General features: G+C 48.5%; 56 protein-coding genes and 1 riboswitch (2 of these 57 only partly in view). All 56 genes read right to left on the bottom strand.

Going from position 1 to position 57,671, the window contains the following annotated elements; genetic code table 11:
* Positions 1–904, bottom strand: partial view of a lysine--tRNA ligase gene (lysS, locus tag GCU39_RS23840; RefSeq protein WP_152395740.1) — the 5' portion only. 605 nt of this gene lie to the left of the window's left edge; 904 of the gene's 1,509 nt are visible here — the first part of the coding sequence; its start codon is at positions 902–904; its stop codon lies off the left edge, out of view.
* Positions 905–1,016: 112 nt separating this feature from the next.
* Positions 1,017–1,493: a transcription elongation factor GreA gene (gene greA, locus GCU39_RS23845; RefSeq protein ID WP_152395741.1), complete on the bottom strand. Its 477-nt coding sequence runs from the start codon at positions 1,491–1,493 to the stop codon at positions 1,017–1,019.
* Between the two features lie 245 nt (positions 1,494–1,738).
* On the bottom strand, positions 1,739–2,755 hold the full coding sequence (gene dusB, locus GCU39_RS23850) for a tRNA dihydrouridine synthase DusB (protein WP_152395742.1): 1,017 nt from the start codon (positions 2,753–2,755) through the stop codon (positions 1,739–1,741).
* A gap of 30 nt (positions 2,756–2,785) precedes the next feature.
* Positions 2,786–3,001, bottom strand: a complete 216-nt coding sequence (locus GCU39_RS23855) for a helix-turn-helix domain-containing protein (RefSeq protein ID WP_152395743.1) — start codon at positions 2,999–3,001, stop codon at positions 2,786–2,788.
* Positions 2,953–3,498 (bottom strand): 2-amino-4-hydroxy-6-hydroxymethyldihydropteridine diphosphokinase, encoded by a 546-nt coding sequence (folK, locus tag GCU39_RS23860; RefSeq protein WP_152395744.1) that lies wholly within the window; start codon positions 3,496–3,498, stop codon positions 2,953–2,955. The genes GCU39_RS23855 and folK overlap by 49 nt, the downstream gene beginning before the upstream one ends.
* A 214-nt stretch (positions 3,499–3,712) precedes the next feature.
* On the bottom strand, positions 3,713–4,075 hold the full coding sequence (gene folB, locus GCU39_RS23865) for a dihydroneopterin aldolase (protein WP_152395745.1): 363 nt from the start codon (positions 4,073–4,075) through the stop codon (positions 3,713–3,715).
* Between the two features lie 22 nt (positions 4,076–4,097).
* On the bottom strand, positions 4,098–4,949 hold the full coding sequence (gene folP / locus GCU39_RS23870) for a dihydropteroate synthase (protein ID WP_152395746.1): 852 nt from the start codon (positions 4,947–4,949) through the stop codon (positions 4,098–4,100).
* A 1-nt stretch (position 4,950) separates the two neighbouring features.
* A complete protein-coding gene (locus tag GCU39_RS23875) occupies positions 4,951–5,922 on the bottom strand; it encodes an aminotransferase class IV (RefSeq protein ID WP_152395747.1) in 972 nt (323 codons plus the stop codon).
* A gap of 3 nt (positions 5,923–5,925) precedes the next feature.
* Positions 5,926–6,516 (bottom strand): aminodeoxychorismate/anthranilate synthase component II, encoded by a 591-nt coding sequence (gene pabA, locus GCU39_RS23880; protein WP_152395748.1) that lies wholly within the window; start codon positions 6,514–6,516, stop codon positions 5,926–5,928.
* Between the two features lie 48 nt (positions 6,517–6,564).
* A complete protein-coding gene (locus tag GCU39_RS23885) occupies positions 6,565–8,127 on the bottom strand; it encodes an anthranilate synthase component I family protein (protein ID WP_152397407.1) in 1,563 nt (520 codons plus the stop codon).
* A 244-nt stretch (positions 8,128–8,371) separates the two neighbouring features.
* Positions 8,372–9,310 (bottom strand): cysteine synthase A, encoded by a 939-nt coding sequence (cysK, locus tag GCU39_RS23890; protein ID WP_152395749.1) that lies wholly within the window; start codon positions 9,308–9,310, stop codon positions 8,372–8,374.
* A gap of 224 nt (positions 9,311–9,534) precedes the next feature.
* A complete protein-coding gene (locus GCU39_RS23895; protein ID WP_193726601.1) occupies positions 9,535–10,485 on the bottom strand; it encodes a peptidylprolyl isomerase in 951 nt (316 codons plus the stop codon).
* Positions 10,486–10,563: 78 nt separating this feature from the next.
* A complete protein-coding gene (gene hslO, locus GCU39_RS23900; protein ID WP_152395751.1) occupies positions 10,564–11,457 on the bottom strand; it encodes an Hsp33 family molecular chaperone HslO in 894 nt (297 codons plus the stop codon).
* Positions 11,458–11,483: 26 nt separating this feature from the next.
* Positions 11,484–12,257, bottom strand: a complete 774-nt coding sequence (locus GCU39_RS23905) for a type III pantothenate kinase (RefSeq protein ID WP_152395752.1) — start codon at positions 12,255–12,257, stop codon at positions 11,484–11,486.
* A 2-nt stretch (positions 12,258–12,259) separates the two neighbouring features.
* Complete coding sequence (gene nadC / locus GCU39_RS23910) at positions 12,260–13,126, bottom strand: carboxylating nicotinate-nucleotide diphosphorylase (RefSeq protein ID WP_152395753.1); 867 nt, start codon at positions 13,124–13,126, stop codon at positions 12,260–12,262.
* Positions 13,119–14,735 (bottom strand): L-aspartate oxidase, encoded by a 1,617-nt coding sequence (gene nadB / locus GCU39_RS23915; RefSeq protein WP_152395754.1) that lies wholly within the window; start codon positions 14,733–14,735, stop codon positions 13,119–13,121. Before nadB ends, nadC begins: the two co-directional genes overlap by 8 nt.
* Before the next feature lie 268 nt (positions 14,736–15,003).
* Entirely contained in the window at positions 15,004–16,197 is a 1,194-nt protein-coding gene (locus GCU39_RS23920; RefSeq protein ID WP_152395755.1) for a response regulator, read from the bottom strand.
* Entirely contained in the window at positions 16,194–17,990 is a 1,797-nt protein-coding gene (locus GCU39_RS23925) for a sensor histidine kinase (RefSeq protein ID WP_152395756.1), read from the bottom strand. The genes GCU39_RS23920 and GCU39_RS23925 overlap by 4 nt, the downstream gene beginning before the upstream one ends.
* A gap of 9 nt (positions 17,991–17,999) precedes the next feature.
* Positions 18,000–18,881, bottom strand: a complete 882-nt coding sequence (locus GCU39_RS23930) for a carbohydrate ABC transporter permease (RefSeq protein WP_193726602.1) — start codon at positions 18,879–18,881, stop codon at positions 18,000–18,002.
* A 17-nt stretch (positions 18,882–18,898) separates the two neighbouring features.
* A complete protein-coding gene (locus GCU39_RS23935; protein ID WP_152395757.1) occupies positions 18,899–19,792 on the bottom strand; it encodes a carbohydrate ABC transporter permease in 894 nt (297 codons plus the stop codon).
* Positions 19,793–19,881: 89 nt separating this feature from the next.
* A complete protein-coding gene (locus GCU39_RS23940; RefSeq protein ID WP_152395758.1) occupies positions 19,882–21,252 on the bottom strand; it encodes an extracellular solute-binding protein in 1,371 nt (456 codons plus the stop codon).
* Positions 21,253–21,446: 194 nt separating this feature from the next.
* Entirely contained in the window at positions 21,447–22,385 is a 939-nt protein-coding gene (nadA, locus tag GCU39_RS23945; protein WP_152395759.1) for a quinolinate synthase NadA, read from the bottom strand.
* Positions 22,386–22,653: 268 nt separating this feature from the next.
* Positions 22,654–24,708: an ATP-dependent zinc metalloprotease FtsH gene (gene ftsH, locus GCU39_RS23950; RefSeq protein ID WP_152395760.1), complete on the bottom strand. Its 2,055-nt coding sequence runs from the start codon at positions 24,706–24,708 to the stop codon at positions 22,654–22,656.
* An 89-nt stretch (positions 24,709–24,797) separates the two neighbouring features.
* A complete protein-coding gene (hpt, locus tag GCU39_RS23955) occupies positions 24,798–25,337 on the bottom strand; it encodes a hypoxanthine phosphoribosyltransferase (protein ID WP_152395761.1) in 540 nt (179 codons plus the stop codon).
* Positions 25,338–25,404: 67 nt separating this feature from the next.
* Entirely contained in the window at positions 25,405–26,853 is a 1,449-nt protein-coding gene (gene tilS / locus GCU39_RS23960; protein ID WP_227793314.1) for a tRNA lysidine(34) synthetase TilS, read from the bottom strand.
* A 43-nt stretch (positions 26,854–26,896) separates the two neighbouring features.
* A complete protein-coding gene (locus GCU39_RS23965) occupies positions 26,897–27,865 on the bottom strand; it encodes a serine/threonine protein kinase (protein WP_152395763.1) in 969 nt (322 codons plus the stop codon).
* On the bottom strand, positions 27,849–28,592 hold the full coding sequence (locus GCU39_RS23970; protein WP_152395764.1) for a vWA domain-containing protein: 744 nt from the start codon (positions 28,590–28,592) through the stop codon (positions 27,849–27,851). The genes GCU39_RS23965 and GCU39_RS23970 overlap by 17 nt, the downstream gene beginning before the upstream one ends.
* A gap of 78 nt (positions 28,593–28,670) precedes the next feature.
* Entirely contained in the window at positions 28,671–29,339 is a 669-nt protein-coding gene (locus GCU39_RS23975) for a tetratricopeptide repeat protein (protein WP_152395765.1), read from the bottom strand.
* A 103-nt stretch (positions 29,340–29,442) separates the two neighbouring features.
* Positions 29,443–31,854, bottom strand: a complete 2,412-nt coding sequence (spoIIE, locus tag GCU39_RS23980) for a stage II sporulation protein E (RefSeq protein WP_227793315.1) — start codon at positions 31,852–31,854, stop codon at positions 29,443–29,445.
* A gap of 449 nt (positions 31,855–32,303) precedes the next feature.
* The gene (locus tag GCU39_RS23985; protein ID WP_152395767.1) at positions 32,304–32,786 is read right to left on the bottom strand and encodes a S1 domain-containing RNA-binding protein; all 483 of its coding nucleotides are present in this window, start codon (positions 32,784–32,786) and stop codon (positions 32,304–32,306) included.
* A 133-nt stretch (positions 32,787–32,919) separates the two neighbouring features.
* Complete coding sequence (locus GCU39_RS23990; protein WP_193726603.1) at positions 32,920–33,240, bottom strand: FtsB family cell division protein; 321 nt, start codon at positions 33,238–33,240, stop codon at positions 32,920–32,922.
* A gap of 34 nt (positions 33,241–33,274) precedes the next feature.
* A complete protein-coding gene (gene yabQ, locus GCU39_RS23995) occupies positions 33,275–33,862 on the bottom strand; it encodes a spore cortex biosynthesis protein YabQ (RefSeq protein ID WP_152395769.1) in 588 nt (195 codons plus the stop codon).
* On the bottom strand, positions 33,859–34,140 hold the full coding sequence (gene yabP, locus GCU39_RS24000; protein WP_152395770.1) for a sporulation protein YabP: 282 nt from the start codon (positions 34,138–34,140) through the stop codon (positions 33,859–33,861). Before yabP ends, yabQ begins: the two co-directional genes overlap by 4 nt.
* 351 nt (positions 34,141–34,491) lie before the next feature.
* Complete coding sequence (locus tag GCU39_RS24005) at positions 34,492–34,770, bottom strand: RNA-binding S4 domain-containing protein (protein WP_018759476.1); 279 nt, start codon at positions 34,768–34,770, stop codon at positions 34,492–34,494.
* Between the two features lies 1 nt (position 34,771).
* Positions 34,772–35,044 carry an HU family DNA-binding protein gene (locus GCU39_RS24010; protein WP_018759477.1) on the bottom strand — a complete coding sequence of 91 codons (273 nt, stop codon included), beginning with the start codon at positions 35,042–35,044 and terminating at the stop codon, positions 34,772–34,774.
* A 146-nt stretch (positions 35,045–35,190) separates the two neighbouring features.
* Positions 35,191–36,669, bottom strand: a complete 1,479-nt coding sequence (yabN, locus tag GCU39_RS24015) for a bifunctional methyltransferase/pyrophosphohydrolase YabN (protein WP_152395771.1) — start codon at positions 36,667–36,669, stop codon at positions 35,191–35,193.
* A 14-nt stretch (positions 36,670–36,683) separates the two neighbouring features.
* Positions 36,684–38,327: a putative polysaccharide biosynthesis protein gene (locus tag GCU39_RS24020; RefSeq protein WP_193726604.1), complete on the bottom strand. Its 1,644-nt coding sequence runs from the start codon at positions 38,325–38,327 to the stop codon at positions 36,684–36,686.
* A 133-nt stretch (positions 38,328–38,460) separates the two neighbouring features.
* Positions 38,461–39,003, bottom strand: a complete 543-nt coding sequence (gene spoVT, locus GCU39_RS24025; RefSeq protein ID WP_152395773.1) for a stage V sporulation protein T — start codon at positions 39,001–39,003, stop codon at positions 38,461–38,463.
* A gap of 328 nt (positions 39,004–39,331) precedes the next feature.
* Entirely contained in the window at positions 39,332–40,387 is a 1,056-nt protein-coding gene (locus tag GCU39_RS24030; protein ID WP_152395774.1) for a peptidylprolyl isomerase, read from the bottom strand.
* Positions 40,374–43,901 carry a transcription-repair coupling factor gene (mfd, locus tag GCU39_RS24035; RefSeq protein ID WP_152395775.1) on the bottom strand — a complete coding sequence of 1,176 codons (3,528 nt, stop codon included), beginning with the start codon at positions 43,899–43,901 and terminating at the stop codon, positions 40,374–40,376. Before mfd ends, GCU39_RS24030 begins: the two co-directional genes overlap by 14 nt.
* A 219-nt stretch (positions 43,902–44,120) precedes the next feature.
* Entirely contained in the window at positions 44,121–44,351 is a 231-nt protein-coding gene (locus GCU39_RS24040; RefSeq protein WP_152395776.1) for an anti-sigma-F factor Fin, read from the bottom strand.
* Positions 44,352–44,434: 83 nt separating this feature from the next.
* Positions 44,435–44,995 carry an aminoacyl-tRNA hydrolase gene (gene pth / locus GCU39_RS24045; protein ID WP_152395777.1) on the bottom strand — a complete coding sequence of 187 codons (561 nt, stop codon included), beginning with the start codon at positions 44,993–44,995 and terminating at the stop codon, positions 44,435–44,437.
* 154 nt (positions 44,996–45,149) lie between these two features.
* Positions 45,150–46,103 (bottom strand): ribose-phosphate diphosphokinase, encoded by a 954-nt coding sequence (locus GCU39_RS24050; RefSeq protein WP_152395778.1) that lies wholly within the window; start codon positions 46,101–46,103, stop codon positions 45,150–45,152.
* 94 nt (positions 46,104–46,197) lie between these two features.
* Positions 46,198–47,592, bottom strand: a complete 1,395-nt coding sequence (glmU, locus tag GCU39_RS24055) for a bifunctional UDP-N-acetylglucosamine diphosphorylase/glucosamine-1-phosphate N-acetyltransferase GlmU (RefSeq protein WP_152395779.1) — start codon at positions 47,590–47,592, stop codon at positions 46,198–46,200.
* A gap of 166 nt (positions 47,593–47,758) precedes the next feature.
* Entirely contained in the window at positions 47,759–48,043 is a 285-nt protein-coding gene (gene spoVG, locus GCU39_RS24060; RefSeq protein WP_018759486.1) for a septation regulator SpoVG, read from the bottom strand.
* Positions 48,044–48,181: 138 nt separating this feature from the next.
* Positions 48,182–48,559, bottom strand: coding sequence for a RidA family protein (locus GCU39_RS24065; protein ID WP_152395780.1), 378 nt, complete (start codon positions 48,557–48,559; stop codon positions 48,182–48,184).
* 7 nt (positions 48,560–48,566) lie between these two features.
* Complete coding sequence (purR, locus tag GCU39_RS24070; protein WP_152395781.1) at positions 48,567–49,400, bottom strand: pur operon repressor; 834 nt, start codon at positions 49,398–49,400, stop codon at positions 48,567–48,569.
* 84 nt (positions 49,401–49,484) lie between these two features.
* A complete protein-coding gene (gene ispE, locus GCU39_RS24075) occupies positions 49,485–50,339 on the bottom strand; it encodes a 4-(cytidine 5'-diphospho)-2-C-methyl-D-erythritol kinase (protein WP_152395782.1) in 855 nt (284 codons plus the stop codon).
* Positions 50,340–50,521: 182 nt separating this feature from the next.
* The gene (locus tag GCU39_RS24080; protein WP_152395783.1) at positions 50,522–50,695 is read right to left on the bottom strand and encodes a small, acid-soluble spore protein, alpha/beta type; all 174 of its coding nucleotides are present in this window, start codon (positions 50,693–50,695) and stop codon (positions 50,522–50,524) included.
* A 151-nt stretch (positions 50,696–50,846) separates the two neighbouring features.
* Entirely contained in the window at positions 50,847–51,122 is a 276-nt protein-coding gene (gene veg, locus GCU39_RS24085; protein ID WP_018759491.1) for a biofilm formation stimulator Veg, read from the bottom strand.
* A 125-nt stretch (positions 51,123–51,247) separates the two neighbouring features.
* Positions 51,248–52,141, bottom strand: a complete 894-nt coding sequence (yabG, locus tag GCU39_RS24090) for a sporulation peptidase YabG (protein ID WP_152395784.1) — start codon at positions 52,139–52,141, stop codon at positions 51,248–51,250.
* A gap of 103 nt (positions 52,142–52,244) precedes the next feature.
* Positions 52,245–53,153: a 16S rRNA (adenine(1518)-N(6)/adenine(1519)-N(6))-dimethyltransferase RsmA gene (gene rsmA, locus GCU39_RS24095; RefSeq protein ID WP_152395785.1), complete on the bottom strand. Its 909-nt coding sequence runs from the start codon at positions 53,151–53,153 to the stop codon at positions 52,245–52,247.
* A gap of 5 nt (positions 53,154–53,158) precedes the next feature.
* A complete protein-coding gene (rnmV, locus tag GCU39_RS24100; RefSeq protein WP_152395786.1) occupies positions 53,159–53,704 on the bottom strand; it encodes a ribonuclease M5 in 546 nt (181 codons plus the stop codon).
* A gap of 144 nt (positions 53,705–53,848) precedes the next feature.
* A complete protein-coding gene (locus GCU39_RS24105) occupies positions 53,849–54,973 on the bottom strand; it encodes a resuscitation-promoting factor (protein ID WP_152395787.1) in 1,125 nt (374 codons plus the stop codon).
* A gap of 269 nt (positions 54,974–55,242) precedes the next feature.
* A riboswitch (cyclic di-AMP (ydaO/yuaA leader) is annotated at positions 55,243–55,429 on the bottom strand.
* Positions 55,430–55,610: 181 nt separating this feature from the next.
* The gene (locus GCU39_RS24110) at positions 55,611–56,378 is read right to left on the bottom strand and encodes a TatD family hydrolase (RefSeq protein WP_152397409.1); all 768 of its coding nucleotides are present in this window, start codon (positions 56,376–56,378) and stop codon (positions 55,611–55,613) included.
* 51 nt (positions 56,379–56,429) lie between these two features.
* Positions 56,430–57,671: the 3' portion of an HD domain-containing protein gene (locus GCU39_RS24115; protein WP_152395788.1), read on the bottom strand. It continues 54 nt past the right edge of the window; the window shows 1,242 of its 1,296 coding nt (coding positions 55–1,296); the start codon falls outside the window, past its right edge; its stop codon occupies positions 56,430–56,432.

The following is a 57,671-nucleotide window of genomic DNA, read 5'->3' on the forward strand; positions in this document are numbered from 1 at the left end:
CATCTTGCGCAATATGCGCAATCGTCTGCTCTGTCAAGCTCATGATGTCCTCGTAGTCCGCATACGCTTCATACAATTCGATCATTGTGAATTCTGGATTGTGGCGCGTCGAAATACCTTCGTTCCGATACACACGGCCAATCTCATAAACTTTCTCCATTCCGCCGACAATCAGACGCTTCAAGTGAAGCTCAATCGCGATCCGCATGTACAATTCCATATCAAGCGCATTATGATGCGTAATAAACGGACGTGCTGCAGCACCCCCTGCGATCGTGTGCAATGTCGGTGTCTCAACTTCCAAGAAGCCTTTGCTATCGAGGTAACGACGCATCGATTGGATGATACGGGAACGCAGGATGAATGTCTGCTGAACATCTGGACTCATGATTAGATCCACATAACGCTGACGATAGCGAAGATCGACGTCCTTAAGTCCTGCAAATTTATCTGGCAATGGATATAGAGATTTCGATAGAACCTCAAGATCCTTCACTTTAACCGAAGTCTCACCTGTCTTCGTCTTGAACACAGTGCCTGTTACACCGACAATATCGCCTAGGTCAAGAATATCGAACGCTTGGTATTTCTCCGTTGGTACCGAATCTTGACGCACGTAGATTTGGATTTTACCGCTCAAGTCCTGAATGTGGGCGAAGCTTGCTTTACCCATGCCGCGCTTAGCCATAATACGGCCTGCAAGCGTTACTTCAACTGTCTGTGCTTCAAGGTCTTCCTTGCTTACTTCTTGATACGCATCTAAGATTTCCTTTGCTGTATGTGTTCTTACGTATTTCTTACCGAATGGATCGATCCCTAGCTTGCGCAGCTCGTCCAACTTGTTGTGACGAATTTGAAGCAATTCGCTAAGTTCGGTTTCCTGGCTTACGATTTCTTCCGACATTCCTGTGTCATCTCCTTCATTAACTCAAACGTTATACCCCTATTATAGCAAGTAGAAACGCCCTCTGCGCCCTTTTTTGTGGACAGAAAGCGTTTCTACACGAATTTCGAGTTTATCTTTTGATATCTACGATTTTATATTGAATAATGCCCGCTGGAACGTTGACATCAACAACGGTCCCTTTTTTCTTGCCAAGGATCGCTCTGCCCACTGGGCTCTCATTCGAAATCTTGTTCTGAAGCGGATCAGATTCTGCTGTACCGACAATGGAATATTCCATCGTATCGCCGAATTCCAAATCTTCAACAACGACTTTGGAACCGATGCTTACTGTATCGACATCAATCTCGTCGTTGTTAATGATGCGTGCGTTGCGAAGCATTTTCTCAAGCGTAATAATACGTCCTTCAATAAATGCTTGTTCGTTCTTCGCATCTTCATATTCGGAGTTCTCACTGATATCGCCGTACCCAATTGCGATCTTGATCCGTTCTGCGACTTCACGGCGCTTCACGGATTTTAGGTTCTCTAATTCTTCCTCCAACCGTTTCAGACCATCCTGGGTCAGAATTACTTCTTTATCGCTCATTTTCACCGATTCTCCTGTCATGTGAGAGATTTTCGCACCCGATACGATTGCAGATACGAATTCACTTTCTTATTTTAAAAATATATTTCGCTCGGAAATCATGATGACTTGAATCATACAGACCGGACTTCTAAAACCGAGTCAAATTTACTAATGCAGAATTATAGGGGAAGCCAATCGAAATGTCAATGACACTTGCCCCTCCCCATGAAACCGCTTTATTCGTGGACATGCTCACAATTTGTCTAGTGGACGACTGTTTCGCCCGAATCTGAGACAGATTGTTCGGCTTTATCTAATGATTCGACAAAATGTTCTAAAATTCGCACCATTTCATCCCGGCGCGTTTCTTCCATAATAACGTCTTTAATGCGCGCAGCTCCGGATAATCCTTTGAGGTACCACGCCAAATGCTTGCGCATTTCTTTGACCGCAACCGATTCGCCCTTCAAGGCAACAAGACGATCCATATGAAGAATCGCAATCCGGATCTTCTCCTGAGCAGAAGGGTCAGGCAGTAGAATTCCTGTCGACAAATACTCGACCGTACGATACAGCATCCACGGGTTGCCAAGAGCTCCGCGTCCAATCATAACTCCATCGCAGCCCGTCTCTTCAAGCATCCGCTTGGCATCTTCTGGCGTAACGACGTCCCCATTTCCAATCACGGGAATCGATACCGCTTGCTTAGCATCTTTAATATATGCCCAGTCTGCCTTGCCCGTATACAATTGCTCACGCGTACGACCATGAACACTAATCGCTTGACCGCCTGCGCGTTCCACTGCTTTCGCATTCTCAACGACATAAATATGATCGGAATCCCAGCCAATACGCATTTTGACGGTAACAGGCTTCTTCACCGCATCCACGACGGCAGATACCATCTCATAAATTTTGTTCGGGTCGAGAAGCCAACGCGCACCTGCATCACACTTCGTGATCTTCGGAACAGGACATCCCATGTTGATATCAATTATATCGGCATTTGTCTGCGTATCGACAACCTTTGCGGCTTCGACAAGCGATTCACGGTCACCGCCAAAAATCTGCAAGCTTAGCGGCTTCTCACGATCATCGACGTAGAGCATTTCGATCGTTCTTTTATTTCCATGCAGAATGGCTTTATCACTAACCATCTCTGCGCATACCAGTCCAGTACCGAATTCTTTGGCGATAAGACGAAAAGCCGGATTACAGACGCCTGCCATAGGCGCAAGCACAACTTGATTCTTCATCTCGATGTTGCCGATTTTAAGCATGATCATAACCTCTTTCTTGAATTGCCATATTTATCGCATATGCATGGCACCCGTTAATTCTTCTATTGTAATACCAAGATGTTCTGAAATTCGGATGAGTAACGTCTCTTCAGGTCTGCGGTTACCGCGCTCAATGGCACCAAGAACGGCGACAGAGATGTCCATGCGGTCCGCGAGCTGCTGCTGCGTGAGGCTTTTTAATTTGCGGAATGCTCGGATCCGCTGTGCCAATTGATTGTTCTCCAACGCCGAACGCCTTCCTTTCCCTCCAGTTTATCCATAGCGTCCTGTACGAATTCGTGCAGAGGTCCTGCGGGGATAATATCTGAGAGCGGAGTCAGCACGAACAGTCGCTCATGCATCCGTGGATGAGGGAGAATCAATGTCTCAGAGTTCCATGTAAATTGCTGATTGCGGTAAAAAATCAAATCTAAATCAAGGGTGCGCGGACCCCAATGTATATCCCGAACGCGGCCCAGTTCTTTCTCGGTCTCCATTAACACTTGGAGCAAGGCTTCAGGTTCAAGCGTCGTACTCGCGGCAAGCGCCATATTCAGAAAAGCGGGCTGATCCACATAACCGAACGGATCGGTCTCATACATCGATGATACACGCAAAACCGTGATCGCTGGATGACGGTCCAGCAGCTCGATCGCCGTCATCAACGTGTGTTCACGGTCCCCTAAATTAGCCCCTAAAGCAATATAAACCTCAGAATGATCCGAGGGGTTGGAATAAGTCATTGGCTATATTCTCGCTTTCTATACATGCGTGTTCAAAAAGTCGGCATTTCAGCACTGAGAAGGTTGCGGGAACCTGAAGAAGGAGGAACGGAGTTTAGGCGAAACCTAAATGAGTACCGGACTTCGAAGGTGAACGCAAGATTCGATGTCGACTATGCTTCTTGAATGACTTCGTGATCAAATGATGAATTTTGAACTACCTCTAAACATCAATCTAACGTCTTGGGCGGCAAATTTCAACTGTAACGCCTTGAAAATGAATGTCAAATGGCGGATGCGGCTTAATGACGCGTACCGTCACTTCGTTGATCTTAGTATAAGTGTCGAGTACTACCGATGCAATATTTTCCGCCAAAGTTTCTATAAGTTGGAAGGATTTCTTTTCGACTACTTCTTTGATGGTGTAGAACACTTCAGCATAGTTCACGGAGGCCGTCAAATCATCGGTTGATCCCGCTGGGTAAAGATCCAGCTTCATCTCCAAATCCACGTAATACCGCTGTCCAAGTTTGCGCTCTTCTTCGAACACGCCGTGATAGCCGTAGAACTCCATGCGCGTTAATGTTATTTTATCCATGATTCCATCTCCTTTGCGTGTGTTAATAGGTCGGCTCTGCGGCATAGTACATCGCATCGCACATATCGACCGTGCGCTTGATCTTCGCTACATCATGCACTCGCACAATCTGGCACCCTTGAGCAATACCAAAAGCAACAGTCGCAGCCGTTCCTTCGACGACATCATCGACCGGAAGACCGAGTACTGTGCGAATAAATAGCTTGCGCGAAGTCGCGAGCAGGATCGGATACCCGAGTTCATGCAGCTGATCCAGCTGACGCATAAAATATAAATTCTCTTGCGCATCCTTGGCAAAGCCGATACCCGGATCGACGATGATCCGCTCATCCGCTACGCCTGCCGCTCGAGCAAGCGAGATGCTCTCCCGAAGGTCACTTAAAATATCTGTCATGTAGTGTCGATAATCCCGATTCTCCCGATTGTGCATGAGAATGACCGGACAACCCGCTTGCGCAGCGACAGCCGCCATCTCCGGGTCGCGTTTGAATCCCCACACATCATTAATGATGTGTGCGCCCGCTTCGAGTGCTTGCTGTGCAACTTCTGCCTTGTATGTATCCACAGACAGGATTATCTCGGGTGCTTCGGCATGAATTGCACGAATCACAGGAATGACCCGTTCGAGTTCTTCTTCTAATGATACGGGAGCGAACCCTGGACGAGTCGACTCGCCACCGATATCGATGATGTCCGCCCCCTCGGCTGTTAGCTGCTTCGCATGGGCAACCGCAGCGTTGACGGCATTATATCTTCCGCCATCTGAGAATGAATCCGGCGTTACATTCAGAATCCCCATAATCAGCGTCCGGGTTCCAAGCGTTAACGTAGAGGGGCCGAGTCGATATTGTCGTTGATAGATGGTTGGCTGCATATTATTGCACCGCCTTTATATGTTGATCGATGGCTTGTTGATAAGCCTGATGTAATAGATGCGTAGTTGGAATAGAAGATCGTAACTCTTCATCGGACGGGCTTCGATCCACGGCCTCGGATACGCCTGTCGACTGACTTCGTGATCCGCTACGCCACTGGATACGTTCAAGATCATATAAGGTATGAATAGGAACGATCTCTTGAATCGAATTTGTGATGAACACTTCATCCGCTTCGAGCAGATCTTCCCACGAATAATACCCTTCTTCCACCACGACGCCTGCCAGCTGCGCCAGCTCCAGCACGAAGCCGCGCGTGATGCCGGGCAGAATGCCGGTATCGACCGCAGGGGTATAGCATACGCCGTTCTTCACGAAGAAGACATTGCTGACAATGCCTTCGGCAAGGTGTCCTGCGGCGTTCAGCATTAAGCCTTCGGCGGGCGCGCCACCTGCCGCGCGGGCCGATGGGGTCTCGCCGAGCTCACGCTTCGCGAGGATGTTGTTCATGTAATGTGCGGATTTGAGACGCACATCCCCTTCCGGGCTATTGCGGCGCGTGCGCAATAGCTGCAGGGCTCGGCCCCTCGCCGCCAGTGGTGCGGCCGGGGGCAAGGGCTTCGCGTACACGACGACGTTCGGCGTCATGTACAGGCCATCCGGCAGGCCGAGCGCAGCATCGCCGGCCGTGACGGTGTAGCGCACGTAGCCGTCGCGCAGGCCCTGGGCCTGCAGCAGCTCGGCGACGTGGCGCTCTACCCGCGCAAGCTCGGCGCCGCGCGGGAGCTCGATCCCGACCGCGCGACAGCCGTCCGCGAGGCGGGTGAGGTGCTTGCTCAGCAGGAACGGACGTCCGCCATAGGTGCGGAACGTCTCGAACAAGCTGAGCCCGTACAAAAAGCCATGATCCAGTACCGAGATCATGGCCTCCTGCGGCGAAACGATACGACCGTTGAATCCGATGTATTGCATCACTTACATTTCACCTTTCGCGGCGTCGGCGCGTAATTGCAAGAAATTATGCAGCATCCGGTGCCCATGGTCCGTCATAATCGATTCCGGATGGAACTGCAGACCGACAATGGCATACTCGCGGTGTCGTAGTCCCATAATCTCGCCATCCGCCGTCTCCGCCGTAATCTCAAGACAGTCCGGCAGCGACGCCCGCTCGACGATCAGCGAATGGTACCGCGTCGCCGTGAATGGGGACGGCAGGCCTTCGAACAGCCCTTCCCCGTTGTGGTGCATCTCGGACGTCTTCCCGTGCATCAGCTTCTCCGCACGAATAACGTTGCCGCCGAACACTTGTCCGATCGACTGGTGGCCGAGGCACACGCCAAGAATCGGAATTTTACCTTTGAAATATGCAATAACCTCCATACTGATGCCCGCTTCATTCGGTGTGCATGGCCCCGGCGAGATCAAGATATGGTCGGGGTTCATCGCCTCGATCCCCGCAATATCGATCTCATCGTTCCGGTGTACGACCACTTCTTCACCCAATTCGCCTAAATACTGCACCAAGTTATACGTGAAGGAATCATAGTTATCGATTACTAAAATCATGCTCATCTCTTCTCCTCTCAACTCATAAGCTTCATAGCTTGCTAAACTCTATCTTTTACTCGTCAAAATGGCGTTCGCTTCCAACTCGCTTAGCTGAATGGCCTTGCACATCGCCTTGGCTTTGTTCAGACATTCCGCATATTCCCGTTCAGGCACGGAATCAATGACAATCCCTGCTCCCGTCTGGATATGCGCCTTCGCGTCCTTCAGCGTCACCGTTCTAATAATTATATTAAATTCCATATTCCCGTTATAGTCAATCCACCCGAAGGATCCCGTGTATGGCCCACGGCGAACGGGCTCCAGCTCCTCAATGATCTCCATCGTACGCACCTTCGGAGCTCCGGTAATCGTCCCGCCCGGGAAGGTCGCAGCGAGTACATCATATGCATCCTTGCCCGCGGCAAGCTCGCCTTCAACCTCTGACACCAAATGCATCACATGGGAATAACGCTCGATAACCATCAACTCGCTAACGCGAACAGATCCATAACGCGAAATCCGCCCTAGATCATTCCGCTCTAGATCCACCAGCATAATATGCTCTGCCCGTTCCTTCTCATTCGTGCGAAGTTCTTCTTCCATCTGAAGGTCTTCTTCCTCCGTACGCCCACGCCGTCTGGTTCCTGCGATTGGCCGTGTACTCACGCGCCCCTGCTCCAGCTTCACGAGCAGCTCCGGCGAGGCTGAGACAATCTGAAAATCGGGGAAGCGAAGCAATCCCATATACGGTGATGGGTTCACGAGGCGCAACCATTCATACAATTGCTCCGGTGTGGACTCGACCGCCATGCTCTGGCGGAGCGACAGATTGACTTGGAATACATCCCCTTGTCCAATATATTGCTGGATGCGGCGTACTGCTTCTTCAAAATCAGCACGTGGAAATACCGTCTCCATGCCCTCAAGTGTGCCTGATCCGTGATGGACCGATTGACCTTCCTCTTGAAACATTGCCAATCGTCTCGAACGTGTCTCCTGATCCGCCCCAGTGCCCGAAGCGATGAGCTCATCCCATAATTGCTTCATCCGCTGGATGCGACCTTGCGCTGCGAGATACAACGCATCCAGTTTGTCGGCAGCATTATTTTGGTCTTGTTGATCCCATGGCACATGTACGGCGCAGTACAGTTCCTTCGCCTCATGATCCAGGACCCAGACCTCATCCATTCGCATGAAGACATAATCCGGCAATCCTAAATCATCTTCCGCAGTAAGCGACAGCCGTTCCAAGGAGCGAACGATATCATAGCTGAGATAGCCGACACAACCTCCAATGAATTTCGGGGCATGATCGACCGAAGGTGCTTGATACGGTGCCATCCATTGTTTCAAAACCGGTAAGGGTGCCCCTTCGAGCTTCATTCCGTCGCTCGTCTCCGCCAGATTTCCTTTCCCCCGAATGACCGAAGTCGGTGCCAGACCGAAGAAGGTGTATCTGCCGACTTTTCCACTCTCCAGAACGAAAGAATACTCACTTGCAGCCTCCCAAGCCTTTCGCCATGATACGATCCCCTGCTCTGACGCTTGCCAAGGGAATTTGTGTACCATCGGTAGGACCGAATACGCCGTACTCCATTCCTTCCATTGCGTCCTTGTCGTCATTGTCATCTCCACGATCTTATCCCCCTGCGAACAATCTATATGAATGCGCACCGAATACAGCAGCAGCCTCGCCACTTCGAGGTGCATGTTCGAATGTCTTCTTATATGGTTGCTAGTATACCATGTTCCCTATACCTAAATAACCCCACAAAGGCATTTGCGGGGCCCCTGACAATATGCAAATAACCCTCTCTGCCTATCGAATCGCAGGAGGGCTATCATGATTTGCATCCGTATAATCAATTTAGGATTAGTTCTCGAAATTAAACAGTGGAGTACTGAGGTAGCGCTCACCGTTACTTGGAACAATGGCAACAACACGTTTACCCGCTCCCAGCTCAGCCGCAACCTTCAATGCCGCATGAATTGCCGCACCGGAAGAAATACCAACCAGGATGCCTTCTTCCTTCGCAACACGACGCGCTAGCTCGAATGCATCATCGTTCTCAACTGTAATGATCTGATCATAAATCTCACGATTCAGAATTTCTGGAATGAAGTTCGCACCGATACCTTGAATTTTATGAGGCCCCGGTTTGCCGCCAGAGAGAATTGGCGATGCCGATGGTTCAACTGCCACGATACGAATGTTCGGGAAGTTCTGCTTCAACACTTCACCTGCACCGGAAATCGTTCCGCCCGTACCGATCCCTGCCACGAATGCATCCAATTGTCCATCTAGCGAGTTGATCGCTTCAACGATCTCAGGTCCCGTCGTTAGACGGTGGATCTCAACGTTCGCTTGGTTCTTGAATTGTTGCGGGATGAAATAGCTAGGATTCTCTGAAGCGAGCTCTTCCGCACGACGAACGGCACCATTCATGCCTTCTGCTCCTGGTGTTAACACCAATTCCGCACCATACGCGCGAAGCAAGTTGCGGCGCTCAAGACTCATCGTCTCTGGCATAACAAGAATCGCTTTGTACCCTTTCGCTGCTGCGACAAGTGCAAGTCCGATTCCTGTGTTTCCACTCGTAGGCTCAATGATGGTGTCCCCTGGCTTAATGCGGCCTTCTTTCTCAGCTGCTTCAATCATGTTGATCGCAATACGGTCTTTCACACTGGAGCCTGGGTTCTGGTATTCCAGCTTCACGTAAATCTCTGCACTGCCTTCAGGAACAATGCGATTCAAGCGAACAAGCGGTGTATCTCCAATAAGGTCCGTAACATTCTGCACGATTCTAGCCATGATAATGCCTCCCAGTATTCATCATTTTATTATTTCCGACTAAATCAGTAGGTTTAAATTAATATCATAGTATCAAACCTGCGAAGCGGTTGTCAACAGGAATGCATGAAAAAAGTACCAGTTCTTTAAAATATCAGGCATATGCCCAGCATTCACACCCAAAATGACTTGTCGGATAAAAAAAAGCTCTACAGGTACGGTAAGGTATCTGTAGAGCACACAATTTATTGAATCGCCAAATATTTCGAATCCAAGACTTCCGCACCATATTTCTCTAGGAGATCCTGCTCGATTTCTTGCGAAGACTTTCCTTTGGTATGCGCAATTTCTTTCCGCGCGACCATACGGGACTCCGCATCGCTCATCGAGCGCGCCGCTATTCTGCCGTTCAATTGAATCACAGCGTATCCTTGTTTGAGCTTGATCGGTCCATCCACTTGCCCAACCTCAAGACGTGCCGCTGAAGCGAGAATAACCGCGTCCGCAAAAGGATCGTCCAAATCGATAAGACCTAATTCACCGCCCTGATCCGCGGAGAAGGCATCCGTAGAGTACTGTTCTGCTAATGAGGCAAAATCAGCATGATCCGCAAGCTGCTCCAGGATGGATTCCGCTTCTTGCTTCGTATTCACGGTGATCTGGGAAATGTTAAGCTGCTCAGGCGCATGGAATACCCTCGGATTCTCCGAAATATAGCCATCGATCTCATCTTCCCGAACATTTGCATACGCGACCATAATCTTATCCATGAGGAGCCCTCGATAGATATCATCACGAACCCCAGCTCGCGTTAGCCCGGCCTGCGCGAACATCATCTTATAATACGCATCTTCATTCTCATACCCAGCCACCAGACGACCCAGTTCTTCATCTACCTCAACGGGCGTCACCTGAATGCCTAGAAGCTCAGCCTCTTGCGCGACGGCTTTCTCCTTCAGCATGTCTTGAAGCATTTGCACGCCATATTTTTTCGTTAGCTCATGCTGAACCTGTGCTTCGGTGATCGACTCACTACCAAGACGAGCAATCACGCTCGCATCTTCATGCTGTGACGAGGCGTCTTGACCTTCCTGCTGCTTCGATTCGGACGCCGACAATCGAAGCAAAATAATACATGATAAAATAACAACACAACCGACCAACACCGCAACAGAGACCCAAAGGCCTTTCTCCATCCTTGTCATTCTTCCCCAATGTCCTTTTCCATCGTACTTCAAGACTGATCTAGCAGGTGGTACACCTCGTCATTCTTCTTACTTTGTGGCACGCTCTAGCAACGCAGCAAGCTCCTCGCGGTTGAACTTGTAGGGCTCGTTACAGAAATGGCAGACAACTTCCGCTTGCTCATCATCTGCAATCAACTGTTCAATCTCGGATTTCCCTAGGCTAAGCAGTGTCGTCTCTACCCGATCACGCGAGCACTTGCAGCGGAACTGAATGTCCATCTGATCCATGATCTGGACATCGTCCACGATCTGGCACAGCATCTCATCAAGATCCATGCCTTGATTGAGCAGCGTCGTTACTGTCGGAAGCACACCGAGTGCATTCTCAATCTTCGTAATTTCTTCATCGGTTAATCCAGGCAATAATTGAATAATAAAACCGCCAGCTTCAATCACAGAACCATCTGTATCGACGAGAACGCCAAGTCCTACCGCAGATGGCGTCTGTTCTGATTTGGCAAAATAGTACGTAAAGTCTTCCGCAAGTTCACCCGAGACAATCGGTGTGCTGCCGCGATAAGGCTCCTTCAGCCCCAAATCTTTAATGATATAGATGAAGCCTTCACGTCCTACTGCACCGGCAACATCCAATTTGCCCTGCGCATTACTCGGCAAATGAACGTCAGGATTGTTCACGTAACCGCGAACATCACCGTGCGCATTCGCATCGACCACGATCTGTCCGATAGGCCCGTCGCCTTTGACCTGAATGGTCAGCTTCTCTTCGCCCTTCAGCATGGCTCCCATCATGGCAGCTGCCGAAGCCGTACGTCCGAGTGCCGCTGTCGCAGTCGGATAAGTATCATGACGGCGTCGTAACTCATCCACCAGCTGTGTCGTCCGTACTGCAAACACACGTACTTTTCCGTTGTAAGCCGTACCCCGAATTAAATAATCTTTCTGTTGTCCTGCTTCTGTCATGTTCGAACCTCCTGCTCTGCACTTCGTTATGATATATGCTGATTCCGTTGATAGATGAGACGCAATCCCTCTAATGTCAGCATCGAATTGATCTCATCAATCGATCTTGATTCCTTCGCGATCAACGCCGCCAGCCCGCCTGTGGCAATGACTTTAGGGTTCTCACCGGTCTCGGCTTTCATCCTCTCCACAATCCCATCGACTTGCCCTGCATAGCCATAAATGATACCTGCTTGCATGGAATGGACGGTATTACGCCCGATGACGGATTTCGGCTTCGATAGGTCAATTCTCGGCAGCTTCGCTGCCCGTTGATACAATGCCTCCGTTGAGATGCCAAGGCCCGGGACGATGGCTCCGCCTAGGTAGTTCCCCTTCTGATCAATATAATCGAAGGTCGTCGCTGTACCAAAATCCACAACAATCAGCGGTCCGCCATACTGTTCAATCGCAGAAACGGAATTTACGATACGGTCCGCCCCGACTTCACGCGGATTCTCGTAACGAATATTTAGTCCCGTCTTGAGCCCCGGCCCAACGACGAGCGGTGTCTTGCCTAAATACGTCTCACACAAATGCTCAAGTGTCCCCATAATCGGCGGCACAACGCACGAGATGATCACCCCATCAATCGCATCCGTCTCGACACGGCCCATGCGGAATAAATTATGAATTTGAATGCCGTATTCGTCTACCGTAGCAGACCGATTCGTGCTTAACCGCCAGTGGTGCAGCAGCTCTCGGCCTTGATAGAGCCCCAATACGATATTCGTGTTCCCTACATCGATAACCAGTATCACTTTTATGCCTCCGCCTTCTTCTCATTTAGATCTAGACTGATGTCCAAGGCTGCAACGGAATAGGTTAATCCGCCAACAGAGATCACTTCAACGCCGCTCTCTGCTTTCTCACGAATACTCTCGAGTGTGATCCCGCCGGATGCCTCTGTGACAATATGCGGCGCACGCGACTTCACGAGTCGCACAGCCTCTGCCATACGCGATGGGCTCATATTATCGAACATAATAATATCTGCCTGTGCTTCAAGCGCCTCTTCGAGCTGGTCGAAATTCTCAACTTCAACTTCGATTTTCATGGTATGCGGAATGTTCATACGCGCCCGTTCAACGGCTGGTTTAATGCCGCCCGCGCCCTTAATATGATTATCCTTAATCATGACCGCATCATACAACCCAAAGCGATGATTGGCGCCTCCGCCAACACGTACGGCATATTTCTCTAGAGCCCTGTGGCCTGGTGTCGTCTTTCTTGTATCGACAAGGCGAGTCGGAAGCCCCTCTAATGCATCAACGAATTTTCGCGTCTTCGTCGCAATCCCTGATAGACGCTGCATCAAGTTCAGTGCAAGGCGCTCTCCTGTCAAAATGCTATGCGTACTTCCTTCGACAATAAGCAGCGTTGTGCCTTTATCAACATATTGCCCATCTTCCACCTGCGCATAACATATCAGTGTAGGATCCACAATTTCGAATACGAGCTGCGCCACAGGAATCCCTGCGATCACACCCGCTTCCTTCGCATGAATGATGCCCTTGGACTGTGTGCCAGCCGGGATCGTAAAGGCTGTCGTTACGTCCCCCGTCCCGATATCCTCCTGAAGCCATGCGCGAATCTGGTCGCGCAGCGCCTGATTATATACATTAAACATGTTCAATCCGCTCCTCTGTAATGCCATGATTGCGGCGGCACACGGTATGTTTGTGCCACGCCAGATCATCACGTTCAGGGTAATCCTCACGAGCATGCGCACCGCGGCTCTCTTCTCTCCATAACGCGGATTCCGTGACAAGTGTTGCACACGTCAGCATATTGGCAAATTCATATTCTTCACGTTTGGTTAAGCAAGCATGATAAATGGGATATTGTCGCTTTAATTCGTCCAGACCCTTGAGCAGTCCCACAGCATGTCGGCGTAGTCCGGCATAGCGAACCATCACCTTCTGCAGCTTCAGACGCCGTTCCACAATCGCTTGGATCGGCACCTCCTTGCGATCTTCCGTATAGAAGATATCGCTTGGGGTGTTCGTCTGAGGTAGCAACGTATTGATCCGTTCAATAATCCGTCGCCCGAAGACAATCGCTTCGGATAGAGAGTTACTAGCTAATCGGTTCGCGCCATGAACACCGGTTGAAGACACTTCACCGCAGGCGAACAGCCGCTTCAAATTCGTCTCGCCGTTCAGATCCGTCTGCACGCCTCCCATCGTATAGTGGGCAGCTGGGGCTACTGGAATCCAGTCCGCAGCCATGTCCAAACCGTACTTCAGGCAAGTCTCATAGATGGTTGGGAAGCGATGCTTAATGAAATCTTCTGATGCATGGGTGATGTCGAGGAATACGAACGTCGAATTCGTCTCTTCCATTTCACTCACGATTGCACGAGCAACGACATCACGCGGAGCCAGTTCCAACTGGTGATGGTATTTATCCATAAACCGCTCTCCCTTGATATTACGCAGATAAGCACCTTCTCCACGTACCGCTTCAGAGATCAGAAATCTTGGTGCACCCGGGTAACAGAGGGATGTTGGATGAAATTGAATGAATTCCATGTCTTGAATAAAAGCGCCTGCCCGATAGGCCATCGCGATACCATCGCCTGTCGCCACATCCGGATTCGTCGTATACCGATACAATTGCCCCGCGCCGCCGGAGCACAGGATCGTGGCTCGCGCCTGCACGAATACACGACTGCCATCTGGCTTTTGCGTCAATACACCGATGCATTCCCCATCATGCGTAATTAAATCAATGACGAAATGGTCATCCCAGATATCGATCTTCGGATTTACCTTGGCTTTCTCCGATAACGCACGGACGATCTCATATCCCGTCGCATCCCCGTTGGCATGCAGAATACGGCGGTGACTGTGCGCCCCTTCCTTCGTCAATGCCAATTCGCCATCCTCCAGATCGAATTCAGCGCCCATCGTCATGAGCTGCCGAACCCCTTCCGGTCCTTCGTGAACCAGCACGTTGACAGCATCTTCCGAGCAGAGTCCCGCTCCGGCCGTTAGTGTATCTTCCCGGTGATAGGCCGGTGAATCATCTTCTGAGATCACCGCTGCGATACCACCCTGCGCATAACGTGTATTGCTGTCCATCAGCGACTTCTTCGTGATCATAATCACTTGATTCTGCTCGCTGGCCTTAATCGCAGTGAATAACCCCGCAATGCCGACACCAATCACGATCACATCGGTCTCGATTTTGGGCAAATCCTGTAGAGAAAAATCTACCAAATACTGTGGAATCATCTGCATTCCCACCTATCCTCGTACTAGAGTGCTGCGATGTCGCATTCTGTAGGATGTTATTTATTCTTTTATCTCATTTTCCATGATGTTCTATGAATTCGATATACGCTTGGAGCTAATGCTTTCAAGCCTTCCGCATAAACTGTATCTATTTTAATGCTGTTGAGAGTATAAATAAACCCCTTAGCAAAAATACTTTTTCACAAACTTTACAATTCGAAGTCGAGAAAATAAAAAGAGCGCCTGCTAGGCGCTCATAAGTCGATTTCTATTCTTGATGAGCATGGCATACAGTCGAGCATGGCGCATGCGCGCGATACTCTGACGGAGTAAGGCCCGTTTTTTTACGGAAAATTTGAGAGAAATGCCGGACATCCGGGTACCCCACCCGTTCTGCAACCTCACTCACCTTTAGCTCCGACTCCCGCAGCATAGCCATGGCACGATCCAGTCGCACATCGGTCACATACGTTTTGAAGCCTTTCCCCGTCTTCTGCTTGAACAACTGGCTGAAGTAGACTGGATTCAAATAGATCACGGACGCGACCTTCTCCAGCGACAATTCTGAGGCATAGTGCGCATGGATATATTGAAGCGATACATTCACCGCATGCTCGCCGCCCGTCGCATAATGATCATAGACTTGTGAGGCGGAATTCTTGTACATTTGCTGTACTTGCGAAGGAACACCCTCTACATCTGAAATCCGGCCGGAATAGAGCACTTGAAAAGGAATCTTCAAATACCGCTTCAGATGGCTGCGCAATTGCTCAATTAACGAATTCAATCCTTCTTCGTGATTCAGCGTAATAAGTCCTAACAGGCTCTTCGTATCCATATTTGCGACGAACCCTTTACCCTTTTGATCAATCAACTCTGTAAGCACATTCTCCACAATGAAGTGCTCTAGCTTCATATTGGAATCGCTCTCGAGACGGACCATAATTAAATGGAAATGCGGAAAATTACCCGTAATCGGAGTCAGATCAATTCCGCCTAAGTCCAGACCAGCAGCCCAACGAGCCAGCAGTCCTTCCCTCCAAAATCGCAGATTCCGCTTCAAAAGCTGTGTTTCCTGTGTTCTCTCGTTTTCCTGCGAAATTTCTTCCGTCAGCTCTTCGATTTTACTGACCAATATTTCTTTGCCGATGGGCTTAAGCAAATAATCCTTGGCTCCAAGGCGTATGGCTTCCTTGGCATAAGCAAATTCGGAATAGGCGGAGATAACTATCCATTTGATATGCGCATGGCGTTTGCGAGAAATCTCCATCAATTCGAGACCCGTCATGCCTGGCATCAGAACGTCCGTCAGGACGAGCGTAATTGGAACGTTCGTTAATAAATCGACCGCTTCCTCGGGATTGGCGGCTTGAAAGACACGATGCTGCGGGAAATTCCGATGAATCGTACGCTCGATCCCTTCTCGAATGACAAGCTCATCGTCCACGACCAGAATATTCATGCTTCCTGTCCCTCCTTATCAGGAATTGGGAACGAGGCAATCACCGTCGTTCCTCGGTTACGGACACTCTCGACACGGATACCATAATGATCACCGTACATTAAGCGAATGCGGCGATGCACATTCAATAGACCAATGCCGCGACGCGTACTTGCCTCTACTTGATCCGGCTCTAACACCGGGGTGTCTGTAAGGAGACGCGACAGCTGAGCTAATACCTCCTCATGGATACCTTGCCCATCATCCTGTACAACGATCTCAAGCCGGTCCTCTATTTGTCTGGAGTAGACCTGCAGCAGACCCTGACGGCTCAGCGGTTCGAGTCCATACTTCACCGCGTTCTCGACGATCGGTTGCAGGATCATCTTCGGCACTTCGGCATCTAGCCATCGTTCCTCGACATCAATCACCGTCTTCACGCGTCCTCCGACCCTCGTCTCAATGACCGTCAAGTAATGCTGCAGCTGATCGAGCTCCGTTCGAAGCTTCACGCGAGAAGCTTCCTGCCAATCACTGCTGTATCGGAACATTTGAGATAAAGCCAGAATGACTTTGCCAAGTCGGTCATTCTCCCGTTCATCCAGCATCCAATAAATCATATCAAGGGTATTGAACAGGAAATGGGGATTCACTTGGGATTGTAAGGCTTGAAGCTGTGCGTTCTTCTCACTAATCGAAGCCAGCTTGGTCCGCTCAATCAGCTCATCCATTTGATAGACCATCCGGTTAAAGGAACCGACGAGCACATTCAGCTCATCATACGAGTCGACATGCACTTTCCCATTAAAATTCCCGAGCTCCACTTGCTTCATTTGCTGGATCAGCCGTTTGAATGGTGAGGAGAACGAACGGGATACGAACGTCGCCACGACCGTAGCCGCCAGCACGAGCACAATGATTACGGTGAGCAGAAACTGCTGCGTCTCTTTGACTTCTAATTTTAGTTCGCGATCAGGCGTCACGCCGATGACCGTCCAATGGGCCATATTGATCCGGGCCGCGGTCACTAACGCTTGATTCCACTCACGAACAGCAACGGTATTCGGTTTGATATCCCCGGGCCAGTTCGGCGGTATAAGGCTCTGATCCTCCTTCGCTTTATTCGTTCGGATAATCTCCTCGCCTTCCGCCCCTCGGATGATCACGCTGCTGCCAGGTGCCAGGCTCGCGTTGGATAGTGCGGATACGATGGCACTGGCATCCGTCTCAACCAGTACAAGTCCGATCGGCTTCAAGCTGCTCAATTCAAATAATTGACGACCAAAAGCGAAAATAGACCGGTCGATATCGCTGCTCATCAACGATTTCGGATAAACGCCCAGCCATTTCATCTCCCCCGTCGACTTCTTCAGCTCTGAGAACCAAGATTGGCCTGCGAATTCCAGCGTTTCTGTTCGGATGGAGCGGTCAAAGCTGAAGACGGTCCCTTCATTCGTGATGACGTGGATGCCTACGATATCATTGCGCGAATAGAAGACCACCCCGAGAATATCCGTAATCCGGCGTTCGATATTCACCGCTTCGACGGAATTCACTGATTTATGAACCCGGAGCAATCGCATCAATTCATTGTTGCTATTCAGGGACTTGGTTACGCCGTCATAGCCTTTGAGCATCAAATCGAACAGACCTGCGGTCTGTGAAATATTTTTTTCAGCAACAACACTGACTTTCTCCCTGATCTGCTCGGTCGCCCGTTGGTAGTAAACCAAGCTAACGATGAGCAGCAGGCCAAGCATGCTAAATAGGAAAATCATGAACAAACGGCCATGAATGGAATTGTAACTTTTCATAGCTACATCTTACCCTTTTACTGCGCCAGCGACCATACCCTTCGTAATCTTCTCAGCCAGCAAGAAATAGATAACGATAACCGGTAAGGCACCGAGAACAAGGAATGCCCCTATCGCCCCATAATTGACGGAGTATTGGCTTACAAAACTATATACGCCGAAAGGAAGTGTCTTCAGCTTCTCCGAAGAAATGAAGGTCGCAGCCAAAATATACTCATTCCAAATATTAATGAACGTTAGAATACAGACGGTCATAATCGGTGGAATGGACACCGGCAGGATCATGCTGCGGAATATCCGGAACACCCCCGCGCCGTCCATAATGGCCGACTCTTCAATCTCATGGGGAATCGTCTTCATGAACCCGCTCAGAATAAAGACTGCGATCGGCGTCTGGAATGCAATGTACGGCAAAATTAGAGATAAATGCGTATTTAGGATGCCGACGTTCTTAAAAATAACCATCAAGGGAAGCAGCGTCCCCTGCATCGGGATCATCATCCCTAGCAAGAAGACCAGCATCACCGCCTGCCCGTACTTCCACCGGAACCGCGTAATGGCGAACGCGACCAAGGAAGAGAGGAAAATAACGCCGACCATGGTGACTGAGGTCACGAGCAGACTATTCGACAGGTAGCTCCAATACTTCCCGCCAGCTACGGCATTAGCGTAATTCTCCCACTGCCACGCCGCTGGAAAGGCGAAGAAGCTGCCGGACAAGATCTCTTCATTCGTCTTGAGCGAATAGATAAGTAACCATAACAATGGGTACAGCTGCGTAACGAGGAGGATGCCGAATAAGATAAATACAATCGTCTTTTTGATCGAGTAACCACGAAGCCGCTTGGCGATAACGGGTTTCGTAGCTGGAGTGATTACGGATTGGCTCATCGTTAAGCGCCTCCTTCTTACGAGTATCGTTTGTCTAAGCGATTGAACAAGAAGTTGATGATGACGGTTGCGAGCAGGCAGACGAACACCAAGAATGTGGCGATAGCACTACCGTACCCATATTTCATGGATAAGAAGGACATATTGTACATATGGCTGGAGATCACATCAGTTGCATGCGCTGGTCCGCCGCCCGTCATGACCATGATCAGATCGAAGGACTGGAGCGAACCAATGAATGATAAGACGACGGAAATTTTGAATATAGGAACGATCATCGGCAATGTAATATATCGATCGGCCTTGAAGCCTTCGGCGCCATCAATTTTGGCAGCTTCATAAATATCAGCCGGAATGTTCTGAATGCCAGTAAACTGAATTAAGATGTGGTAGCCGAGGTACTGCCATAAGCTGACCAGAATGACAGCAAAGATCGCAACCTTCGGTTCAGTTAGCCAGGAATGCGTCCATGAATCGAGCCCGAGCCCAATGAGAATCTGATTGATCATACCGCCCATCGATGCCGGGTTATAGATGGTCTTCCACAACTGGCCAATGACGACCACGGATAGAATGACGGGTAAAAAATAGCTGGATACAAGGAAATTCGGTCTACGAACATAACGACTAATGAGAATGGAGACGAATAGCGCGATTGGTACTTGCACAAGCATGGAGAATCCAGCTAATAGGAACGTTCTGCCTAAGGCCGGCCAGAATACGGAATCATTCGTAAACATCTTCGTAAAGTTCGCGAGTCCAATGAATTTCGATGCGCCGATCCCGTTCCAATCCAGCATACCGCTATAAATGGATACAAGAATCGGAATGAATACGAGACACACATATAGGAGCAAACACGGTAGCACAAATGCTGCAATGACCCATCCAGATACTTTTAATACGTTCAAGGCTTCCGCCTCCTTTACGTCCCTCTCGTCGACAACGAAAGGGGGGCGTGAGACGTCCCCCCTCGTATGCCATCGACGGATTTAATGCATTATTTATTCTCTTCGTAAGCAGTCTGATGTTCCTTCGCCACTTCCGCCGCATCCTTCTTCGCTACGAATAGGTTCTGAATACTGGATAAGTGCGCTTGCGCTGTCCCTGGGTTCATCGTGTTATCGAATGCCAGGTCGCCGCCCTTCACTTCTTTGAACAAGTTCAAGACATCCATGGCCATATCGGAGTAGCCAGCTGCTTTGAAGTCGCCATCCACAGTTTGTGCAATGCCCACCGCGCCTTTCGCTGCGAAGGTTTCTTTTGGATAATTGAGCATGAAGTAATTCAAGAAATCTAACGTTTCTTTCAAATGCTTGCTGTCTTTGGATACGGCGAATGCGCTGCCCGGAGCTAACATGAACTCATCTGGGTTACCTTTGCCGTTTACAGTTGGGAATTTGAATACGCCAACATTGTTGTCCTTGCCTGCCTCGGATGTCTCAATGCCGCCGGTTGCCCAGCTGCCCATGAAGTACATGGCTGCTTTGCCTGTCTTGAACAAGTTCTCGCCCGCATTATAATCGAAGGAGGTAACGCCGTCTTGGAAGGCGCCTGCTTGAATCAGAGACTCAAATGCATCTACAGCTTCCTTGAAGGCAGGATCTTCGAACGTTTTCTTCCCGTCTACCACGTCCTTCAAGAAGCCCGGTCCACCATTCGTACGGAGCAAGACGTTCATGAATAAGAAGGAACCCGTCCAGGAGTCTTTCTCACCGATCGCCATTGGCGTGATGCCTTTTGCTTTGAGCTGCTTCACGACGTCGACCATTTCCTCGAATGTGGTCGGTACTTTCACGCCAGCTTTTTCGAACAGCGACTTGTTATAGTAGACGACAGCGATGTTATTACCATCCGGCAACGCGTAAACATTATCGTTGAATGTGTAGTAATCCAAGATGCCTTTCTGGAACGTATCCTTCAGTCCGTTCTGCTCGATCATCTCATTCAGCGGAGCGAACAGGTCTGCATCAATGAATGGCTGCATTTGCGCTGCAGGGTTGACGATTGTAATATCCGGCACTTCTTTGGACGCCGCTTGCGTTTTGAGCTTCAGCTTCTGTTGGTCTGTATTGAGCGAATCCAGCTCGATCGTAATGTTCGGGTGATCCTTCTGATATTGATCCACAATTTTATGAAGCATTTTGTTTTTCGGATCCGTTGTATCAGGATAAATATTTTGGAAGGTAATCGTGACTTTCTCATTGCTGGTGTTATTGTTGTTATCTGTTGTCGTTGTCGTATTGGTTGAAGTGTCCGATGGTGTTGACGATGTATCACTCGTACTGCTACTGCCGGAACCACATGCAGCAAGACTTAACGCGAGTACCCCAGCCATAACCGCTCCGAGCATTCGAGATCTTTTTGTCATATCCTTGTATCCCCCTTCAGGTTTATGCCCTCATTATCCAAGATTAAGCAATCGCTTACAATGCAGTTAATTAGGGAGTGATGTTTGTTTTTTTAAGGTCCGTGGAAGGACGATTCTACTTATTATGGAAAAAGAAAAAACCCTTGATGTACAAGGGCTCTTGGCATATTCAATAGATATGATGAGAACAAGTGCTACTTCACTTCTAACATGCGCTCCAGCGATAAACGCGCTTTGTCTGCTACATGAGGAGGAACATAGATTTGCGGTTGCATCGTCTCCAAGCATTTCACGAGCTTCTTCAGATTGTTCACTTTCATATTCGGACATACAAGGAATTTCGACGCAAAATGGAACTGCTTATTCGGGCTATCTAACCGAAGCTGGTATCCGGTGCCGTCCTCTGTACCCACGATAAACTCTTGGCAGTCGGACTTGCGGCAATATTCTAAAATCGCTGTCGTACTGCCGACGAAATCACCCATCTCCACCACTTCTGGACGGCATTCCGGGTGCACGACGAACTGCGCGTTCGGATATTTCGCTTTCATCTCAACGACATCTTTCAGTGTAAGCATGTCATGCGTATTGCAATAGCCTTCCCAGATAATCATCTTCTTGTCTGTGAATTGTTGAACATAGTGGCCCAGGTTTTTGTCCGGAACCCAAATAATCTCCTCAGAATCAACCGATTGAATCACCTTGACTGCATTCGCAGACGTACAACAAATATCCGTCTCTGCTTTGATCTCTGCAGATGAATTGATATACGTGACCACGGTTGCATTCGGATGCTCTGCTTTGAGCTTGCGAAGTCCATCGACATTGACCATGTCCGCCATCGGGCAGCCTGCACGCTCATCCGGGATAATGACTGTCTTATTCGGTGCTAGAATCTTCGCGCTCTCTCCCATGAAATGAACCCCACAGAACACGATCACTTCCGCATCGGTCTCTGCCGCTTTCTGCGCGAGCAGGAATGAATCTCCACGGAAATCCGCAACCTCTTGAATTTCATCTCGTTGATAATAGTGCGCAAGAATAATTGCATTACGTTCCTTCTTCAACTGCATCAGCCGTTCCCGCAGCTCGCGATTCTGTTCCGCCTTATGCTGCAATGCCAAAGCTTCCACTAGACCCACCCCTTCTGTATGTCGTACATCTACGCTTATCGCGTTATGACCCTCAAATCAGTTACCATATAATTTACACACCCTTGCGTTGCATGTCAATGCGCCAAAACAGCAAAAAACACCCACAAAGCGGGGTTTTGGCTGCGAATCGATTCAAATCCTTAGCAGGGGACCACGAGATGATAAAAACCTATTTTCTAGTGCACGTGCTGATGCGAAAATGAAAAAAACCGGAACAATAAAACTATTGTCCGGTTTTTCTGATGAATTACTCTTTTTTATCCGTGTCTTCGTTATCGTTACGCACGTCTGTGCTTGGGTTTTCTTTGCTTTCATCTTCGACCTTGTCTGAACCAAATTTGTTCGACTGATCGGCATCGGATTGCGATTGGATATTCACTTTTACTGCGTTAGCAGTATCTGTGGACTCAACCGTCTGACTTGTCTCGATCGATGATGAGTTCTCATCTACCTCAATCGTCGTACCGTCAATGGATCCTGTCTCGATCAATTGCTTAATTTGTTCAAGCTCAAGCGTCTCTCTCTCGAGCAATGTCTTCGCAATGATATGCACTTCACGAGAATGCTTCTTCAGAAGGTTCTGTGCTTTCTCATAACATCCACGAATAATGGATTGCATCTCTTGATCGATCTCGTAAGCGATCGAATCACTGTAATTCTGCTCATGACCGAAATCACGACCTAAGAATACTTGGCCTTGCGAATTACCGAACTGCATTGGCCCGAGACGATCGCTCATCCCGTACTCCATAATCATGCTGCGAGCAATACCTGTTGCTTGTTTGAAGTCGCTGTATGCGCCGGTACCAATCTCACCAATGAAGATCTCTTCCGCCACACGACCCCCGAGGAGTCCCGTAATCTTATCGAGAAGCTCTTGCTTCGTTACAAGCAAGCGGTCTTCCTTCGGAAGCATGATGACGTATCCGCCAGCGCGTCCACGAGGAACAATCGTTACTTTGTGTACAGTATCAGCATGCTCCAAGAAGTAACCGATGATTGTATGACCTGCTTCGTGGTAAGCCACGATACGTTTTTCGCGGTCACTGATCACGCGGCTGCGCTTCTCGGTACCCACGATAACGCGGTCAATTGCTTCATCCACTTCTTGCATCGAGATATCTTTACGATTCTTACGGGCTGCGAGCAGCGCCGCTTCATTCAATAAGTTCTCCAGATCTGCACCTGTAAAGCCCGTTGTACGCTTCGCAATGACATCCATCTTCACGTCTTTGGCAAGCGGCTTATTCTTTGCATGCACTTTCAATACAGCTTCGCGGCCTTTCACATCTGGACGGTCAACCGTAATCTGACGGTCAAAACGTCCCGGACGAAGAAGCGCCGGGTCAAGAATATCTGGACGGTTCGTCGCAGCGACGATAATAATTCCTTCATTCGCACCAAAGCCGTCCATTTCAACGAGTAATTGGTTGAGCGTCTGTTCGCGCTCGTCATGTCCGCCGCCGAGTCCGGCGCCGCGTTGACGACCTACAGCATCAATCTCATCGATGAAGATAATACATGGTGCGTTCTTCTTCGCATTCTCGAACAAGTCACGAACACGGGAAGCACCGACCCCGACGAACATCTCAACGAAGTCCGAACCGGAGATGCTGAAGAACGGTACGCCTGCTTCACCAGCAACCGCGCGGGCAAGCAATGTTTTACCTGTTCCCGGAGGACCGTTCAGCAAGACCCCTTTCGGGATACGAGCACCGACAGCTGCGAATTTACGAGGGTCTTTCAAGAACTCAACAACCTCAACAAGCTCTTGCTTCTCCTCATCGGCACCTGCCACATCTTCAAACGTAACTTTCTTCTTCTCTTCATTATATAGGCGAGCACGGCTTTTGCCGAAGTTCATAACCTTACCGCCGCCGCCCTGCGCTTGATTGAACAAGAAGAAGAATAGGACGAACATAATAACGAAAGGAATAATCGATGTCAGGAACGTGAGCCAAATGCTCTCGCCTTCCATCGGTTTAACTTTAAGTGAGAATCCATTGGACTTACTTGCGTCCATGACTTCTTTATAAGCATTGGGGTCGTCAGGCATGACAGAGTAGAAACTATCCGTCTTGGCACCCTCAGGCACTTTAACAAACTTACCTGTCACCAAGTTGGCTCTGCCTTGATATTGGACCGAGATATCCGCTACGTTCTTAGCCTCTAACGCTTCGCGAAGTTGGCTATATTGTATTTCTACAGCGGATTCGTTGCGATTGCCTATAAATTGAACAAGACCCACCACGACCAAAAATAGAATCAAATAAAAACCCGAATTACGGATGAACCGGTTCATCCCCAACCTCCTCTCAAGACACTTTAATTATTTTACCATAGCATGTCTTACCACCACAATAGAACCGCGGTAAGCATCGATTGCAGCTGTTAGTTCGAGTAGACCTCTGGTTTCAAGATCCCAATGTAGGGGAGGTTACGGTATTTCTCAGCATAATCGAGACCATATCCGACAACAAACGCGTCGGGTAGTTCAAATCCTTTATAATCCGCTTCGAGGTCGACTGTCCGACGAACCGGTTTATCAAAGAGCGCAACGACACGTGTCGAGTTCGCATTGCGTCGCTCCAGAACATCAATCAAATAGCTAAGCGTCAAGCCACTGTCAATAATATCTTCGACAATGATGACGTCGCGACCTTCTACAGGCACATCTAAATCTTTCAAAATTTTAACAACGCCGGATGATTTCGTCGCTTTGCCATAACTGGATACAGCCATGAAATCAAGCTCAAGCGGAATAGTCATGCTCTTCACAAGATCAGACATAAAAATAAATGCACCCTTCAACACACAAATCACGAGTGGATTTCTCCCATCGTAATCGCGGCTTAGTGCTTCCCCTAATTCCTTAATTCTCGTCTGAATTTGCTCTTCGGTGTACAGTACTTCTTGAATGTCGTTAAACAATGATGGCCCCTCCTAATGTATACTATGAAAGCTTCTTGCCTTCCATTACATTTCAAAGCTGATGTTGCTACCCTTCCTGCTTGCATAGCTCGATTCGAATAAGCCGCTTCGTCTGCTCCTGAACCGTTGCGTGTGCTGAACGGCGAACGCCTGGAATCCACAGCAGTTGACCTGTGGCGTCCGTTAATACAGGCCATGTGTCACGAAGCATCGGTGCAATCTTCTCATCAATGAAAATATCTTGTACTTTTTTGGACCCATTTAATCCAAGGATTCGCATTCGATCACCAGGTTGGCGATTCCGCACGATGAGCGGAAACGGTATGCAGTCCGCATCAAAAAAAGCAATAAAACGATGCTGCGGCTTCGCTCGATCGGATTCCGAATCGTAGTCGATTTCATCCCAGCTCAACAGCCCTGAATGATCAGCAATCCACTGTTCCCCGTGCCCCCGTTCTATTCGATATTCATACGATACAGGTCCTTCAGAATCAAGTCTATGTATAAATTCGATCTGATCGTAGGACCGAACGCACTGGATTCGCTCCGAAATATCGAGCATCCACGTCGTAGGCAGTGCTTGAAGAATGCCCTGCCTTATCGCTTCAATCTTCTCATAATCGAAGGAATCGGATTCTGTATCCGTTTTTTGTGCAAGATAACTTAATATTAGTTTAATAAATCTTCGTTGTAAAGCAACATGTGTGCTCACGAAACCAGCGCGGTCAAGCTGATATCCACCCTTCGTTTGCTTCAGAATCGCGGTTAATTGGACGGATGCTTCCTGCTCCAAATAATCACTATCGGCACGAAGTAAGTCTGCGGTTCGGTTCAATGCCTTTGCAATCTGCTCATTATATTGCCCCAAAAATGGCAACACATCCAACCGAATCTGATTCCTTACATATTTGCGGGAGTCATTACTCTCGTCAGTTACATATTGTAAGCCACTTTCTTCACAAAAGTCCACTAAATCTGTTTTGTATATACGTAGGAATGGGCGAATAAGTTCCACATTTTTTTCAGATCTTGAAATCGCCATGCCCGCAAGTCCCGCTGCACCTGATCCACGGATAAGACGCATCATCACGGTCTCGGCTTGGTCATCTGCGTGATGTGCAGTAGCAATATGCGTAGCATTATACTTGGCTGCTGTCGCATGCAAAAAGGCATAGCGCTGCTCTCGCGCTGCCGCCTGACTGTTCATCCCTGTCCGTTCGATATATGCGGGCATCTCTAGATTCGCGACTTCACAAGGAACCCCGAGATCCGAAGCGATTCGCTTCACAATCTCCGCTTCGGCAACCGACGCTTGCCGGAATCCATGATTCGCATGAGCGACAATCAACCGAAGTCGATGCCGCTCATGGGTAGCCAGCATATGTAGAACATGCAGCAGCGCAACCGAGTCCGGTCCGCCCGACACAGCGACCACGATTGTGCTGCCAGGAGTCCATAGCTGATGCTCCCTCACCGCTTGCTCGACTTGCCCCGCAAGGGCGTATAGCTTCGTCATTCGCATCGATTCATACCGCCCCTCTCTATAGAACCTATATCCGCTAATCAAATTGAAGAATGATGTAAAGCGTCGAGCCTAACAGAATAATCGAGGCGACGAATATTCCCTTTAACCAACCAGGCGTGTTCTTTCGAATCGGCGGAGATGAAATTTTGCTTCCACTTCGAATCGCTGCCTGCTTCCATTCGCTGCACGCATCCTTCGAGGATGTGAACTGACCGGTAATGGCCCGCTTGAACCACGATTCATAGGGTTTAAGCCGAATATGGGTATGTGCCAGATTCACCAAATCACTTGCACTTCGCACTTGCGGCAGCTGATCCGGTCCTTGCCGACGCAGACGTGCGCCATCCATAACATGCAGCCATAACACAGCAAAGGCAAAGAGGTCATAACCAGGATCAGCTGTCCGAGACCCCGCATTCCAATATCCCCGGTCATACCGTTCAGTGAATTGCTTCACGCTTCGCCCAATTCGGCTTACGCCGCCGTAATCGACCAGCTCGACCTGTCCGTACGACGAGACCATAATATTCTCGGGCTTCAAATCGCCGAAGACATAGCCTGCCTCATGGAGATCCGACAGCTTCTGCAGTAGGCGATATCCGATCAGTCCGAGCCATTCGGGTCCGTTCTTCTCCATATATTGCTGCAGCGTAACGCCTTCAACATAGCGCATAACATAGAATTGCACGTCCATCTTCCCGAGCTTGCAATCATCAACATCGAGCAGAAAAGGCCGCGATGCTGAACTGCGCATGCGGCGATCTGATTTATTCTGATGTGCATCAAGCGATGTCAGTACATTGATCTCCGATTGAAGGTCCACTGCATCATACCCTATCTTCAAAGCAGCCAGCTCTGTCCCGCGCCCTCGCCTCACCAGGTAGACAGCGCCGTTCGCACCTCTGCCGAGCAGACGCTCTATCAAGTACCTGCGATGATGCCATTTGCCTTCAATCCACGTACCCGGTGCGAGGCTAGAGCCTGCATTAAACGACGTAGTCACCTAACATCCCATCCGTTTCTGACTGATTGCGAAATCCAAGATCGCTTCCACCCATTCTATCATATTGAATGAATTCGATCACCTTATAGATCGCCGGCCCCGTCGGTGTCGCTCCGCGCATCTGCAATCGTCGGAATAATGATCCTATGCCGGACAAATCTTGCGTCCAGTCCAGATCCATAACCGTCTCGTCAGAAGCCCGGCCTGGAAAATGGAATACGGCGATCTCGCTCTTCCCTTGGCGCGCCTGCAGACTCAGCATGAGATCGCGAATCGCTTCTTCAACCGCCTGCAGCTTCGGCTTCATACTCGCACTAGCATCAATTAGCAGCGCCACCTGCAGTTCACTTGTCTCGGTCAACTCATCCATGACCTGCACAACCTCAGACCGCTGTTGCGGTGGTAAATCTTCAATATGGGTCGCATCCGTGTGCAGAATTTGCCGCAGCTCACGCTCGACTACCTGGTGAATCGTCTGCACGACAGTCTTCCTCGTCATCATCTGGATGGTCTGAGACAACTGATGGGGCTGAACGATCCGGTCCATCCCGCCGCCTGCTTTGGCAATCTGGGCAATCTCTGCCGCGCCAAGCTCTCCAATGGCACCTTGATCGACAACACCCACGACATTCACCGTAATTCCTTCTTCACGTGCATGCGCCGCAGCCACAATCGGGCTTACACCGACATTTGAACAACCGTCTGTAATCAATAGAATTTGTTTCACTATGAACCCTCCCTAAAGAATAAGATGAATACGATTCTCTATTCTATCCTTTCCATTTTTGAGAGAGTTTAATCCGTATCAGCCCTTGAATCGTGCTAGAATGGCCCAGCGCCGCTGCTTCCGCTTATTATACTTCGGCAAGGAACGATAGATTTCCAAAGTCTCACGATAGGCACTTCGCGCATCCTCCGCGCGGCCCAGCTGCTCGTAGAGCTGCCCTAACCGATAGTAGGCTTCACAAGAGGAAGAATTCACCTGACGAAATTGTTCCAGCATCGCAATGGCCTTCTCTGGCTGCGTCGTACGGTATGCCTCGGCAAGATGCAAGTAAGGATCCCCATATCCGACACGAGGATTCAATGCGAGAGCTCGGTGCATATGCGTCTCTCCCGCTTCCATTCGCCCTAGCTTCAAGTGACATACGCCGACTTCAAAATGATAATCTGCCGACTCCTCCATTGCGCGTTCGATTTGCTCGAGATGACTGTATGCTTCCTGGTATTTCTTCTGTGCCATGTATAATCTAGCGAGCTCAAAACGCGATGTCGAAGCATGCGGATTCGCCCGCAGCTCATCCTTCAACCTCGCCATGCGGCGATTCCGGCTGAACGGCTTGAACAAGCTTGGTGTAAGTCCGACATAACGCCGATCGAGCACATAGAGGATCACAAGGAGAAGTATAATGGCGATAATCGGATTCCGTGTAATATAGAGTAAGAACGAGAACAAGAAAAATTTCGATAACAAGCAAAAAGCCCCCCTCTTATTTTCAAAATAACGGCATTCTGCTCATTATTTTACCATATAAGGGAGGCTTTGTTTTATTGTCTTCTTCTCACTTCGTTTTTCTTCAGCTCACCGTCCTTGGGCGTTCTAATCGAGTTGAGCCCGGCCAATGCACCGTAGACCACTCAGGAATATGCCGCTCAATACGCGACACTACGACCGTCATATCATCCGAAATACTTCCATGGTGCCACCGCACGACCATCTCCAGCAGCGAATCCGCGATCGTCTGTGGGTCTTCTGACTTCATCTCTTGGAGTATCCGTTTCATCCACAACTCCTTATTCACCGCATGCCCCGGCGCGTCGTAGATTCCGTCAGTCATCATCACCAGCGTGTCACCCGGCTCCAATTGAACCGTAAGGAGATCCACTTCGATGTCCTGCAATATGCCGATCGGCAGATTAGATGCCGAGATCGAGATCACCTCATTCTTGCGAATAATAAAGCTCGGCGTCGAACCAATCTTCATGAAGGTGGTCTTCGCCGTATATTGATCGATAATGGCCATATCGACGGTCGCGAACACCTCCTCCGCAGAGCGCAACAACAGGACGGAGTTCACCGATTTAATCGCCATCTGCTCATCCATCCCCGACTGCAGCAATCGTTCAAGAATAGATAGCGCCGTGCTGCTCTCAAGCTGCGCGCGCTCGCCGTTGCCCATACCATCGCTGATGGCGACCGCGAACTTCCCATTGCCAAGCTCTACCGTGCTGTAGCTGTCTCCAGATAATGCGCTGCCCCCCTTCGCCGCGCTTGCCACCCCCGTATCAATGTCGAATGCCTTCGCCGAGCCGAAGGTGACCATGACCACCCCATCTTTGCCCCCATCGGCTGCACCGAACCGTTCGCTTGCGACAACAATATGCTCCCCTAGAATATCAGACAAGACTGGTGCAATAATTTTACGGCATTCATCGTGCCCCCTTCGGAATGTATGAACAATCTCGATCTCAATCTGACCGACGTCCAGACTAATAATATCGATATCTTGAATCGGGAGCCCAAGTTCCTCGAGCATGGTTCGAATCTGTTCCTCCTGTTTATGCAAAGCTGCCCCTTCTCTTTGGATTTCTCGAACGAGGCTATCCATGACCTGTGAGACCCCGCTTAATTGCTCAGCCACAAATTGCCGGCTGTCGATGATCTGTCTTTTCCAATGCAAATCATTCTTGTAAAGATCGTACTGCCCCTTCATCGCCTCCATCACTTGATCTGTCTTACTGCACAGCTTCAGCCATGACCCCGGTAGATCCTCCTTCTTCAGCTTAGGGTTGTCTTCGATTGCCGTCATCATGTCGGTCATAAACGAGTAGGTCTGGTGAAATCTCCCCTCCCAGCATTGATCTTTGCGATAACAATTAGAACATGTCTGTGTCGTGACAGTATTAATAAAATGATCGAACTCTTCCTCTTTGCGTACCATCTCCCCGCTGCTCGCGACTTGCCCGAAGCTTCTTGCCAGCTGGCGGAACACCTCCGAGAATTGATTCACGCGCTCAGCAGTCATATCTCGAATCCGCCGCGCATATTCATGCTGCGTAGAGGCATGTTCCTGCGTGCCAGGCACATATTTGGCGATCATCGTAATCATCGATTTAGGGGTTAAAAGGAATAACACGATCGCAGCGACCGTCTCGCTCGTAGACATAATCACCTCGGTTGTAGTGCCGAGATAGATCACTAGAATGGAGGAGCCGAGCAGCATGCCGCCAGCTACCCACCATCGCTTCCCTTCCCGCAGCATCCCAGCTAGCATTCCCGCAAAAGCAAGTAGACTCATCTGATAGATGGCATGCAAGTCAGCAAGACTTAAGATTAATCCGGTCACAACGCCAACGGAAGCACCAAGTGGCGCACCGCCAACAAAAGCGAATAAGAGAATGAGATACCGAGAGAAGATATGATCTGGCGACAGGCCATAGATCGTAAATCCAACAGCACCTGTCATGACCGATGCGAGCAGGATGATCAGACAGATAATTTCTTCGTTCTTGAGCGCCGTCTGTTTGCGAACGCGCGTCAGAATCGGCAGTGCCTGCATAAACACAATCGTCAGAACAAAGCTTAATCCTCCATCCATCACCGCCATCAGAATCGTATACCATGATATTTGATTGCCGATCACAAGCTCGAACAACCGGACGAGCATCATGGATGAGAATACGATTATAGGCATATAAGAGGATTCCGGTCGATTATACGCTTCAATTCCCCGTTGAATGAGGAGAACAAGAAGCATTTGTGCAGCCAATGCCCATATCCCTGGTTCGGCCGAGAAGTAATTGCCAGCGAGCAGCGCAAGTGCGAGCCAGCCGCTAAGATCACGCCTTAGCATATAGATCACTGCGAAATACGCTACCGCGAACGGCGCAAGTTCATTAAGTATCATTGCTTTCCCGAGCAGGAAGCCCATACCTGTCAATACAATCGTCCATTTGCGAACGGCGATCCCTTCATAAGCCCGAGTCATCACATTAGGGGTTTGCATGAGTGAACACCAACCTCTTCTCGTAATCTCATAATCTCTTAATGAGTGAGTGATTCTCATTATAGAAAGGAGACCTTAGAAAGTTTGTCACAATGCGTAGGCTCGTCAAAAAAAGTTTCCGACAAAAACAAACGTAAGCGCCGACACGACCAACCCCTTGCTAGACAAGGGATAACGACGCTAGTCATTGATAACGGATTGAGAATGATGTCTGAATTTCTAACGGATTTGCAGATGCATTCGAGGGAAGTCTACGGCAAATCGCCAGAACTTCAAGGAATGCCGTAGGAACCTGTCGGTATTTTTGTCTTGCGTCGACGAGCTCCATCGAACGAAGTGATTCCTCAGCACCGGAACCCTAAAAAACAAAATAAAAAACCGCAGCAGCCGGAGCTGTTGCGGTGTTCATTATTTCATGATGAAATTGTGAATTACATGCGTTTCGCGCCGCGGCCTCCGCGCTTCCCTTCGGTGTTCTTCTTCAGGGAAGAAATGCGCTCCTCACTATCTTTTAAGAAACGGGACATTTTATCTTCGAAAGTAGCCTTGTTCGCAGGTGGTTTGAATGAACGCCCACCTCGATCTCGTTGAAATCCGCCTGGTCTGTCACCGTCTGGACGTCCGCCTTGACGATCAGGTCTTGGCGTTCTTGGCGGCCTAGTCTGCGCTTCAACTGGCTTATCCACTGCTTGCTTGATGGATAGACCAATCTTGCCGTCCTTATCAACGTTAATGACTTTTACCGTGACAACATCATCAATTTTCAAGTGATCATTGACGTCCTTCACATAGTTGTCGGCGATCTCCGAGATGTGAACGAGACCCGTGACACCTCCTGACAGATCTACAAATGCTCCAAAATGCGTAATCCCTGTCACTTTTCCTTCTAACTTGGTGCCCACTTCAATTGCCATAGAATAAAATGATCCTCCCTTAAAAATATACAAATCCGTAGATTCTGATACTTTAAAATCTTTGGCTATGGTGATTATACCGAATGCCGAAGCTTTGGTCAACAGACGCATATCACGTCACGACTTCATTCCGCTATTTGAGCATTCCCTTATCAATCGGGGTCTCACCTGGCGGATACATATCGAGTGTCTTCCTTGCAATCTGTCCGATATATTCATCCTCATTCAGCCGAGCAATCTCTTGCTCTAGTTGTGTCTGCAGCAGCTTTGTCTCCTGATGCAGCTTATGATTATCTTCCAGCTTGACGCGTTCACTTGCCAGTGTCACCGTCTGATGAATGAAAGTATAAATCCCCCAGCTGAAGAACAAGACCATGAACATCATCCAGAGCCGAATTCGTTTCCGAGCGCCCGCATATTTAGTTGGTTGTTCCTGACGAACCCTAGACGACATACCGTAATCCCTCCTGTGATGTTCTAGCATGATTCTATTCTTCACGCTTACGTTTGAAGAGGCGGTTCCATAATCTTGTCCCGTAATCGAGCGAACGTTTCACCCATACCGGAACTTTGAAATGTCTCCATAAGGGACGCGTTAGGAATTTGAACAACCTCCAAAACGGACTTAACAATTGTAACACAATCCTGCCTATGAACATAGCGGACAGGAACAGAAATCGAACGAGAAGTTTTGCCAATTTATACAAGCCGATGACTGGCTTCAGTAAGAAGATCTCCACCAAGCGCTGAATCAACCGGACAATCTGTTTGATAACCTTCATTAAGATTACCACAATGCGTACGGTTGTAAAGCTGAACCATAAAAAATAGAACCAAACGCCTAGAAAGAGCCCAAAAAAGACATAAAAACGCAATTCTCCCTGATTTGTGATATATAACATTCGAAAAATGAAGCAAACCGCAATCACCCAGTAACAGAAATCTAGTACAGGCTTGGTCCATTTTGGAAAGTGAAGCTGGTGGGCAACCACCCGGTATCCGTCGAAAATGATCCCCATGCATAACCCACTAACCAACATCGCGAACATGGCCACAAATTGCTCATTCAAGCTCATTTAAACAACTTCCCTAGAAACCCTTTAGATTTGCCTTGGGAGTTCGCATCTAAATACGTCAGGGAGTTAATCATGCCTTCAATCGCGATCAGGCCTTGTTCGAGACTTAGGTTCTTGATATGTAAATTTTGCCCCCGAATTGCGAGGAATCCGCATTCCGTATTGAGCAGAAATTCCTCATTATCGAAACTCTCCACGTTGCTTACGCCGGTAATCTCGAGCTGTTTACGATTTAGCATCTTCACTTCTTGCCGTTTCGTCTTCACCTGTTCCACCATCGCATGGCCCCTCCTTTACTAAGACTAGCTTATGGGGAGGACGTCCACTTTAGAACTCAAAGAGGAAGTTCAAAAAGTCCGATTTTGATCACGAAGATTTTAAGGGAGTAACTCGGCATCGAATCTTGCATTCACCTTCGAATTCCGGTACTCATGTAGGTTCTGCCTACACTCCGTTCCTCCTTCTTCAGCTTCACGCAACCTTAGTAACGCTTACGATGTCAGTTTTCTACGAAAACTTTCAGGTACTGAAAATCGGACTTTTTGAACCTGCAATTTAATAACTACCGCCAAAACAAAAAGAGACGAAAGCGATTAACGCTTCCGTCTCTTCCGTGTCCCTATGTATGTCTACCAAGGAAAATCATTCGATTTCGCAATCGGCTCTTCCTTGATCACCGTATAAAGCTGCGCAGCTTCATCCTTCTTAGTCGTCTCAGCCGTACGCTCGACACGAACGGTAACCAACTTCTGGCCGAATTGAATCGTAATCTCATCGCCCTCTTTGACGCTGCTGCTTGGCTTCGCCTCTCGTCCATTCACGAGCACGCGTCCTTGATCGGACACATCCTTCGCAACGGTACGACGCTTAATTAATCGGGATACTTTCAGGAATTTATCGACACGCATCTTACTTTACAGCGTCTTTAAGCTTGTTGCCTGCTTTGAATGCAGGAACGTTCGAAGCTGGGATGTCGATTGTTTTACCTGTTTGTGGGTTGCGGCCTGTACGACCTGCACGTTTACGAGTTTCGAAAGTACCGAATCCGATCAATTGAACTTTGTCGCCGCCAGCAAGCGCATCTGTAATTTCGCCTAGGAAACTATTTAATACTGATTCAACGTCTTTTTTAGTTAATCCGCTTTTTGTAGAAATGTTGTTTACCAAATCTGTCTTGTTCATTATTAGTTCCTCCCATAATTAGAAAAATAGATCGATTATGTATTCTTGTTTTGTTAGTAAATTCCTGCTTCTTTTGACAGCTTTTTTCGAAAAAGGTCAAATAGAGAAGAATTCTGTCCGGGAATAGGTCGATCTTGAGCCCCTAGCTACCGGTGTTTGGCGGCTTGCCACCATTTTTCCATCTCTAGTAAATCAGTTTGGTCAAAAGATTTACCATTTATACGGAGCTGGTCTTCAATATAGTGAAAACGAGAAGTAAATTTGCGATTGGTTCGCGCTAGCGCCTCTTCTGGGTCCGCATCGATAAATCGTGCCGCATTGACGACAGCAAACAATAAATCTCCCAGCTCGCCGATTCTCTCATCGTGCGAGTCGCCATTTGCAACGGCCTGCTTCAGCTCCGCAAATTCTTCTTCGATTTTGGAGTATACACCATTTAAGTCCTCCCAGTCAAAACCAACCTTCGCAGCCTTCTTCTGAAGTTTGTAAGCCTTCATGAGTCCCGGCAGGTCTCTCGGCACACCATCGAGTACCGAAACGGCGGATTGATCGAGCCCTTTACGCTGTTTCTCTTCCGCTTTCATCTGCTCCCAATTCTTCAGCGCTTCGCTTGCATCGCCAGCCGATTGATCGCCGAAGACGTGCGGATGACGGAACAGCAGCTTCTCATTGAGCGTCTGTATCACATCATAGACGGTGAAGGTTCCGACTTCCTCTTCCATCTGCGAATGCAGCATAACTTGCAACAGAAGATCCCCCAATTCTTCCTGCATATGGATTGGATCATCATCGTCAATGGTCTCGAGCACTTCGTACGTCTCCTCGATCAGGTTCTTGCGAATCGATTGATGTGTCTGCTCCTGATCCCATGGACAGCCTTCAGGGCTGCGCAAAATTCCGACAATTTCGTGTAATCTTGCAAAGGTCCGGTTACGCAGCTGTTCATCGTCGCTTCGGGGCACCCAAATTAGCGATAAATTACCATAACCTTCGACACGATCCAGCTCATAGAGCGGCACGTGCAGAATCTGCTCTTCCCCTTGAACGCCGAGCGCATGTCCTACAACGACTTCATAATCGTCTGGATACAGCTCCATCAAGACCAGCTTCACGTCGGATGCTGTAAATGTATCGTAGACCTGACCAATCACGGTATGAAGCTGAGGCTGAAGCCACGAGGACGACATGCCGCTGCTATCGAGCAGCTGGAATCCCTCAATCGGATCGAACCCCAGGCGTGTAAAGGCCTGATCCAAGAAGCTCTCTCCACCTGTAATATGCAGGGCAATTCCCGCTTCGCCGCAGCGCTGTCTAAGCTGTTGTACGGTCGATTCCGCGACCATCGGGTGGCCAGGCACCGCATAGACGATAGGGCCTTGTTCACCAGCTAATACGATCAACTGGTCCGTAATTGCGCGATAGACTTCCAGGAAGTCGTCATGTTGCTCATAGAGCGAATCAAAGGACGTATAAGCAATCCCTTCCTCCCGCAGCAGTGTCATCATCGGATGATGCTCTGTACGTACGAACACATGAGCCGCAGACTTCAGTTTTCTCCAGTTGCCTAGGGTCAGCTGATCCGGATCCCCTGAACCAAGCCCTAGCACCGTTATTGATTTATCCATTCTTCATCCCTCCATTAATGCCTCTTCAACAACCCAAGCCGCTCCAACTTAGGTATATATTTCTTCGCGCCGGGGAGCATAGCCAGCTCCTGCGCCGTAATCGCGCCAAGCCATATCCCACTACCTGCAAAGGCGGCAACGCCAATCACGATGCCTACAAGGCTAACGATCACAGCTTCCACACGCTCATTTCCCAGTCCTATGCCTTGCAGCAGATCCGGCAGCAGCATGTTCGCTACGATCACCCCGGCAGACAAGAATCCCATCATGAGCAGCGGCTTCACGACCAGGTCGCGCCATGAGATGCGAAGTCTAAGCGTCCGTAAAAGTACGATCGCATTCAACAATGCCGCGATACCATAGGCAGCAACACCTGCTATCGCTGCACCATTCAAGCCTAATACCGGGACGAGCCAGAGATTGAGCACAATTTTGACGCCGACAGCGACCAACAAGTGCCAGGCCGGTGCATTCACTTTGCCAATCCCCTGCAAAATCGCTCCCGTCATAATGTTAATCGTGCTCACGACCGCCATACAAGCCACCCAAGCCATCGTATCCGTCCCATTCGAATCGCTGTATAACGCGATGTTGATCGGTTCTGCGAGCAGTACAAGTCCGAGCGTCGATGCTGCACCCAAGATCCAAGACCATCGAATCAAGATCGTCGATCGCTGCCGCAGCTTGTCCAGCTTGCGGCTCATATGGTCCTGTGTAATCGCTGGAATGATCGATACGGAAATCGAACTCGCCACCATGCCAACGAGTTGGACGAGAGGCAGTCCGCGATTATACACGCCAAATGCCGCCATTGCCTGCAGCTCGTCCCCGTATGACATCTTCAATAGCCTTGGTACAGTAAACGTATCGACAATGCTCATCATTGGTACTACAATAGCCCCAAGACACACCAGTACCGCATATTGCACAAGCCGCCATACAAGTGAACGCAGAGGTTCCGCCGCTTGTTCATCGGCTGATACAGAGGCCTTACTACGATCTTTATGATAGTAATACATCATGACCAGCATCCCGGCTATGCCCCCAGCTGTCGAGCCAAGCGCTGCACCCGCAGCGACGACCGACTCCTCCACGCCTCCACGTGTTAGGAAGAGCAGCAAGAAGAGCATCGTCGCTACTCGAATGACTTGTTCCGCAACTTGTGAGACCGCCGTCGGGACCATCATCGATTTGCCCTGGAAATAGCCGCGGATGGCGGACATGAGCGGCACAATTAGCAAGGCAAAGGACGAACAGCGGATGGCTTCTGCCGTATGAACATTATCCATCCAGCCTGCAATTCGATCCGCGCCTTGATTCAGAAGAATACATCCGACGATCCCTGCTGCCCCGAGCAAGACCATGGATACGCGCAGAATCCGCCTAGCTCCCACATCGTCGCCCTCAGCTACCCGCTCCGCTACGAACTTCGATATCGCCACGGGGAAGCCGGCTGTCGCAAGGAATACAACCAAAATATAAAAAGGATACACCGCATTATAAATGCCAAAAACGCCGTCTCCCGCAATGTTCTGTAGCGGAATCTTCTGCAGCGTTCCGATCAATTTCGACAGTAGCGCTGCAAGTCCGAGCACCATTGCGCCCTTAACGACATGAGAATCCGAATGCATCGAACCCATGTCCTGCTGCTCCTTCATCCTGTTCCCTCTCATCATCCATTCTTGCCGAATTTTTATGCATTCATTATAACACATAAAAAACTCCCATAATCGAGCATACGACTGGTACGTATGATTCGAGTATAGGAGTTCATTAAAATCGGCCGCCCGATTATTGTTCCATTTGTTTACCTAAGAACGCAGCTGCTGTCTCAGCCATCTTTGTCTCAAGAACACTCATCTTCGTATTCTCGTCTTTGCTAAGCATCACAACGGTACCAATAGGGTCGCCACCCGCAATGATTGGTGCTACCACGAAAGAGCTGATTGTTTCTTGGTTGTCTCTTCCGATTTCGTATGTGCCGGAATTCGTCTCAATAGATGTTTTACGATTCTCCATACATTCCTCAACCAAAGATCCGATGGACTTGTCCAAATATTCTTTCTTGGATCCGCCAGCTACAGCGATAATATTATCACGATCTGTAATCAATGTTGTATGATTCGTGCTCTCGAATAGAGACTCCGCATATTCCTTCGCAAAGTCGCCAAGCTCACCAATCGGGGAATATTTCTTAAGGATAACTTCACCATCGCGATCAACAAAGATTTCAAGTGGATCTCCCTCGCGGATACGAAGAGTACGACGAATTTCTTTAGGAATGACGACCCGTCCGAGATCATCAATACGACGAACAATACCAGTAGCTTTCATATTTCTTGTTGCCTCACTTTCTTATCAGTTGTACTTCTACTACGGTTCATGGAAATGAGGAGAGACCTTGCGGTTAGTTCAAATAAACCTGAGTCTGCTACTTGAAACACATCGTGATCAAAAGATGACTTTTTGAACAACCTCTTTAACTGGTGGTTGATTTAAAATCTGACCATAGTATTCATCTGCTCCCAGTTTCTTATACATCTCGATTGTACGCTCATTTAAAGGAATCGTTTCATAAAAAAACAGAAAATAGTGAAAAAATTTCACGTATTTTCTGCTTGTTCATAAAATAGTCAATTTTATTTACAGATGTTACATTTAATTACTTTTTATCACTGGTTGGTTCTGTCTTTTCATCGGTTTTCTTACCTGTTTCTTGCTTCGGCTCTTCCTTTTTCTCTACCTTAGGCAGATCAATCTTCGTAATAAGACCTGGCAGTTCCTTCTCCATGAATTGATTCATGCTCGCACCGGATACTTGGCCACGAAGCGATTCCTTCTGGTCTGCCGACAATTTGTCGAACGTCATCTCCACACGGGATTCCACTTTCATGACATGGTAACCGAACTGTGTCTCAACCGGATCGCTGATTGTGTTTAGTGGAAGCTCAACGGCTGCTTTCTTGAATTCCTCAACCCATTGGCCCACCGCTGCATCTTTATACAATCCGCCATTGTCTTTGGAACCTCCGTCATCGGAGTACTCCTTCGCAATTTTGTTCCAATCCGCATTTGGTGCTTTCAACATCGCTTGAACTTCTTTCGCGCGTTTCAGTGCTTCTTCTTTCGTACGCTTCGTTTTACCGTCTTGTGTCTCAAGCGCAACAAGAACGTGGCGGACGGAGGCCGTAGTGAAGCTTTCTTTGTTCTTCTCGAACTCAGCCTTTACCTGGTCATCGGTTACTTTGGCATTATAATCCGCAACAACGGTAAGAAGGCGCGTCATATAATCGAGCACGTCTTGATCTGTTAATTTAAGCTTGTCCAGCTCGGTTTTGTATTGATCCCCAGCTGATTTTTTCATTTGATCCAATTGCTCTTTTGCTTTCTTCTCGCCGTCTTTCTTTGCTGCGTTTGTTGCTTTCTCAGCTAGAATTTTGTAGGCGATCTCTTGCTTAAGCAAGTATTCTCTGAACTCATCCATCGTTACGACTTGCGCGTATTGCGGATAGAGCAGCGTCATCATGCTGAGCTCTTTATTAAATTCATTCTCAGTAATCGTTCCGCCTTTGTACGTCGCAACGACTTTGCTCTTATCTCCTTTGGCAGCGGAACTCTCATTCTTCTGTCCGCATCCCGCGATGAGCGACACCATGAGTACCGCTACAAGCGTGATCATCAAGGATTTCCAAGCACTTTTACGGTTACTTAACAACATCTTGTAATTCTCCCTTCGTTTTGAACGCCTCTTTGGCGCTTTTGAGCACATCTTCTAACAATTGCAGCATCTGCGAATCATCTAGCCCTTTACATCTCACATTCATTATAATACTTGGACCCTGCTCAAAGCGAATGCGCTTGTCGAATTGTGCCCCCAGTTGCGCTAACTTATCGCGATATATGTGATCGGTCTGGCTCGCAGCAATACGGATGACGACGTCGTCTCCTTTACGCGAAATCGCCTCGATCCCGTAATAACGGCCATAAATTTTGAGCCTTGCGACGGCGAGCAGATGCTGTACGGCAAGCGGTAAGTCGCCGAAGCGGTCTACCAGCTCATCCTGCAGCTCATCGCCCTCATCGAAGGAGCGCAAGGAAGCAACTTTTTTGTAAATCTCAATCTTCTGAATACTATCATAAATATAATCGGATGGTAAATATGCATCGACACTCAGGTCGATCACTGTCGATACCTCTTTCGGAGGCGCGACATAATCTCCGCCCATCTCAGCTTTCCGCTTCTGAATCTCGTCTGCTAGCATTTGCGAGTAGAGATCGAATCCGACCGACGCAATGAAACCATGCTGTTCCGCACCGAGCAGATTACCCGCTCCGCGAATCGACAAGTCGCGCATCGCAATTTTGAATCCTGAGCCAAGCTCTGTGAACTCTTTGATGGATTGCAGTCGCTTCTCCGCAACCTCCGTCAACACTTTGTCCCGTTGATATGTGAAGTACGCATAAGCGATGCGATTCGAACGCCCGACACGTCCCCGTAGCTGATACAACTGGGACAAGCCCATTTTGTCGGCGTCATGGACGATTAGTGTATTCACGTTCGGAATATCGACACCCGTCTCAATAATACTCGTGCTCACGAGCACATCGTATTCCCCATCCAAGAAATCGAGAATTGTCTTCTCCAGCTCTTGCTCAGACATTTGACCATGCCCTACAGCGACTCTAGCGTCCGGCACCAATGCAGAGATCTGCTCGGCCATCTGGTAAATCCCTTGAACGCGGTTATATAAATAGTATACCTGTCCACCGCGCGCTAATTCACGCTCAATGGACTCGCGGATCAATGCATTGCTATGCTCCACGACATACGTCTGTACGGGGAAACGGTTCTCCGGCGGCGTCTCGATAACCGACAAATCGCGTACTCCAAGCATCGACATATGCAGCGTACGCGGGATTGGCGTAGCCGTTAGCGTCAGCACGTCGACATTCGTCTTCAGCCGCTTCAGCTTTTCTTTGTGAGATACGCCAAAACGCTGCTCTTCATCGACGATAAGCAGTCCCAGATCTTTGAAGATCATATCCTGCGACAGAATCCGATGGGTCCCAATAACGACATCTACCGTACCGCGTTTAATACCCTTGATTGTCTCGTTCTGTTCCTTCTTCGAACGGAAGCGGCTCAGCACTTGAATATTCATCGGATACCCTGAGAACCGCTCGCGGAATGTCTCATAATGCTGCTGTGCCAAGATCGTCGTCGGAACGAGGACAGCCACCTGCTTGCCTTCCATCGCTGCCTTAAATGCAGCACGTACGGCAACCTCCGTCTTCCCGTAACCTACGTCACCGCATAACAGACGGTCCATTGGTACATTTTTCTGCATATCCTTCTTGATTTCTTCAATCGCGCGCAGTTGGTCAATCGTCTCATCATACGGGAACATCGCTTCAAATTCTTGCTGCTCAGGCGTGTCCTTCTCGAAAGCAAAGCCAGGTGCAGATTGGCGCTCTGCGTACAGCTTGACCAGATCATCCGCAATATCCTGCACGGAGGAACGGACTTTATTTTTAACCTTCGCCCAGTCGTTGCCGCCAAGCTTATAGATCTTCGGTTCTTTCTCCTCTGACCCGACATATTTCTGGATCATATCAATCTGTTCGATCGGTACAGACAACTTGTCGCCACCCGCATACAGAATATGCAGATAATCTTTATGAATGCCGTTGATCTCCAGTGTCCCAATCCCCATGTATTTCCCGATCCCATGGTTCTGGTGCACGACATAGTCGCCAACCTTCAGCTCGGTGTAGCTCTTAATGCGCTCGGCATTATCGACCTTTTTATCGATTTTACTACGAACTTTACGCTGTTTCTGCGAGAACATCTCACCTTCGGTAATAACGACAAGATGAATTGAGGACAACTCGAACCCGGTCTGCAGGTTACCCTTGAGAATCATCGGTTCCTCAATCTGATAGTCTTGAAGCACGCGACGCATCCGTTCGGTCCGCTCATCATTGCTCGCGAGCATCATGACCTTCGCGCCGGACTTCTTCCAACGTTCCATCTCAGCCTTGAGCACATTCATCTGACCATGGAAATCCTGCATCGCGCGGCACATGAAATTCACGATATTTTGCGGTTGCGTATGTGGAATTTGGCGCAAGAACAGGGACAAGAACAATGTCTGGAAGGGCGGATGATGCAGCATATGATCTGCGGTATGACCCAGCACGAAGCCTGGCATCGACTTCCCGTTCTGCATCAAATGCAGATTCCATTCACTCTCGTCGCGTTCAAGCTGCTTGGAAATCTCCAAGATTCGCGTTGGTTCGTCCAGAATAAGGAGCGTGTCTTTCGCCATATAGTCGAATAACGTCTCTCGTTCTGGAAACAACATCGAAATATATTTATAGAGGTCTGGAAAATAAATCTGCTCCCGCAGCATCTCCAGCTCACGTCCGATTTCTTCGCGCAGCAGACTTTTAGCATTGCGGTCCGCCATCTTCTCCAGCTGTTTTTCGAGCAGTTCTGACGCATGCACCGCCGCATTCTGGAATCGCCCTGCATCCGCAATAATCTCCTTGCATGGCGGAATGACAATCGCTTCTTCCTTATCCACGGAGCGTTGGTCTGCCGGATCAAATGTACGGATGGAATCAATATCGTCACCGAACCACTCTACTCGGTAAGCAAGGCGAGCAGTTAGTGGATAGAAGTCGACAATCCCCCCGCGAACGCTCATTTCGCCGCGTGATTGGACTTGCTCTACCCGCTCATACCCCAGCTCCACCATACGCTTCATAAAGGCGTTAATCTCGAGTGTCTCTCCAACTTTAATATCAAGATGCGCGCTCTTCATCATCTCGCGTGTCGGAATGAATCGGCGCACACCGGAATACGGAGCTACAATGACACCACGAAAACCACGGGAAGACTTCATCAAGACATCGATGCGCTGAGCTAACGTCTCAGGGCTTGAAATTGCTGATTCCGCTGCAACCAGTTCATTAGCTGGATATAACATCACATGCTCTGGTGAAATGCACTCCTGCAGATCCTCTGTAATTTTCTGCGCTGCGAACATATTATGGGTTACGATCAGCATCGGACGCTGCAGCTTCTCGAACAACGCCGCGATCACAACTTGGCGCGAAGAACCCGTGAGTCCTGATATGAGCTGCTCTCGCATCCCAGATTCCAGTCCTGCTGTTATGGATTTAAAATCTCGATCTTCGGATAATGCTTGAATAAGTGCGTGTAGCAACGCGGGCACCTCTCTCTAATAACTCATCTCTTAAGAGAATCCGTTGGATGACATGGCAATGACGTTCATGAACACTTCCCAACACCATGTAGAAATGGCTTCGCCGTCTTCATGACGGGAAGCGCCTTGACATTGTATATGGGCTGTACCATTCTTCGGATCTTTTACAAATAAGCCTCGGCGAACATGCCAAGGCTTCTATTATCTGTACTTCAACTTCTACTGTAGTGGATTGGATAGCAGCGACAATTCCGGATGGTTATCGAGTGCTTCTCTACAGTAATCACATGTTACACGAACGGTAACATCCCCATTTGAGTTATACGATATTATATCGTTGCGCTCTTCCGGGGTCAAGGAATGAAACCCAAGCTTGGTCTCACTTACATGATCCTGATCAATACGGCCTAGCGACGTTCCGCAATGCCTGCAAATATAGTTTACTGACATCTATATGCCTCCTGAGAGTAGGATATACCCTAAGTATGCCCATCCTGTTCAGAATTAGCCGTATTTTCCAGTATGGATTCCTGTTAGCCGTTGAATTTCGCCATCGTTGTCTCGAACGAATTCTGCATTGCGAACTCCAGCGCATCGCAAGTTGCACAAATCATGCTCTCGAGCGGCATTGCTTCCGCCTTCGGGAAGTTATTCAGGACATAATCAGCAATATTGAATCCTGCTGGTGGTCTCGAAATCCCCATCCGAACTCGATTGAAAGTTTGTGTGCCTGTGTGCTGGATGATCGATTTAATCCCATTGTGTCCGCCTGCGCTGCCTTGATAACGAAGACGAATTCGCCCAATCTCCGTATCCAGGTCATCGTAGACCACGATCATATCCTCCAGACTCACTTTATAATAATCCATGAAAGCACGAACCGACTCTCCTGATAGATTCATATACGTCATCGGTTTAATCAAGGCAACCTTCTTCCCGTTCATATGCCCCTCACCGATCAACGCTTTGCATTTGCTCTGGGTGACAGCGATATTATGACGCTTCGCCAGTTCATCAATCGCCATAAATCCGACATTGTGCCGCGTCTTCTGATAAGACGTACCGGGATTCCCAAGTCCGACAATCCATTTCATATGTGTGTAATTCCTCTCTATGCCTGCTTCTATAGGTGAAACATATAGATTCTTATATTTGAACGACAAGGGCTACTTCTCCGCTAGGCGCGGAGCTGTAACCCTTCATCATTCGTATGCTTAACTGTTAGTATGCGTTTGAACTGCTTCTAAATTATTCGATTTCGAACAGCTTGCTGATCGATAACTCTTCATGTACACGAATAATCGCTTCACCCATCAATGGCGCGACGGACAATACTTTGAGCTTGCTTGTTGGGTTCGGATGCGTAATTGGAATGGTATCCGTCACGATGACTTCCGTGATCGGTGCATTCTCAAGACGCTCCATAGCAGGGCCGGACAAGACCGGATGCGTACAACAAACATAGATTTCTTTGGCGCCCGCATCACGTAATGCATTAGCACCTAATACAATCGTTCCAGCCGTATCGATAATATCATCGATGACAATCGCTGTTTTCCCTTTGACTTCACCGATAATGTTCATTACTTCGCTCACATTCGGCTCAGGGCGACGTTTGTCGATGATAGCAAGCGGAGCTTTCAAGAAATCAGCCAATTTACGAGCACGAACAACACCACCATGGTCAGGTGAGACAACAACGACATCTTCGAATTGTTTCGAACGGAAATATTGCGCCAGAATCGGAACACCCAGCATATGATCCACTGGAATATCGAAGAAACCTTGAATTTGCGTTGCATGCAAATCCATCGTAATCACGCGATGAGCGCCTGCCGTCTCGATCAAGTTCGCAACGAGTTTCGCTGTGATTGGATCGCGTGAACGTGCCTTACGGTCTTGACGTGCGTAACCGTAGTACGGGATCACGACATTGATACTCTTCGCGGATGCACGCTTAAGTGCATCAACCATGACGAGCAGCTGCATCAAGTTATCATTAACCGGTGCGCATGTCGATTGAACGACATAGACGTCACAACCGCGAACACTCTCGGTCAACTTGATATGGATCTCCCCATCACTGAATGCGAGTGTCTCCGAATCTCCCATCGGTACGCCGATATGTTCAGCAATACGATGTGCCAAAGACGTATTCGAGTTGCATGTAAAAATCTTTAATTTTGAGTCACAATAAGCCATAGAATAAAAACCCTCCGTGCCAGTCGTTGTATTGTCAGTGTTGCCATCATAACCTAGTTCGTCTTGTTCCTGCTGATCGTCAAAGTCCAATGATTTAAGAGTTGCGTTCTTTCTTCGCTCTAGCACGGGCTCGCAGTTTCTCCGCATATCCCGGCTTATTCACTTGGCGTTCTCTTGCAACAGCCAGTTCGTTCTCTGCTACATTATGCGTAATCGTGGAGCCAGCCACGACATATGCCCCTTTGCCAATCTTAACTGGCGCAATGAGGTTCACGTTACTGCCGACAAAGGCATCATCTTCGATCTCTGTAACAGATTTATTATACCCGTCATAGTTGACCGTAATCGCTCCGCAGCCGATATTTACATTCTTACCTACCGTTGCATCGCCAATATAACTTAAATGACTTACTTTTGCACCGTCATCTAACGTTGCATTTTTTATTTCAACGAAATCGCCGATTTTCACTTGTTGGCCAATTCGAGCGCCGGGACGCAAATAAGCGAACGGTCCGATTCCCGAGCCGTTACCTACTTTCGCCTCCGACAATACGGATTGCTTCACAATAACGCCATCGCCAATCTCTGAATCTTCAATTTCGGTATGAGGACCGATGATGCATTCATTCCCAATGATTGTCTTCCCGCGAAGCACGGATCCTGGGTAGATGATACTATCTTGTCCAATCACGACGTCGGCACCAATGTAAGTGGATGCTGGATCAATCAAGGACACGCCATTGATCATATGCTGGCGGTTAATACGTGCACGCATCAGCTGCTCCGCTTCCGACAGAGCAACGCGATCATTCACGCCGATTGCTTCCGCTTCATCTGTCGTACAATAAGCATCAACAATATCCCCAGCAGCTCGCAGAATACCAATAACATCTGTCAAATAATACTCCTGCTGCACGTTCTGATTCGTTACTTGCTCAAGCGCAGCAAAAAGCTTCGCATTATCGAAGCAATAAGTTCCTGTATTAATCTCTTGAATCGCTTGTTCATCCGGTGTGCAATCTTTCTGCTCCACAATCTTCTGAACCGATCCGTCGGTACCACGAATAATCCTTCCGTAACCGGTAGGATTCGCCATATGGGCTGATAGAATCGTTGCGGATGCACCCTTCTCGGTATGCAGCGCAATCAAACGCTCAAGCGTCGTCTCTGTTACTAGCGGCGTATCTCCGCATACAATGAGTGTCAAACCTTCTTCATGTCCTAGCAGCGATTTCGCTTGCTTTACCGCATGACCGGTACCTAACTGTTCTGCCTGCAATACATATTCAGCACGATCGCCCAAATATGATTTCACGGCATCAGCTCCATGACCTACAATCACGACTGTACGCTCACAGGATGCACGCAATACGGTATCCACGACGTGACCTACCATCGGTTTGCCGCATACTGGATGCAACACTTTATACAATTTCGACTTCATGCGTTTGCCCTGTCCTGCAGCAAGCACAACTGCCATTCTTTTCAAGGTTCCTACCTCCCAAAAGCTTCTTACCATATGCTCATTCATGACATATTACCTATAGACATACTTCGCACATGTTAATCAGTTCATTAAAGAATATATCCTATTCTGAACAAAAAGAAAAGAGAGCCGTCCTCCGGCTCCCTTCCTCTAAGCGCAATTACAAACCTTAAGCTCCCTCTTCGATGACTTCTTCTTCCGTAGCTGCGCGCTCATATTCAGCGAGAACTGCTGCTTGAATCTTCTCGCGAGTTGTGGAAGAGATCGGGTGAGCGATATCGCGGAATTCACCATCTGGTGTCCGCTTACTCGGCATGGCAACGAACATCCCATTGTTCCCGTCAATGACGCGAATGTCGTGCACAACGAATTCATTGTCAATAGTGATGGAAGCAATCGCCTTCATTCTCCCTTCGGAGTTGACGCGGCGGAGCCTTACATCGGTAATTTGCATGTGTGTTCACCACCTTTTTCCATCAGAGACTTGGTGTATAATTCCACACACTCATGCTAATTCCTTCTTTTTTTTACCATTGTTATGAATATTTTTTGAATTTAAAACTAATATTTAAGCGATTCGACATTTGTCGTATTAAATCGACGCGATTAATTCAATTTCGACAAGGACATCCTTAGGGAGACGGGCGACTTCAACGGTTGATCTAGCCGGCTTATGGTCCCCAAAATACGATGCATAAATTTCATTTAAATCTGCAAATTGATTCATATCTTTAATAAACACCGTCGCCTTGATTACGTCCGAGAATGATGCTCCTGCCTCAGCCAACACAGCTTGTAAATTACGGAAAACTTGATGCGTCTGTTCGGCAATGCCGCCTTCAACGACTTGTCCATCTAATCCAAGTGGAATTTGGCCAGAAGTGAACAATAAATTACCAAATTTCATGGCCTGTGAGTATGGTCCAATTGCTGCTGGAGCATTCGTTGTTGCAACCGCTTCGATTTTCATCCTTGAATCACGCTTCCTCTCTGAAATAATTACCAGGCTCGACTGCGATCTGCTTCGTCTTAAAATCAATATGCGTTAGCTTCGCAAGCGAAATATAATCATTCAACAATCGTTCATTGCTCTCGAGGTCGCCAGATTCCACGAGAACGCCTACGCCAGCAACCACAGCTTCGAATTCATGCAGCAGGTCAATCATGCCTTGCACCGTTCCGCCTGCTTTCATGAAGTCATCAATAATGAGGACGCGCGATTTCTCTTTGAGCGCTCTACGGGCTAGTGTCATCGTATGGATGCTCTTATTGGAGCCCGAGACATAGTTAATGCTTACCGCAGAGCCCTCCGTCACCTGATGGTCACGGCGAACGAGCACCACAGGGAGATTAAGCTGCGCAGCCGTCGCATAAGCGAGAGGGATCCCTTTTGTCTCTACCGTCATGACCACATCGATCTGAGCGTCTGCAAAAGCGGCCGCGAACATTTTACCCACCTCGTTCATCAAGGCAGGCTGTCCCAGTAAATCCGTCATATACAAGTAGCCACCTGGCAAGATCCGATCCGGCTCCTCTAGCTTGCGAGACAACTCTTCAATGATAGGAAGCGAAATAGATTTCGGCATACGCGGAATAAATTTCACACCGCCAGCTGCGCCTGCGAGCGTAAGCAGATCTCCCATGCCTTCTTCTTCGAACACTTCTTTTATAATGACAAGATCCTCACTGATCGATGACTTCGCTGCATTGTAGCGCTCGGCAAAGGTCGTGAGCGGGATTAATGTATGCGGCCGATGCAGTAAGAACTGTGTCATTTCCACCAGACGGGCGCTTCTCTTTAACTTTTTCATTCTACTCCCCCTCTGCTAAATCCGAATATTATAATGAGAATATATCATTTTCATACGGATTTTACCAACATTTCCTTCAATTTATTAGGTGAGCATACGAACCGCGTATACTTCCTTACAGAATCCTCGAAGCCCATTATAGATTCTCGCCACTTTGGACTCCTTCGATACGAGCCCGAAGACCGTTGGCCCGCTCCCTGACATTAACACCCCGTCAGCTCCGAGCTTCACCATGGCATCCTTCAACTGATGCACTTCAGGATATAACGATAAGGTGACGTCTTCCAGCACATTGCCTAGCTGCCCGCAGACATCATGGAACCGCTGGTTCTCAATCGCTGCGATCATGTTCGCCATCGAAGGGTGGCTGTTCAACTTGTCTACCCGAAATCTGCCATAGACATCGGCCGTCGAGACATTAATCGGCGGCTTCGCCAAGATCACCCAACACTGCGGCGGATTCGGAATCATCTCTAATTTCTCACCGCGCCCTCTAGCAATGGCTGTGCCCCCGGTCACACAGAAAGGGACATCTGAGCCAAGCTCAGCACCGAGCTCCTGAAGCTCATGATCGGGTATATTCAGCTTCCAGAGGCGGTTTAACCCGCGTAAAGTCGCTGCTGCGTCGCTGCTACCCCCTGCAAGGCCAGCAGCAACCGGGATTTTCTTATCCAGATGGATATAGACCCCCTGCTTGACGTCATATCGGTTCTTAATGAGCTTCGCCGCTTGAAAGGCAAGGTTCTTCTCATCGAGCGGGATATACCCGGCTTGACTCGAGATAATGATCGTGTCGCGAGGCAATTCCTCCATCTCGAGACGATCCGCGAGATCGACCATCGTCATAATCATCTCGACTTCATGGTAACCGTCTTCTCTTTTATGTAACACGTCCAGCAGCAAATTGATCTTGGCTGGCGCTTTCTCATATACTTTCACGGTCTTCACCTACTTTATCTGATCGAACGTTCTTAGAACAACTTAACATATTATATCAGAATCATATATTGAAGTCATTTGAAGCTATCACGTTAAAATAACCCCCATACCAGAGACTTCTCTTGGATATAAAAAAAAGCGAAGAATGCCACTTATACCCGGACATCCTTCGCTCATGATGATCATTTTCTTGATGCGGCTTGTTCAGCCAATTGGATGGCGCGTTTTACCATATTTCCTGCATCCTTCGCCTTGATGTTAGCCCAGCCTTCATTCTGGACCGTCTCATAGAACCCAAGATCCTTCGCTAGCTCCTCTTTTAACTGCTCTGACATGACACTTCTTCTGCGGCTCATCTCAGGTCCTCCTTTAAAGGGATATCATAATGAATGGAGTATATTCGCTGCCCTACCGTTAGTATGGCTGTTCCCCATCTAGATCATACTTCCCTCCCGTGCCATGAAAAAAGACAGCCCCGAAGGGCTGCCGTGATGCGTACTGCAAATCTTAATTCTGGATATACGTGATGCGCACTTGGCCATCGTCCTCGCATACCGATAATTCCACAGACTCCGTCAATATGTCGGCGTAACTGTATGAAACACGCTTAAATGCGTTCTGATCCTGGTCAAGTTTAACAATGAAAACAGATGGGTAGGTTTCTTCAAGTACACCGGTACGTTCAATGGTCTTTCGGCGACCACCGTTTGCTCGCAGCATAATTTTGCGCCCGACATGGGCTTCCAGGCTACGTTTAATTTCCAACAGCGCATTTTTAGCCATTGTCAACTACCACCTCTTTCCTTGTCCATTATAACCAATTCAAGGGGTGATGTCAAATAACTGAATATTATATCAGCGATTATTTAAAGTTGTCAACGACAATTTTGTTAATTTTCGAAAATTATTCACGGAATCGACGGAACAATGTCCAAAGTGGATAAATCCCTGAGTTTTGGAAGCCCAATGCGATAGCTACCCCGGGTCTCAATTCCTCCCACACCATCTGTCCCCGTAATCGTCTGGGATAGCACTTCCACAATATTTATGGTCTCCCGAATCGGTGTGAAAGATGCCTTCGCCGCCACATACACCGGATCAAGTGCATGGATGAGAATGCGTCCTGGAGAGCTTGCGAAGTTCGCGCCTGCCTGTAGCAGCGCCTCAAAATGCGACTGGCATGCCCCGGCCACGATATTAAGCACATCGAAATTCCGTTCATAATTCCGTGCTGTCTTAATTGCATTCACGAAATTCTGCGAATTCTTATAACTGGATAAGCTGTACAAATCGCGGTTCTTCAAATGCTTATAGACGCCGTCATGTCCTGTGATAACGACGATATCCGGTTTGACACGTGGGAGCAGCCGGTAGAGAACGTCCGACATGTTCGCTTCCGTTACGTAATGACCTTCCGCAGGTACCCGCAGTTGATTGTACAAATCTAGACTTTTCCTCAAATAATTGGGGTCCCCATCCAGATGAAGTACTTTACCGGGAACTTCAAAGAAGGGTTGGTGATTCATCATTTTCTGATTCAAATCCGCTTGATTCCGCTCGGTCTGTACACGACGATGCTGTTCCAGAAGCCGAGTGGATTCCATTGCACGAATAAACGCCTGCTTCTCTTTCTGATGTGGAGGCTTCCCCTCGGTTACGGGCATCAGATCATTCGTGGGCGCATCCGCCAATAGACGAAAGTCAATCCCCTTGATAATCACTAAATCTTTCATAAACGCCTCGATGCGGAACGTGACGTCTCCGCCATACGATTTTCGAACGACAAGATCTCCTTGCTTCATGGCCCAAATCACCTCTTCTGTCTATCGTATGGAGGGGCTTATGGATTGGTGCCTATCTTATGGAAATCCGCATCGATTGCATGTATATGGTCATCTATAGCGTCTATACCCGTCCTGCCGCCAGCAAGACGTCGCTAAGCCGCGCAAATTCGGCGATACTCAGTGTTTCCCCGCGGCGCTGCGGTTCAATACCCGCTTCCTGTAATGCGGCTTCTAGGGCCTCACGGCCGCCTTCATTGAAGAATCTTGCCTTCAAGTTATTCGCGATCGTCTTCCGGCGCTGAGCGAATGAGGCTTGTACCACTTGGAAGAAGTGTGCTTCGTCTGCGACCTGAACCGGTGGCGTATCCCGCACCTTCAGTTTGATAACAGCAGATTCCACATTCGGCTGTGGAATGAATACCGTATGAGGCACCGTACATACGAGCTCCGGCTCGCAATAATATTGTACGGCAACACTCAAGCTGCCGTAGTCTTTGCCGCCAGGACGCGCAGCCATCCGGTCCGCCACTTCCTTCTGAATCATCACCACAATATTTTGCAGCGGTAGACGCTCTTCGAGCAACTTCATAAGAATAGGTGTCGTCACATAATAAGGAAGGTTCGCTACGACGCTTACCTTGCTGACCTCAGAGAATCGATCCGCGAAAATTTGCTTCAGATCTACCTTGAGCACATCACCATGAATGACCCCAACATTCGGATAGGGTGCAAGCACCTCTTCGAGGATCGGAATCAATCGCGTGTCAATCTCCACGGCAGTCACTTCCGCTGCCGTCTGAGCAAGGCGCTCTGTCAGCGCCCCGATTCCAGGTCCGATCTCGAGTGCCCCCATCGTTTCATCGAGCTCAGCGGCATCTACAATTTTGTTCAATATATTCATGTCGATCAGGAAGTTCTGACCGAGGCTTTTCTTAAATGAAAATCCATGCTTCCCAATAATATCTTTTGTCCGCTTCGGCGTCGCAATATCAATGCGAGCTTGCGCCTGTGCTCCATTCGTTTCCTTCATCTTGTCTACAGCCCTTCGTTTTCAATTTGCTCTAGTGCAGCCAAGAACTCCTCTCGGCTAATCTGGAACATGCCGCAGCGTTTATAGAACTGCTTTCCGTTGCACATGCCAATCCCCAGTATATCGCCCATCGCTCTTCTGCGGCTCGCCGCATTCGGATGGGTAATTAGTCCCGCATCCATCAGATCATTCCAATCAATGAGCTGCTCGGTCTTCTCATATTCCGTTCGCAGATGATCCAGCGCGTATCGAATCGCATCAGGCGATGCATTCTCGACACCGATATCCCCTTTATAGGTCGCATCTGCTTCCTTCAAGAAGGCATGCTTGCACCCAGGTACGCGATTCGATATGATCTTCCGGATTCGTTCTCCGGCATGATCCGGATCCGTCAGGATGATGACGCCTCGGCGTTCCTGTGCTAGCGCAATGCGCTTCAAGACCGCATTATTGATGGCGGATCCTCCGGTCTCGATCGTATCAGCCTCTACGGCCCGCCGAATTGCCGTGGTATCGTCTTTCCCTTCGACCACGATCACTTCTTTAATCATGTACAATCCGCTTCCTTTCTTCCCTTCCGCAAAATACAAAAAGAAGAGGTTTCCCTCTTCTTATCATGGCATATTGTTATCGATAATACTATATGATTAATACACGATTGGCAAATGATGCATGGCCTACAATTACGACCCTCATTAGCTCGCCGACGGTTTGACCGGTCCTATAACATAGACGGTATGCCCCTTTTTGCGGCCGAATTTATTCGCCACCTTCAGAGATTCAATATACACGTCAATTTTATTGCCCTTAATAGCGCCGCCTGTATCTTCCGCACGTCTAAACCCGACACCTTCGATGTATACCCACCAGCCGATCGGAATGACGTTCTTATCTACAGCGATTGTTCGCCCTTCGGTTACGGTCGTGCCTGAAGCCGTCCGCGTTCCAATGCCATCTTCCTCAGAAGAATAGGCGGTTAACGTTACATTTTTCAGCACTTTTGCATACTTCACATGCTTACCAAGGCCTTTGATTTCTGCCACTCCCGGTCCGCCAGCGGACAGAGTGCGGACTTTAGCCTCAGGTTTCTTCGTTCCATAAGCAACAATTTTGTGTGTCGCCTTGGATTTATAGGTCTTATCAACCATTTTACTCGAAACCAACTTGCCATCCTCGAAGACTTTCTCGATCTTCTGAACAACAAGCCCAGACTTACCGTCTTGAATCAGCTTTTGTTTGCCTTGTAAGAGCGTTGCATCGGGCTTTTTGATGAATTCAAAAGGAACCGATACTTCGCGATTTACCAATTTCGTATTGACGCGTGTAATCTTAATATCCAATTTGTTCGAAATCGGTGTATTCAGCGCAGGTGTAATTTTATCGTCTTCAGATAATTTTATATTCGCAGCTGCAAGTACTTCTTTGACTGTTTTTTCGGTCGTAAACAAATTTTTTGTCTGACCATCTGCTGTGACAAGAACGGGAACCGCACGCCAAATTTCTACGCTGTCGCCATCTTTAAGCTCTGCTTGGAGCGGCATCGACAGTTTGTCGTATGCGCCGACTTGTATAGCTTGTTCATCCAGTAGGTGCTGTAATACTGTGTTTGTCGTTTCGACCTGGATATGTTGTCCGTCTACCACCAGAGAAATGTTCTTCTTGGCGTAAACATTCAGCACCACCATTAACATGAAAGTCATCGCGAGTGACATAAGAGCCACGAGTGATATCAAACGCACGTTTTCATGCATCCATCGCAATGCGAAAGACATGCTGGATGATCGTGTACCATGGGATTCCTCCGTTTGAAAAACGCCCACGTCTAGACCTCCTTCATAGTCCCGCCGTCAGGTGTTACGCATGATTCTAAATTGACGAAGACTATATACTGTATTTTTGCACAGGTAATCGCATCTACCTTGCATGTGATCATCTGTACACCATCCTTTGTCAGGTACGTCCCTCACCTCCTGCTTGTAACAGTATGACGTCCTAATCAACTTTATTCAAAAAGAAAAGAAGCCTAGCGTAAAGAGGGTCTCTTTCGTGGCTTCCTGCTGGAAACGAATAGTTGATGGCCGCACGAGGGTACCTCTCCCTGCACGCTTACGAGGTTAGCTGTCGGATTCGGACGTGAGAGTCGCCCTAAGGATCCAATCCCGCTCATGGCGAGAAGCACCCTATTCACCCCTTTAAGAAATCAATTACGAACCCTCCTGAGAAGGTCCATATCGGTTCCCCCGCTCTCCATATTGGAGACTCAGCGATACAAAATGGATGGAACAATATTCAAACTCTGATTTGAATCATACTCTGAATGCTCTATGCTTGTAAAGAAGACACCAAACTCATTTTTTCATATTAATGGTTAAAATTTTGTAATATTCTTCGATTTTTCAGATGAAAGGCACCTATTTCACCCGTTTATTAAGTTTCTTCTTTCATTTTCTCCGTTTTTCATCCTAAGCGGAAACAAGCTTGGGCATTTTTCATCGTAATTTTAGCAACTTCTTCCAAATTTAACCCTTTTATTTCCGCCGCTGCCTCCGCAACCAGACGCACATAACCTGTCTCATTTCGCTTCCCTCGGTAGGGGTGCGGAGTCAAATATGGGGAGTCCGTCTCGATCAAAAAACGGTCATTCGGGACGTTCGCAAGCACCTCTTTTGGGACCCTTGCGTTCTTGAATGTAATTGGACCTCCAAATGAGATATAGAAGCCCAAATCCAGGCATTGTTTGGCAATTTCCCAACTTCCCGAGAAGCAGTGCATAACGCCCCCGCATTCCTCTGCATGCTCTTCACGCAGAATGCGAACAACATCCTCATGCGCATCACGATTATGAATGACAATCGGCATATTCAGGCGTTTCGCTAGCCGAATTTGTTCACGAAAAACATGGTGCTGCACATCCTTCGGTGAGGTATCCCAGTAGTAGTCCAGTCCGATCTCACCAATCGCCACGACTTTCTCATGCGCGCATAGTTGCTCGATCCACTCCAGGTCTCCTGGCTGCATCGTAATTGCGTCTTGTGGGTGCCAACCGACGGCCGCGTAGATGAAATCGTATTTCTCTGCCAATTCCATCGTCGTCGGGATCGTCTCGCGGTTGAAGCCGATGTTGATCATCTTGGTCACGCCTTGCTCCAGCGCTCTTGCAATGACTTCCTCCCGATCTTCGTCGAATTGTTCTGCGTCTAAATGCGTATGTGTGTCGAATAACATCAGTCCATAATCTCCTTCGAATGTCTTAATTTGATATCTTTTGCCCATGAATTATGTCGTATGCATATCGAATAAATTGGCAATTTCCCGATCTAACAGATGGGCGACGGCCCGTAGTTTATTTTCCGGAAAATATAGATGAAATTTGCCTTTGCGAATGCCGCTGATCGAACGTACAATTTCGGACACTTCGGATATTTCCCGCAGCTGTTCACGGCGATCTAGGAGCACAATCTGCTTGCCCATCGGATGCTCTCCGGAACGATATATCGAGTACGATAAATCGGTTGGCGAGTCGATTTCCAGATCGTAAGCAGGATTTAACCCGGCATGTACGAATTGCTCACGTATTTTATTCTTTTGCTGGTCATCCAAGTGATCTAATGTGACATACTTATAGAGCCTCCGCTCCATGAAGCGATCGCATAGGTCGGCCAAAATCTCATCCTTCTCCTGTGTCCACTGCATAAATAATGTCTGAATAAGCGCTTCATCTAAGCGGATATATTGTTCCATCGAAATTTTTCCTTCAAATAAAGAAGGCAATGGCTCGAGCATAAATTGGAAAGGATACCCGCCCTGATACAATTCCTGTGCACGCTTAAAAATTTGTCTCAATATAATCTCGGAGCTTCGCGTCACGGGGTGGAAATATACCTGCCAGTACATCTGGTACCTCGACATTAAATAATCTTCGATTGCGTGCATGCCGCTCTCCTTCACGACAATGCGGCCCCGATAAGGTCTTAACACCCGGAGAATGCGATCCATGTCGAATGTCCCGTAGTTCACACCGGTAAAATAAGCATCTCGAAGCAAGTAATCCATCCGATCCGCATCCAGCGCACTGGAAACGAGGTGAACAACAATAGGTTTATCGTACGTCTTCTGAATAACAGATGCAACCCGCTCCGGGAAGTCGTCCGAGATCCGCTTTAGAATCTCATGGATCTCTGAGTTCTCCCTTATGATTCGACAAGTCCAATCCTCATGATGCATCTTGAACGCTTCCTCGATCGAATGCGAGAATGGTCCATGGCCAAGATCATGCAGCAGTGCTGCACATAGCGCAAGAAGACGCTCTTCTTGCGGCCAATCAACATACCCGCTTCGTTCGAATTGCGATATGATTCTACGCGTTATCTCATATACACCTAAGGAATGGGAGAATCGACTGTGCTCCGCGCCATGGAAGGTCAAGTAGGACGTACCTAATTGCCGTATGCGACGTAGACGTTGGAATTCTTTGGCATTAATCAAGTCCCAAATGGTCTGATCCTGCACGTGAATATA

It is taken from the genome of Paenibacillus guangzhouensis (genome assembly GCF_009363075.1).
Lineage (GTDB): Bacteria > Bacillota > Bacilli > Paenibacillales > Paenibacillaceae > Paenibacillus_K > Paenibacillus_K guangzhouensis.

Coding starts and splice junctions, on each gene's coding strand:
- greA (WP_152395741.1), bottom strand. CDS start 1,493: ATGAGCGATAAAGAAGTAATTCTGACCCAGGATGGTCTGAAACGGTTG.
- dusB (WP_152395742.1), bottom strand. CDS start 2,755: ATGCTTAAAATCGGCAACATCGAGATGAAGAATCAAGTTGTGCTTGCG.
- folK (WP_152395744.1), bottom strand. CDS start 3,498: ATGACTTATTCCAACCCCTCGGATCATTCTGAGGTTTATATTGCTTTA.
- folB (WP_152395745.1), bottom strand. CDS start 4,075: ATGGATAAAATAACATTAACGCGCATGGAGTTCTACGGCTATCACGGC.
- folP (WP_152395746.1), bottom strand. CDS start 4,949: ATGCAGCCAACCATCTATCAACGACAATATCGACTCGGCCCCTCTACG.
- GCU39_RS23875 (WP_152395747.1), bottom strand. CDS start 5,922: ATGCAATACATCGGATTCAACGGTCGTATCGTTTCGCCGCAGGAGGCC.
- pabA (WP_152395748.1), bottom strand. CDS start 6,516: ATGATTTTAGTAATCGATAACTATGATTCCTTCACGTATAACTTGGTG.
- GCU39_RS23885 (WP_152397407.1), bottom strand. CDS start 8,127: ATGACAATGACGACAAGGACGCAATGGAAGGAATGGAGTACGGCGTAT.
- cysK (WP_152395749.1), bottom strand. CDS start 9,310: ATGGCTAGAATCGTGCAGAATGTTACGGACCTTATTGGAGATACACCG.
- GCU39_RS23895 (WP_193726601.1), bottom strand. CDS start 10,485: ATGGAGAAAGGCCTTTGGGTCTCTGTTGCGGTGTTGGTCGGTTGTGTT.
- hslO (WP_152395751.1), bottom strand. CDS start 11,457: ATGACAGAAGCAGGACAACAGAAAGATTATTTAATTCGGGGTACGGCT.
- nadC (WP_152395753.1), bottom strand. CDS start 13,126: ATGTTTAATGTATATAATCAGGCGCTGCGCGACCAGATTCGCGCATGG.
- nadB (WP_152395754.1), bottom strand. CDS start 14,735: ATGATTCCACAGTATTTGGTAGATTTTTCTCTACAGGATTTGCCCAAA.
- GCU39_RS23920 (WP_152395755.1), bottom strand. CDS start 16,197: ATGAATATTCTGGTCGTGGACGATGAGCTTGTCATTCGAGAAGGGATC.
- GCU39_RS23925 (WP_152395756.1), bottom strand. CDS start 17,990: ATGAAAAGTTACAATTCCATTCATGGCCGTTTGTTCATGATTTTCCTA.
- GCU39_RS23930 (WP_193726602.1), bottom strand. CDS start 18,881: ATGAGCCAATCCGTAATCACTCCAGCTACGAAACCCGTTATCGCCAAG.
- GCU39_RS23940 (WP_152395758.1), bottom strand. CDS start 21,252: ATGACAAAAAGATCTCGAATGCTCGGAGCGGTTATGGCTGGGGTACTC.
- ftsH (WP_152395760.1), bottom strand. CDS start 24,708: ATGAACCGGTTCATCCGTAATTCGGGTTTTTATTTGATTCTATTTTTG.
- tilS (WP_227793314.1), bottom strand. CDS start 26,853: ATGACGAAGCTATACGCCCTTGCGGGGCAAGTCGAGCAAGCGGTGAGG.
- spoIIE (WP_227793315.1), bottom strand. CDS start 31,854: ATGACTCGGGCTTATGAAGGGATCGCCGTTCGCAAATGGACGATTGTA.
- GCU39_RS23985 (WP_152395767.1), bottom strand. CDS start 32,786: ATGGCAATTGAAGTGGGCACCAAGTTAGAAGGAAAAGTGACAGGGATT.
- GCU39_RS23990 (WP_193726603.1), bottom strand. CDS start 33,240: ATGTCGTCTAGGGTTCGTCAGGAACAACCAACTAAATATGCGGGCGCT.
- yabQ (WP_152395769.1), bottom strand. CDS start 33,862: ATGAGCTTGAATGAGCAATTTGTGGCCATGTTCGCGATGTTGGTTAGT.
- yabP (WP_152395770.1), bottom strand. CDS start 34,140: ATGGTGGAACAGGTGAAGACGAAACGGCAAGAAGTGAAGATGCTAAAT.
- GCU39_RS24005 (WP_018759476.1), bottom strand. CDS start 34,770: ATGCGTGTCGATAAATTCCTGAAAGTATCCCGATTAATTAAGCGTCGT.
- GCU39_RS24010 (WP_018759477.1), bottom strand. CDS start 35,044: ATGAACAAGACAGATTTGGTAAACAACATTTCTACAAAAAGCGGATTA.
- yabN (WP_152395771.1), bottom strand. CDS start 36,669: ATGGATAAATCAATAACGGTGCTAGGGCTTGGTTCAGGGGATCCGGAT.
- GCU39_RS24020 (WP_193726604.1), bottom strand. CDS start 38,327: ATGAAGGAGCAGCAGGACATGGGTTCGATGCATTCGGATTCTCATGTC.
- spoVT (WP_152395773.1), bottom strand. CDS start 39,003: ATGAAAGCTACTGGTATTGTTCGTCGTATTGATGATCTCGGACGGGTC.
- GCU39_RS24030 (WP_152395774.1), bottom strand. CDS start 40,387: ATGTTGTTAAGTAACCGTAAAAGTGCTTGGAAATCCTTGATGATCACG.
- GCU39_RS24040 (WP_152395776.1), bottom strand. CDS start 44,351: ATGTCAGTAAACTATATTTGCAGGCATTGCGGAACGTCGCTAGGCCGT.
- pth (WP_152395777.1), bottom strand. CDS start 44,995: ATGAAATGGATTGTCGGACTTGGGAATCCCGGTACGTCTTATCAGAAG.
- GCU39_RS24050 (WP_152395778.1), bottom strand. CDS start 46,103: ATGGCTTATTGTGACTCAAAATTAAAGATTTTTACATGCAACTCGAAT.
- spoVG (WP_018759486.1), bottom strand. CDS start 48,043: ATGCAAATTACCGATGTAAGGCTCCGCCGCGTCAACTCCGAAGGGAGA.
- GCU39_RS24065 (WP_152395780.1), bottom strand. CDS start 48,559: ATGAAAATCGAAGCGGTTGCAACAACGAATGCTCCAGCAGCAATTGGA.
- purR (WP_152395781.1), bottom strand. CDS start 49,400: ATGAAAAAGTTAAAGAGAAGCGCCCGTCTGGTGGAAATGACACAGTTC.
- GCU39_RS24080 (WP_152395783.1), bottom strand. CDS start 50,695: ATGAGCCGCAGAAGAAGTGTCATGTCAGAGCAGTTAAAAGAGGAGCTA.
- veg (WP_018759491.1), bottom strand. CDS start 51,122: ATGGCTAAAAATGCGCTGTTGGAAATTAAACGTAGCCTGGAAGCCCAT.
- yabG (WP_152395784.1), bottom strand. CDS start 52,141: ATGAAGCAAGGAGATCTTGTCGTTCGAAAATCGTATGGCGGAGACGTC.
- rsmA (WP_152395785.1), bottom strand. CDS start 53,153: ATGAAGGAAACGAATGGAGCACAGGCGCAAGCTCGCATTGATATTGCG.
- rnmV (WP_152395786.1), bottom strand. CDS start 53,704: ATGATTAAAGAAGTGATCGTGGTCGAAGGGAAAGACGATACCACGGCA.
- GCU39_RS24110 (WP_152397409.1), bottom strand. CDS start 56,378: ATGTTATTCGACACACATACGCATTTAGACGCAGAACAATTCGACGAA.